This window comes from Microbacterium sp. MPR-TSA4 (assembly GCF_058792815.1).
On record NZ_JBXAFF010000003.1, the window covers coordinates 64,508 to 121,771 of the forward strand.

Below are 57,264 nucleotides of genomic sequence, written 5' to 3' on the forward strand. Positions count from 1 at the left end.
ATCGTCCGGCCAACCCTCCTGAACGACCCCACCGAGTCTGAACTCGCACAGGCCGTTCATTTCGCAGCCGTCGCGGCGTCACTAACCGTGCAACGATCGGGAGCTGATCTGCCGACCTGGACTGAGGTTCACGCTGCGCTTGCCTAGAGCCCAGAAGTGATCGCCGAGGAGGAACTGAAATGAACGAACCCGTCATCTTGCACGCGACCTTCACCGCTCGTACGGGCGAGGAGGATCACGTGGCGCGACTCCTCGCTGAGTACTCCAAGGTCGTTCGCCAGGAACCCGGCAACGTGATATTCGACGCCAGCCGTCTTCGAGGCGCCCCTGACCACTTCTTCGTCTATGAGGAGTACCGCGACGAGGCGGCATTCCAAGCCCACCTCAGCCACCCGGCCGGCCGAGCATTCAACACCGAGCTCACACCGCTGATCGTCGAACCCACCAGTGAACTGACATTCCTGTGTCGTCTGCCTTGACCTGACCCGAAACGGGTGCGCCCCGCGACCCCTCCCCGCGGGTGCTGGTGCGTCCCCGCCGCAGTCAATGGTAACGGTTCGGTAACGGGCTTTGCGTCAACGCGTTTGACGTTCTTACCTTCGCATCAAACGTTTGACGACAGGCGTATCAGCGTCGAGTCAAACGATTGATGGTGAAGGAGCCAGTGTGATCACCCTGAAGGATCTCGCAGCCGCCGTGGGGGTTTCCCCCTCTGCGGTTTCCCTGGTCCTCAATGACCGGCATCAAGGTCGTGTCCACGCGAAGACCGCGGAGCGCATTCGTCACGCGGCCGACGACATGGGGTACATCCCCAATCAGCTCGCGAGGGGACTCAAGACGAAGCGCACTCACACCATCGGGGTGCTCACCGACCGGGTCGCCAGCGTCCCGTTCGCGGGTCGCATGCTCGAGGGCCTGCAGAGTGTGGCGTGGGAGTCCGGCTACCTCGCGATGATCATCGACACCACGAACCGCACGGAGCTTCTGGAGCAGTCCTCTCGGTCCCTCCTGCAACGTGATATCGACGCGCTCATCATCGCAGCGGAGTATCACCGCGCTGTTCAGCTCCCCGTTGTTCCCCCGACCATCCCCGTCCTGGTTCTGGACGGATTCCCCCACGGCGACGCCATCGCGGACGGGGTGGTTCCTGACGAGCAGGGCGGAGCGTACGAAGCGACACGTCACCTCGCACAGGCTGGGCACCGTCGGATCGCGTTCTGCAACATCGGCGGCGATGTGTACGTGGCATCCGCACTGCGCCACTCCGGCTACACGGCCGCGCTCCGCGACCATGGCGTTGAGCCCGACCCTCGGTTGCACATGTTCCTGGACGACACCGCCACCGCTGACGCCTACGGGCCGATGCGCGCTTTGCTGGACACCCCGGACCGGCCCACCGCGGTGTTCTGCTTCTCCGATCAGATCGCGTTCGCCATCTACCAGGCCGCGAGCGACCTCGGGCTGCGCGTCCCCGAAGATCTGTCCGTCGTCGGATTCGATGATCAACGCTTCATCGCAGACGCTCTTCGGCCGGGGCTTACAACGGTGCGTCTGCCGCACCACGACATGGGCGCGTGGGCCGCGAAACGAATCATCGACCGCATCCACGGCGAGGTGACCGGCCCGCCGCAGATACAGAGAACCCGCTGCCCGTTGGTGGTTCGCGCATCGGTCGCGCCACCACCCGGTGGCTGACCCACCACAAGACCACACCTAGCCGTCCGGTCTCACAGCACGAGAGACCGGCACCTGGCGCGCCCCTGCGCCACCTATCCACCGAGGAGAAGAAATGAGAGCGACCAAGCGCAGCCTTATGCGCACGGCCATCGGCACCGCTGCCGTGGCCACCGTAGCGATCTCCCTGGCCGGCTGCGCCGGCTCCGGCGGCGACGCAGAAGGAGACAACACTTTCACGATCCTGCAGTACGAGAACCCCGAAACCGCGCAGGGCCAGGGTTGGCAGCTGGCGCTGGAGATCTTCAAGGAGAAGCACCCGGACGTCGAAGTCGACTTCCAGACGACGAGCTTCGACGCGATGCGACAGAACGCCAAGATCACCCTCACCGGCAACGACGTGCCAGACGTGATCGAGTTCAACAAGGGCAACTCCGACGGCGGTCAGCTCGCCGCGCAGGGCCTGCTCTCCCCGCTCACCGACGCCGTCGACGAGTACGGGTGGGACGAGAAGATCACCGGCGGCATGCAGGCCTTCGCGAAGTACGACGAGCAGGGCCTGGCAGGCTCCGGCGACTGGTACGGCATCCCGAACATCGGCGAGTACGTCATGTTCTACTACAACAAGGAGCTGTTCGCGCAGGCGGGCATCACCGAGGAACCCACCGACCTGGCCGAGTTCGAAGCGGCGATGGACAAGCTCCTCGCCGCCGGTATCACCCCGATCTCCTCATCCGCGGCGACCAGCCAGGGCTTCAACCAGATGTGGGTGTGGTACTCCCTGGTATCCGCCGGCGCCGACCGCGAATCGATCGACGACTTCATGTTCCTGCGCGAGCCGGTGGACTTCTCCGCCAGCCCCTGGGGCGATGGCGCCGAGAGGTTCCAGGAGTGGATCGACAAGGGCTACGTCGGCACCGAGCTGGGCGGCCTGAACTTCGAGCAGGCCACCGTCAACTTCCTCAGCGGCGAAACGGCCATGCTCATCTGGAACCAGGGCGAGTTCGCTCGCATCCGCGAGCAGGCACCCTTCGAATGGGGCTACTTCACCCTGCCCGGCGCCAACATGCAGATGGGCTCCAGCGGCCACCTGTGGGGCGTGCCCGCCAACGCGACCAACAAGGAACTCGCGTACGACTGGATCGACATCACGTTGAGCGAAGAGGTGCAGAACAAGATCGGCCAGCTCGGCGGCCTGCCGCTCGCCGGCGACGCGTCGACCATCGAAGACGATCTCACCCGCGAGTACACCGAACGGTTCAACGAGCTCCTCGAGGCGGACACGCTGAGCTTCTACCCCGACTATCCCGTCCCTGGATTCCTGGACTTCATCCAGTCCGGCATGCAGGCCATGTCCAACGGCAACATGACCGCCGAAGAGTGGACCGCCGACCTTCAAGAGTTCTACGACGAAGGCCGCGAAGTCGCCCTAGCCGGCTGAACCTGTGGGGGCCCTCCGCTCGGCGGGCCCCCACTCCACCGGAGAAAAAACATCATGGCAACTCCCCTGAGAAATCGCCCCCGCAGCCTCGAACGCCGCGACGCCTACTGGCTGTACCTGATCCCCCTCGCCGCAGGATTCGCTGTCGTGGTCGCCGCACCGTTCGCGATGAACGTCTACACCAGCCTGTTCCACTGGAAAGGCGGGCAAGCGCCGATGCGGTGGGCAGGTCTGGAGAACTACACCACCCTGTTCACCGACGAGACCTTCTGGCGGTCCTTCCAGAACAGCATCGCGATGATCGTCGCGATCACCGTCATCCCCACCATCATCGGCATCCTTCTCGCCGCGCTCCTGTTCGACTATCTCGGCCGCCGCTACGGCGACAAAGCGATCGCCACCCTCCGGGCGACGTACTACCTGCCGCAGATCCTGCCGATCGCGGTGGCGGGGTTCATCTGGTCCACCATCCTGAACACCCAGCAGGGCTCGCTCACCCTGATGCTCAAGAGCATCGGGATCCAGTCCCCACCTGACTGGCTGGGTGATCCGAACATCGCCATCTACTCGGTCATGCTCATGCTGGTGTGGCTCCAGATCGGCTACCCGGTCGTGATCTTCATGTCCGCACTGCAAAGGGTCGATCCGGAGCTGTACGAGGCGGCGGAGCTCGATGGCGCGGGATGGTGGCGCCGATTCCAGGCGATCACCATTCCCCAGATCCGACCCGAAATCTTCGTCGTCGTCCTCACCGCAACAATCGCTGCGCTGAAGGTGTTCGCCCCGATCCTGATCCTCACCGGCGGCGGACCCGAGAACTCGACCGTGGTGCCGTCGTACTACGCGTACCGCAACTTCTTCGAGCTGTCCCGAGTCGGTTACGGCTCGACCATCGCGACCGTGATGTCCGTGGTCATCTTCGTCGTCGCCGCCGTGATGCTGTCTTGGCAGCACCGTGAAACCCGTAAGGAGCACCGCTGATGACTGCCACGCTCTCCCACTCCCTGCCCCTCAACAAGACCCGTCGGACACCGCTGAACTGGCTGATGCTCGGGCTGGCCGTTCTCATCGCCGTGGTGATGGCCGCACCGTTCCTGCTTCTCGTGCTCAACGCGTTCAAGACCGGGGCGGACTACTCCACCAACGGGCCCCTCGCCTGGCCGACAACCTTCACACTCGACGCGTTCGTGAGCTACCTCAACCGCGTCGACTTCCCCCGCGCGTTGTGGAACTCCGTCCTCAGCTCCACCATCATCGCGTTCGCCGGGACCGCCCTCGCACTGCTCGCCTCGTACGCCATTGGAATCGGCAGGATCCGGGCCAATACCGCAATCACCGCGCTTCTGCTGATCGCCACCATGGTGCCGCACGAAGCGCTGATCTACCCGCTGTTCTACGGCGCTCAGGCAACCGGACTGCTGAACTCGATCTGGTCCATCATCATCGTCTTCACCATCCTCTGGGCCGCGTACGGCACATACATCCTCTCCAGCGTGATGTCCACCTTCCCGCGAGAAGTGCTGGAAGCCGCCGCGATCGACGGAGCCGGACGGTGGCGGATCCTCTGGCAGGTCGTCTTCCCCATCGTCCGCCCCACCATCTCCGTGCTCGTCGTGTTCATCTTCATCTGGTCATGGAACGAGTTCTACATCCCGCTCATCCTGCTCGGCGACCCCGCCTCCCAGACCGTGCCCATCGCCCTGTCCACACTGCGCGGGCAGCACTCCATCGACATCACCGTCATCAACGCCGGCTCGCTGCTCTCGTTGATCCCGACGCTGGTGTTCTTCCTCATCTTCCAACGCACCATCAGCCGCGGCGTGACCGCCGGCGCCGTCAAGTAGTCCCTCCTGAAGACCGAAAGAAGCGCAATGCCCACTCATTGGAACACCCTCCGCAACACCGGAAACCTGCGCAGCCGCGCCATCAACGCTGAAAACCCCACCGGAGCAGCCGGATCTGCCGGCATCGCCAGCTCACACCTCGGCCCCGGCCGCAAGGGGAGCGCCTGGTACGAACTTCCCGCCGGCGACACCCTCACCCTCGCCGAAATTGACGGGCCCGGTGTCATCCGTCACATCTGGATCACCGTCACCGACAAGACACCCGCCGGCCCCTTCGTTCTCCGCGACCTCGTCCTCCGCGCCTACTGGGACAACTCGCCGCACCCATCCGTCGAAGTCCCTCTTGGCGACTTCTTCTGCAACGGCTTCGGCGAACGCACCCTCGTCACCTCGGAACCGATCGTGGTCGCACCCACCGGCGGCATGAACTCCTACTTTCCCATGCCGTTCCGCACCGGCGCCCGCATCGAACTCACCAGCGAACACGGCGGCGATCTCGGCCACGTCTTCTTCCAGATCGACTACACCACCGGCGACGACTTCGACCAGTGGCCCGGCTACTTCCACGCCCAGTGGCGTCGCAGCAACGGCACCACCGCGCCCGGCGAAGACCACCTCATCCTGGATGGGGTTGAAGGCTCTGGCACATACGTCGGCACCTACGTCGCTCTCGCCTCGCTTCACCGATACTGGTGGGGAGAAGGTGAAGTGAAGTTCTACATCGACGACGACACCGACCTCCCCACCCTGTGCAGCACCGGCCTCGAAGACTACGCCGGCGGTGCGTGGGCCTTCCAGGACGCGCTCCGCGCAGACCCCGAACCTAACATCCTCACCTTCAGCGCCCCCTACTTCGGGTACCCGTTCGCGAGCGCCACCGACACCACCAAGGCATCCGAATTCTCCACCGCCATGATGCCCATGCACGGCCTCTACCGATGGCACCTGCCCGACCCGATCTACTTCCAGGATCGACTGCGCGTGACCGTCCAGCAGATCGGAACCTGGGAGCACGGTCTCTTCGAACGATCCGACGACATCTCCACCACCGCCTACTGGTACCAGACCACGATCAACGCCGCCTTCCCACCCCTCCCGCCGGCACAGCACCGCACGCCCCGATGACGATGGTGGGTCACTGGCTGACGGTGCAGGCGGCCGGTGACCCACACGAGGCCACGAAAGCGCCTTCCTAAGGTCGGCGCCGAACTCTAGAAGCCCACGGGGTCGGTATGTCGCGCGTCAGACTATGTGGCAGGGGTAGTTAGTTGCTGAGGCAGCGCCCCTATTGGAAGGTCTGAGAATTATGAGTCGTCCACCGACGATCCCGGCGGAAAAGAAGATCCGCATCGTGCTGCCCGTGCTGCAGGGCGAGATCTCGATCGCGGAGGCCGCGCGTGTTGAGAGTGGAGCATCGCCTTCACCACCGGCCACATGGTCTTCGGTGTCACGGACATCAGATTAGCGGCGTAGTGGGTGCGGCAGTCCGTCGCAACACCCACGACCAAGAGTCTCTATGTCACCGCGGGGTGGGGTGGCATCGGCGCGTTCGCGGCGTGGCTGCTGCAGCCGCTGCTCGTGCTGATCATCAGTCCCGGGCGCGCGGAACGTGAGTTTCCGGTGTGGGAGACCATCGAGAGCTATCCATACGACGGTCTGTTCGAGGTCGTCGTGTTCGCAGGCATCGGCATCGCGATGCTGTTCCTCTCGTCGGCCGATACAGCAAGATCGACCCCGTGGCCGTGCTCCCCGTCATGGCGCAGCTCATCGACGACCGCCTCATCGAGGCGAACACCCGCGCCTACCCCGGCGCCGTGCGAAGGATGACGAAACTACGCGCCGCGGCCCGCGCCGCCGGACGCCCCGAGATCGCCGACGACTACCTCGCTGACGTACGCCGCCGCAACGCCCGGCGCCCGTCCCTGATCAAGCGAATGGATGCCGCCGGACGCTGACCCATCAGACCCGTCGCGATGGCAACCGCTCGGAGGAGACGGAGGGATTTGCACTCTCCGACTCGCGCTCACGCGGGAGAAACGGCGAGTCGAACGACCGCTCGGCGAGCAGAAAGCTACGCAAGACCGCACATGATCGCCAGAATGCTCAACACCAACCACGACCGGAACGTGGCAGAAATGGCAGATTCTGTGGCAGCACCGGAACGAAACAGCTTCTGATCAGGCATTTTTAGGGCGGAGACGGAGGGATTTGAACCCTCGGTCCCCGTAAGGGGACTCCACCTTAGCAGGGTGGTGCACTAGGCCTGACTATGCGACGTCTCCAGGCGCTGCGCGGCCGGAGCCGCGCGAACGCACCCGGCAATCATAACCGGTCCGAGCCCTCCCGCCGAACCGGAGGCCGCGGCATCCGGCCCGTGCCCGCGCGTCAGCGCTGCGCGACCGTACAGGTGACCTGCGCCGCCGTCTGACCCGTGATGGAGCTCGGCAGCTGCACGGCCTCCTGCGTCGGCGTGGGCGCCGCCGCGGTGGCGCCGGCATCCGCTGTCGCCGTGGGCTCCGGTGTGGCCGGGTCGCTGGGCGTGGGCGTGACCTCGCCGACGACCTCGGTTCCGTAGCCGTCGCTCGTGGAGCCCGTCAGCTGGATCGGCTGGTTGTTGGCGAGGGCATCGAAGAGCACCTTCGCCGCCGACGTCACCGGGTCGACACGAGAGCCGTCCGACGCGTACACCGTCGGATACTGCACGAAGACGATGTCCTGGTAGGGCACGCTGCGCACGGCCATCGCGATCTGCACCATGTTCTGGGGGTTCGCGAGGCTCTTGCTCAGCACGACCTGCGGCGGGTCGGACGTCACCTGCTGCAGCGCCGTGTTGGCGAGGTTGAACAGCGTCGCGGGGTTGCCGAGCACCCCCTCCGACTGCAGCTTACGCACGAGTGAACTCAGGAACTGCTGCTGGTTCGAGATGCGGCCGAGGTCCGATCCGTCGCCGATGCCGTGACGGATGCGCAGGAACTGCAGCGCCTCGGCGCCCTTCAGCGTGTGCTCACCCTTCGTGAGGTTGAGTCCGGTGTGGTTGTCGCTGATGTCGTCCGCAACGCACACGTCGACACCGCCGATGGCGTCCGACATGTTGATCACACCGGTCCACCGCGTCGCGGCCGCGAACCGGATGTCGACGCCGGTCAGCTTTTCGATGGTGGCAACGGTGCAGGACAGACCGCCGTACATGTAGGACGCATTCAGCATCTGACCGCTCATCGCGGAGTACTGCGTGCCGTCTGGGCCCGTGCAGGACGGGATCGGGACGATCATGTCGCGGGGGAAGGAGACGACGGTCACGCGACGGGGCTCGTCGGAAATGTGCACCAGCATGGTGACGTCGTTGCGCTCGCCGTCGGTGTCGCCGTTCTGGCAGGCGCCGGACAGCGCGGCGTTCGGCCCTTCACACGAGTCGGTGCCGACGACGAGCATGTTGACGCCGCCCTCGATCTCACCGAGCGTGGGCGGCAGCTGCTCGTCATCGCCGCCGATGGAGACACCGGCGGCCTCCACGGCGCGGGTGGCGTCCCACACGTAGAACGCCCCGACGGCCGTCGTGCTGATCACGGCGACCGCGACGACGGCGGCGAGGATCGCGAGCACCTGCGAGAGCGGGTGGGGCGACTTCAGGATGCCGTGTCGGGCGACGGGCTGCCGACGAGGGCGCTCGGGGCGTGGGCTCACGGGGGACCTTTCGACAGCGGACACGACCGCTCCTGCGGAGGGTGTGGGATTCGAACCCACGGGACATCTCTGCCCACCGGTTTTCAAGACCGGGTCCATCGGCCGCTCGGACAACCCTCCCTGACGGACGCCGCGGCATCCCCAGACAGGCGTCGAGTCTAGTCGACGGACCGTGCCCATCTTCGCGCCTGCGCCTGGGCAGCCGCTGAAAGCGCGGGTCGTGTCGTCGGCAGCTCAGAGCTGCCGCAGGACGTCCGCGACACCGCCGGCGTGGACGGATGCCGTGATCTCCCCCGCCTCGCGGCGCACCTCTTCGGGCCCCTGCCCCATCGCGATCGCGCGTCCGCCGTGTTCGAGCGCCCACCGGAACATCCCGAGGTCGTTGCGCCCGTCCCCCATGACCAGCACCCGGTCGGGCTCGACGCCCAACCAGGTGCGCACGCGCTCCAGCGCGGTCGACTTGTCGACGCCCTGCGGTGCGATGTCGAGCCAGGCCGACCAGCCCACGGCGTACGACACCTTGCTCAGGCCGATGCGGCCGACGAGCTCGAGGAAGTCCTCGTCGGTCTCGTCGGGCGAGACCACGACGACACGGCACACCGGCTGGGCGACCAGCTCGGCGAAGTCGACGCGGCGCGCGTTCGCCAGGTTCCAGTCGTCGAGGCGTTCCGTGTAGAGCCGCTCGCCGTCGGCCAGCTCGACCATGTACTTCGCGTGCGGCAGGTGCGCGCGCAGCAGCCCGACCACCTCCGACGGATCGAACGTCTCGATGTGGAAGCGCTCGTACCGGCCCTCTTCGGCGAAGTCGCCGCCGACCCTCTTCATGATGACCGCCCCGTTGGAGCAGACCGCGTAGTCGGGAGCGAGCTCGAGCACGTGCTGGATGCCGCGCGTGCCCTCCCAGCTGCGCCCGGTGGCGAGCATCACCTCGTGCCCGGCGCGGTGCGCGTGCGCGATCGCCTCGACGACTCCCGGGCTGAGCGTCTCGTCCTCCAGCAGCACGGTGCCGTCGACGTCGAGGGCGATGAGCAGGCGCTCGGTGACGATCGTCGGATTCTCGGTGTCGTCCGCAATGGTCTCGATGAGGTGAGCCGCGTCTTTCTGCGCGACAACCGACACCGCTCCGGTGTGCGGCAGCTCTTCTCCGGCGCTCGTCACGCGATCGGCTCCGCCACCTCGAGGCCGCCGAGGTAGGGCCGCAGCACCTCGGGGATCACGACGGAGCCGTCGGCTCGCTGATGCGTCTCGAGCAGCGCCACGATCCAGCGGGTGGTGGCGAGGGTGCCGTTGAGGGTCGCGACGGGCGCGGTCTTGCCCGCGCCGCCGCCCTCGACGGCGGGCCGGTGCCGCACGTCGAGCCGGCGCGCCTGGTAGGTCGTGCAGTTGCTCGTCGAGGTGAGCTCGCGGTACGAGCCCTGCGTGGGGACCCACGCCTCGACGTCGTACTTGCGGGCCGCGCTGGAGCCGAGGTCACCCGCGGCGACGTCGATCACGCGGTAGCTCAGGCCGAGGTCCTGCAGCATCTGCTCCTGCAGCGCGACGAGCCGCAGGTGCTCCGCCTCGGCGTCCTCGGGCGTCGTGTAGACGAACATCTCGAGCTTGTTGAACTGGTGCACGCGGATGATGCCCCGGGTGTCCTTGCCGTACGAGCCCGCTTCGCGGCGGTAGCAGGTCGACCAGCCGGCGTAGCGCTTGGGGCCCGCGGTCAGGTCGAGGATCTCCCCCATGTGGTAGCCGGCGAGTGGGACCTCGCTCGTGCCGACGAGGTAGAGATCGTCGGCCTCCAGCTTGTAGACCTCGTCGGCGTGCTGCCCCAGGAATCCGGTGCCGCGCATGACCTCGGGACGCACGAGCGTCGGCGGGATCATGGGGATGAACCCGGCATCCACGGCGCGCTGGAGCGCGAGGGACATGAGCGCGTATTCGAGGCGCGCTCCGATGCCGGTCAGGAAGTAGAAGCGACTGCCCGACACCTTGGTGCCGCGCTCCATGTCGATGGCGCCGAGCTTCTCACCCAGGGCGAGGTGGTCCAGCGGCTCGAAGTCGAAGGATGCCGGCTCGCCGTGCGTCCGCACCGTGACGAAGTTCTCTTCGCCCCCGGCCGGAACGCCGTCGATGACGATGTTCTCGATGCGCGCGAGGGCCGCATCCGCCGCCTCCTCGGCGACCGTGACGGCCTGCTGCGCGGCCTTGACGCGGTCGCTGAGCTCCTTCGCCTGGGCGACGAGCGCGGGCTTGTCCTCCTTGGGCGCGGCGGCGACGGTCTTGCCGTGGGCGTTCTGTGCGGCGCGCAGCTCCTCGAAGGCGGTGATCGCGGCGCGTCGGGCACGGTCGGCCTCGATCGCATCGTCGACCGTGTCGGGCGACTCGCCGCGGGCCTGCTGCGAGCGCTTGACGAGGTCCGGGTTGTCACGGAGGAGAGCGAGATCGATCACCAGACAAGTCTAGTTCGCGGGGTCGCATCCGCTCGGCGTGGCGGGTCGCCCAGCGTCCGGGCGGAGTCCTCGAGTGGACGAGCCCGACGGGCCCGCTCTCCCCGGACGTGCCCGCCCCGCCGCTCATGTTCACCGCCGGGTATGTTTAGCCACATGGCACCTGCTGACGTCACTGCGCCCTCCGGTGACGAGGTGCCGCGCCGTCGCGCGGCGCTCGTCTACAACCCCATCAAGGTCGACGCCGACGCTCTGCGCGCCGCCGTCACGAGCCACTCCTCGGACGCCGGCTGGGGCGAGCCCCTCTTCTTCGAGACGACCGTCGACGAGCTCGGCGACGGGCTGGCCCGCGAAGCGATCGACGCCGGAGCCGCCGCCGTCCTCGTGGCCGGAGGCGACGGCACGGTCCGCGCCGTCAGCGAGGCGATGGCCGGGTCCGAGGTGCCCCTCACGATCGTGCCGAGCGGCACCGGAAACCTGCTCGCCCGAAACCTCCAGCTGCCGCTCACCGATCCCGACGCGATGATCGCGGCGACGTTCGAGGGCGACGTGCAGGAGATCGACGTCGGGTTCGCGGAACTCGTCCGCCCCGACGGCGAGCGCGAAGAGCGTGCGTTCGTCGTGATGGGCGGAATGGGCCTGGATGCCGCCATGATCGCCAACACCAGCGGCGACCTGAAGAAGAAGGTCGGCTGGGTCGCGTACGTCGACGGTGCCGCGCGCTCGCTCGTGAAGGCGAAGCCGTTCTCGATCATGTACCAGGTCGCCGGTCACCGGATGCATCGCGCCCAGGTGCAGAGCGTGCTGTTCGCGAACTGCGGGTCGCTGCCGGCCGGGCTCGAGCTCATCCCCGAGGCGTCGGTGGCCGACGGCCAGCTCGACATCGCGATCTTCCAGCCCAAGACCGCCTTCGGCTGGCTCGCGGTCTGGCGCCGCGTCGCGTGGGACAACAGCGTGCTGCGACGCTTCCGCACGGGTCGGCGGATCCTGCGACTGCGGACCAAGGACAACTCGATCCGGTACGCGCGGGGCACCGGCATCCAGATCGCGGCGGGCGCCGCCACGCCCGTGCAGCTCGACGGCGACGAGTTCGGCGAGGCGACCGCGGTGGACGTCCGCATCCACGCCGCCTCGCTCCGGCTCGCCGTGCCCTCCGGGCACACCTCCCCCGCGCTCTAGCGCGGACGCCGGGCGATGTCGTCGAGATGCGCGACGACCAGGCGGCGCGCCGCCTCCGCGTCATCGTCCCCGCCCCACACCGCGTGCAGGGCGGCGCCGTCCAGCAGGGCGTGCAGCCGCTCGGCCTCCAGACCCGGGTCACGCCCGGCGCCGAGGTCGCCGGCCTCCCGCAGAAGCTCGATGCACGCGCGGCACGCCGCGGCGACCCCGCGGTTGAGGCGCAGGACAGAGTCGTGCAGCCGCGCATCGGTGAGAGCGAGCACCCCGAGCTGGATCTGGGCGAGCAGTTCCACCCTCCGGTCGTGATCGAGGGGCAGCAGCTGCTCCAGGATCTCTTCGGCGAGCCGCCGTCCTGAGAAGTGCCCGCCGAGCCCGGCGATACGCGCGGACACCCGCTGATCGATGAGCAGCAGACAGTGCTCGCGCAGCGCGTGCTGCGTGGGAAAGGTGCGCCGCAGCGACGCGACCGCGATGCCCGCCTCGTCGGCCACGCCACGCACCGACAGTCCCGCGAGGCCGTCGCGCTCGAGCACGCGCAGCGAGGCCGCGGCGATCTCTCGCGTGCGGGCGTCGTGGTCGATGAGCCGGGGCACGAGAGCTAGTGTGCCCCGACGGGCGGCGACGAGGGGGCGCGCCGCGGCCAGATCGTGTAGCTCACGGCCCAGATCACGTCGGCGGCGAGGATGATCCCGAGGATCCGGACGTTGATCAGCAGCTCGTCCGTCCCGTTGCCGTCGCGGGCGAGCGCGATCAGCCCCCACGTGACACCGCCCGCGATCACGACCATGACGATGGTGCGCAGCACGTCCTTCCAGCACGCGATCGTGTACGCGGTACCCGAGAGTTTGACGGGCGGGGGCCCGGAGGCGAAGCGGTGCGCGAAGCGCACGTCGGCCCACGCGATGACCTGATGGCCGAAGGCGACCGAGAAGCCGATGTAGATCGCGGCCAGCCCGTGCTGCCACGAGGCGGTCCCGCCGCGGAGCAGGTCGACGGCCACGAGGGTCAACAGCACCACGTCGATCGCCGGAGCCGCGATCAGCAGCGCCGCCCCCAGCCGCGGCCGCCGCAGCGGGTAGCGCGCGAGGAGGCCGGCGAGCACGGCCACCCAGAACCCGACCTCGCACGCCACGATCAGCGTCACGATCATGCGACCCACCTCTCCCTCTTTGTGAGTACAACTGTACTCACAAAGATTCCCGCCGCGTACCGCCATCCCCACCGCGCACGCAAGGGCTCGCCGCGGCCCGACGCACCCGGCACCATGGAGAGCATGTCGGCATCCCCGAGTCTCGTCTGGTTCCGCGACGATCTCCGCCTCGCGGACAACCCCGCGCTGCGGGCGGCGGTGGACCGCGGCGGACCGGTGGTGGCCGTCTTCGTGCTCGACGAGGAGTCCCCCGGCTTCCGTCCCCTCGGCGGCGCCGCCCGCTGGTGGCTGCACCACTCGCTCGCCGCCCTGGCCGACGGGCTCCGCGAGAAGGGGACCGCGCTCATCCTGCGCCGCGGCGCCGCCGCCGAGGTCATCCCCCGCCTCGCCGCGGAGGTCGGCGCCGGCGCCGTCTTCTGGAACCGGCGCTACAGCGCGCCGGAGCGCGCGGTCGACGCGGGCCTCAAGGAGTCGCTGCGCGCCGACGGCCACGAGGTGAGCTCGTTCGCGGCATCCCTGCTGTTCGAGCCGTGGACCGTCCGCACCGGCGCCGGCACGCCCTACGGCGTCTTCACGCCGTTCTGGCGGGCCTGCCAGCAGCTGCCCGCGCCGCGCGAGCCGCTGTCCGAGCCCCGCGAGATCGCGGGGCCGCCGGCGCCGCCGGCATCCGACGACCTCGACGGCTGGGGACTGCTGCCGACGGCGCCCGACTGGGCGGGCGGCCTCCGCGAGCGCTGGACGCCCGGCGAGCCGGCGGCGCGGCGGCGCCTGCACGCGTTCCTCGCCGAGGACGTCGCCGACTACGACCGGGCCCGCGACGAGCCCGCAGGCGGGGCGACCTCGATGCTGTCGCCCCGGCTGCGGTGGGGCGAGCTGAGCCCCCACCAGGTCTGGCACGCGGCGGTGTCGTCGGGTGCGCGCGTCGGCGGCTTCCTCTCCGAGGTGGGCTGGCGGGAGTTCGCGTGGCACACCCTCTTCCACGCCCCCGACCTGGCGACGAAGAACCTCAAGCCCGCCTACGACGCGTTCCCCTGGCCGCGGCTGAAGCCCTCGATGCTGCGGGCGTGGCAACGGGGCGAGACGGGCGTGCCCCTCGTGGATGCCGGGATGCGGGAGCTCTGGGTCTCGGGCTTCATGCACAACCGGGTGCGGATGGTGACGGCATCCTTCCTCATCAAGAACCTGCTGATCGACTGGCGCCGCGGCGAGGAGTGGTTCTGGGACACGCTCGTGGACGCGGATGCCGCCAGCAACCCGTTCAACTGGCAGTGGGTGGCCGGGTCGGGCGCCGACGCCGCCCCCTACTTCCGCATCTTCAATCCCGAGCTGCAGGCGAAGAAGTTCGACGCCGACGGGCGGTACGTCCGCGAATGGGCGCCGGATGCCGCGGAGCGCGAGCCGATCGTCGATCTCAAGGAGACCCGCGACGCCGCGCTGGCGGCGTACGAGGAGGTCAAGCGCGCCGGCTGAGCGCTCGCGGAATGCGAGGACCGCCCGCGGGGTTGTCTCCGACGATGTCTCCTGCGCTCTCCGTCCTCGATCTCGTCCCCGTCCGCACCGATCAGACCAGCACCCAGGCGGTCGCCTCCTCCCTCGCCCTGGCCCAGCGGGCCGACGAGCTCGGCTACCGCCGCTACTGGTTCGCCGAGCACCACAACATGCCCGCGGTGGCCTCGACGACGCCGCCGGTGCTCATCGCCGCGGCCGCGGCCCGCACGTCGCGCATCCGGGTCGGCTCCGGCGGAGTGATGCTGCCCAACCACGCCCCGCTCGTGGTGGCGGAGCAGTTCGCCGCGCTGGAGGCGATCGCGCCGGGGCGGATCGACCTCGGACTGGGACGCGCGCCCGGAAGCGATCCGGTCATCACCCAGCTGCTGCGGATGAGCGGCACGTCCAGCGACGTCGACCGCTTCCCCGAGCACGTGCGCGACATCTCGGCGCTGATGTCGCCCGACGGCGCCACGGTGCGCCTGACCGGTCGCGGCGACGGGGACGATCGATACGGCATCCACGCGACCCCCGCCGCCACGGGCGCTCCGGAGGTCTGGCTGCTCGGCTCGAGCGACTACTCCGCCCAGCTCGCCGCGGCCTTCGGGCTGCCGTACGTGTTCGCGAACCACTTCTCGGGCGAGGGCTTGGAGCGCGCGCTGGATCTCTACCGCGCGCAGTTCCAGCCGTCGGCCCACCTCGACGTCCCGCGCACCTTCCTCACCGCCAACGCGGTCGTCGCGCCCACCGCGGCGGAGGCCGAGGAGCGGATGCTGCCGCAGGCGCGCATGATGGCGCGGCTGCGCGGCGGCCGCCCGCTGACGGCGCTCGAGACCGTCGAGCAGGCCGCCGCGGCGGAAGCGGAGGACCGGCTCGCGGCCCCGCTCATCGACGCTCTGCGCCGCCGCTGGTTCGTCGGCACGGGCGAAGAGTCCCGCGCGGCCCTGGCCGCGTTCGCCGAGCGCCACGGCGTCGACGAGGTCATGATCTCCCCCGTCTCGGGAGCCTACGACGGTGAGGCGATGGACAGCGCGACCGGCCGCATCCAGACTCTCGAGCTGCTCGCGGCCTGAGTCCGCAGACGCGTCGCGCAGTGCGTTTCGACTCGCTGCGCTCGCTCAACGACCGGCAACAGGCGCACCCCCGGTCGCTGCGCTCGCTCAACGACCGGCAACAGGCGCATCCCGACTCGCTGCGCTCGCTCAACGACCGTCAACAGGCGCACCCCCGGTCTCTGAGCGAGGAGCGCAGCGACGAGTCGAAACGCCCCGCCGCAGGCGTCAGGCCTCGGGGGCTCCGGAGATGAGGCCGCGCAGCCAGTCGCGGGCCTCGACGAACACCTCGTCGGAGTAGCGGTCGGGGTAGTGCACGATGGCGCGGTCCGCGCGCGGGTACGACCCCAGGTAGATGACCTTCGGGCTGAAGCGGCGCAGGCCCAGGAGGGCGTCGGCCATGCGCTCGTCCTGGATGTGGCCGTCGGCGTCGATGACGAAGCGGTAGCGGCCGAGAGCGTCGCCGATGGGCCGCGACGCGAGCAGCGAGAGGTTGATGCCGCGCGTCGCGAACTGCTCCAGCAGTTCGAGCAGCGCTCCCGGATACTCCTCGGGCAGCTCGACGATCAGCGAGGTCTTGTCCGCGCCGGTGGGCGGCGGCGCCGACACCGTGCGGCTCACGAGCACGAAGCGCGTCACGGCGTTGGCGTTGTCGCCGATCTCCTCGGCCAGCAACTCGAGGTCGTGGTGTTCGAGGATGCCGGGAGGTGCGATGGCCGCGTCCGCGTCGCTCACGCCCTCGATCATGTCGACCGCCGAGGCCACATTGCTCGACGCGGGCAGGTGGGCGTGGTCGGGCAGCGTCGCCGACAACCACCGCAGGCACTGGCCGTAGGCGACCGGGTGCGCGGCCACGAGTCGCACGTCCTCGAGGCGCATGCCGGGGCGGCCGACGAGCACGAAGTTGACTCGCACGAGATACTCACCGACGATTCTCAGCCCGGGCATCGTCGCCAACGCGTCCTGCGCCGTGGAGACCCCGCCGTCGACCGAGTTCTCGATCGCGATCATCGCGGCATCCGAGCGGCCGTCGACGACATCGGCGAGCGCTTCCGCGACGTTGCGCACCGGACGCCAGATCTGATCGCGCGCCTCGGGCACCTGCGCGAGGGCCGCCTCCGTGAAGGTTCCGGCCGGACCGAGATAGCTGTAGGTGCGGCGCGAGGGCAGCGGTGCCGCGGGTGCCGCGGTCGACGAAGGCGCGGAAGTCACGGGTGACAGCCTACGCTGAAGGGGTGATCCGCCGATTCTCCTCTCTCGCCGTCGTCACCGCAGCAGCCCTCGCCCTGAGCCTGAGCGCCTGCGCACCGGTCGACGACAAGCCGGCGACCGAGCCCAGCCCCAGCGGCTCCGCGAGCACCACGCCCACACCCACACCGACGCCGACGCCCTCCCCGTCTCCGACCGCGGATCTCGCCTGTCTCGTCGGCGAGTGGCACATGGGCCAGGATCAGGTGACGGCGTTCTACAACGACGTGAACTCGCTGATGGCGAGCTCGGGTGCCACCTTCACGGCGACCGGCACCGCGGATCTCGAGCTGCGCAAGGACGGGTCGTACACGTGGACCCCCGCGGAGCGGGTCGCGGTCGACATCTCCGGGACGGTCACCCTCATCCAGTTCAAGGGCTCCATCACCGGCACCTACACCGTGACCGGCAACGGCATCGGCAGCCAGACGCAGGACACCTCGGGCATGGAGATCGTCGCGACGATCGACGGCAAGGGCACGGATGCCGGTGCCATCAGCCAGCAGATCTCGAACGCCCCGATCACCGACGCGAAGTACGGCTGCAAGCCCGACACGCTGACGCTGATCAACAAGCTGTCCGACAGCACGGCAGCCTCGGTCCTGCATCGGAAGTGACCGCCGGCCCGCCGCAGTGACAGACTGTGGACATGAGCCGCGCAGGACAGCCAGCCGAAGCCTCCGACCTCATCGACATCGATGAGCTCATCGCCGCCTATTACGACCGCAGACCCGATCCGTCCGTTCCCGAACAGCGCGTCGCGTTCGGTACGAGCGGCCACCGCGGGTCGTCGCTGAGCACCAGCTTCAACGAGGACCACATCCTCGCGACCACCCAGGCGATCGTCGACTACCGGGCGGCCCAGGGCATCACCGGCCCCCTGTTCCTCGGTCGCGACACCCACGGGCTGTCGCTGCCGGCCGAGCGCACCGCGGTGGAGGTGCTCGTCGCGAACGGCGTCGACGTGCGCATCGACTCCCGCGACGCGTGGGTGCCGACGCCGGCCCTCAGCCACGCCATCCTCACCTACAACCGCGGCCGCGCCCTGGACGACCCGGGCCGCGCCGACGGCATCGTCGTCACCCCGTCGCACAATCCGCCGCGCGACGGCGGCTTCAAGTACAACCCGCCGCACGGCGGGCCGGCCGACACGGATGCCACCGGGTGGATCGCCGACCGGGCCAACGCCCTGATCGCCGCGGGCCTGGACGGGGTCGCGCGCACCCCGTTCAAGGACATCGATGCGGACACGCTCGGAAGCTACGACTTCCGCGAGGGCTACGTCGCCGACCTCGCGAACATCATCGACGTGGAGGCCATCCGCCGCGCCGGCGTCCGCATCGGCGCCGACCCGCTCGGCGGCGCGTCCGTCGAGTACTGGGCGCTGATCGGCGAGCGCTACGGCCTCGACCTCACGGTCGTCAACCCCGAGGTCGACCCGACGTGGCGCTTCATGACGCTCGACTGGGACGAGAAGATCCGCATGGATCCGTCGTCGCCCTCGGCGATGGCCGCGCTCGTCGCCCGCCGCGACGAGTACGACGTGCTCACCGGCAACGACGCGGATGCCGACAGGCACGGCATCGTGACGCCCGACGCCGGCCTGATGAACCCGAACCACTACCTCGCCGTGGCGATCGACTATCTGTACGCGCACCGTCCGCAGTGGCCGGCCGACGCCGCCGTCGGCAAGACGCTCGTGTCGTCGATGATCATCGACCGGGTCGCCGCGTCGCTCGGCCGGCGCCTGCTCGAGGTGCCCGTGGGCTTCAAGTGGTTCGTTCCGGGCCTGCTGGACGGCTCGGTGGCGTTCGGTGGCGAGGAGTCGGCGGGGGCGTCCTTCCTCCGTGTCGACGGCACCGTCTGGACGACCGACAAGGACGGCATCCTGCTGTGCCTGCTCGCCGCCGAGATCATCGCGGTCACCGGCAAGAGCCCGTCGCAGCGCTACGCGGAGCTGGAGGCTGAGTTCGGCGCGTCCGCCTACCAGCGCGTGGACGCCCCGGCATCCCCCGCACAGAAGGCGGCGCTGTCGAAGCTCGCTCCGGAGGCCGTCACCGCGACGGAGCTCGCCGGCGAGCCGATCACCGCGAAGCTGTCCCACGCGCCGGGAAACGGCGCCGCGATCGGCGGCCTGAAGGTGCAGACCGAGCACGCCTGGTTCGCCGCGCGCCCGTCCGGCACCGAGGACGTCTACAAGCTCTACGCCGAGTCGTTGCGCGGTGAGGAGCATCTGCGCGAGGTGCAGGCCGAGGCCCGCGCCGTCGTCTCCGCGGCCCTGGCCGACTCGTGACGTCGCGCGACGCCTGACGTCGCGTCACACACGGCAGCGGCCCCGTCCCTCCTCTCGGAAGGGCGGGGCCGCTGTCGTGACGCCGCTCAGGCGGTCGTCACGGCGTTCTCAGCCGCGCGCCGGGCTCCGACGCCGCACGAGGGCGGCTCCCGCGATCAGCAGCAGCACCGCGACGGTGAGCGCCAGGGCGAAGGGCGCCGTCGCGCCGGTGGTGGCCAGCGTGGTCGGCGGCGCCGTGACCGTGACGGCGTACCAGCCGATCACGGTGCCCGCGGCATCCGTCACGGCGAGGCGGTGCGCACCGGCGACCGCGTCCAGCGGAACGGTCACGGGGATCGTCCCTGCGGCCGAGACCGTCGCGGCGCCGAGAGCCCGCGGGGTCGAGAACAGCCACGCGGCGACCTGCTGGCCCGCCCGATCGGCGCCGACCTGCACCGAGACGGTGCTGCCGGCGGCGATGGATGCCGGGCCCGAGATGCGCCCCTCGAGCGCGGTCGTGAGGTCGGCCTCGGTCGGCGTGGACGTGCCGGGTGCGCTCGTCGCGGTCGCCGACGGCGACGGGCTCGCGGTGGGCGATCCCGTCGGCTCGGGCGTCGCGGTCGGCGTCGGCGTCGGCGTCGCGGTCGGCGTCGGGGTCGGCGTGGCGGTGCCCGGCTGACCGGTGACCGCGTCCGAGGTCGCCGTACCCGCCGTGAAGCCGGGCGCGGTGGCCGTCGCCACGACGGTCAGCTCGTGTCCGACGTCGTCGGTCGTCACGGTGTACTGCGCGCCGTCCGCCCCGTCGATCGCGACGCCGTCGCGCTGCCAGACGTAGGCGAGGTCGGCGGTGGCGGGGTCGACGGTGCCGGGCACCGCGCTGAGGGCGGCGCCGACCGTCGGCGTGCCGCCGATCGTCACGCCCGAGAGCACGGCCGCACGCGCGACGGTCACGGTGTACGACTTCTGCGCACCGGAGGGCGCGGTCACCGTCACGGTGGCCGTCCCCTGCCCGTCGCCGGGCTGGACGACGCGGACGCTCGCGTCCTGGTCGACCGCGGTCGCGGAGACCACCGGCCAGGCCGAGCCCGCGACGGCGACCTCGTACGCGGTCGTGTCGGCGGAGAAGTCCTTCACCGACGCCGACCCGACGGTCAGTCGCGCGAGGTCGGCGACCTCCGACGGCGAGGCGGCCGGGGCGTAGATCTCCACCTCCGAGACGATGAGGTGCGTGTTCGGATACGCGTTCATCACCACGCGCACCTGTTCGGCCGAGGCCGCATCGACGGGGACGTCGACCTGCGGATCGCCGGTCGCCGGAGTGCCGACCGTGATCGTGTCGCCGATCACCCACTCCCCGGTGCCGAGGCGGTGGTCGATGTGCATCGTCTGAGCCCACGACGTGCCGCCGTCCCGCTTGAAGTAGACCTTCACGTGGGTGACGGGCGTCGGAGCGGACAGGGCGTAGGTGAGGGTGTCGGAGGCGTTGAGCGTGCCGCCGCGCCAGTTCGACCAGCCCTTGTCGGTCGTGACGCCGTTGATCGTGCGCGTGGCCGGGTAGCCGCTCTCCGTGTAGGTGGCGGTGGGCGTGCTCGTCGGGGCGACGTTCTTCTCGGTGGGCGTCGTCACGATGACCGTCAGCACGGCGTCGAGCGTGCCGCCTCCGGGCACGGCCACGGTTCCCGGCACGCGCACGGTACCGGGCGCGGCCAGCTCGGCATCCGTCACGGCATCCCACGACCACGTGACCGGTGCGGCCACCGTTGCGCCGCCCGTGCGCACCTCCAGGGGCACGGTCGGCGGCGCCGCCGCCGACACGGCGTCGAGCGTGGTCCCCGCGTAGGTGGTGAGCGAGACCGGCACGGCCGCGGTGAAGGCGCCGACGTCGACGAGCGCGCGGGCGGTGAACGGTGCGCCGAACAGGTCGGTGCCGCTGCCGGCGACCTCGGTCGTCCCGGCGGACCAGTCGTGTCCGGAGAGGTCCCAGGTCACCGCGGCGGTGCGCGTGAGGCCGCCGAGGTAGCGGACCTGCACCGTGCCCGGGAGGGTCGGAGCCACGCCCGCCTCCGTCGTGACCGTCACGTCCGCGACGGTGTCGATCGCGGTCGGCGCGAGGGTCCACGACTGGTTGGCGCCGTTGTTGGAGGTCCAGAGCCCCACGCTCGTGCCGTCGGAGGTGCCCCCGCCGTTGACGTCGAGCACCCGGGTGCTCGCGACGTTCAGGAAGGAGTAGCTCCGACCGTCGAGGGTGTTCGGCACCCACTGCGCGGCCGGATCGGCCGCCGCCTGCTCGGCGCTCTCGGTCGCGAGGGTCAGGGAGGTGCCCGACGAGGCGAGATAGCGCCCGTCGCCCGAGCGCAGCAGCACCCGCTGGCGATCGGTGCCGGCACCGCTGAGGGAGACCGCCGTCCAGGTCTGCGCCGTCGCGGCATCCGCCGTCGTCGCGGAGCTGCGGATCGTCAGCGCGGCGTTCTGCACCGTGAGCGCCTTGCCGCTCTGGGTCCCCAGCAGCTGGTAGGTCGCGCCGTCCTTCACGGCCGGCGCGGCCGCCGCGACGCCGGAGACGCCCGACACCACGAACGTGGTGACCGACTTGGCCGGCACCGTCAGCGTGGCCGTGCGGGTGAGGGGGTCGATCGCGACGTCGCTTCCGCGCACGAGCGCGTTCTGCTCGACCGCATCCGCCGGCGACTGCGTCGTCACGATCGGGGTGACCTTGGCACCGGGAGCGATCTGGCCGAAGTTCGACAGGTCCAGGCGCACCGTGCGGGCGGATGCCTCGGTGTTCACGTGCACGAGGTTCACACCGTCGCCCGCCGCCGTCACGGCCGCCGTGGTCTGGGTGTCGTTGGTCGGGACGATGTGATCGCCGGGCCGGATGTAGTGCGTGAAGTTGCGGATCGTGTTGTACTTCGCGTTCGTCAGCACCTTGCAGGACGCGTCGGCGTCACCGTCGGCGAGGCGTCGGGCGGACTGGTTCTGCGCGTTGCAGTCGAAGTCGATGAAGACGCTGCCCCAGTTGGTCTTCTCGACCTTCTGCATGTTGTACAGGTCCTCGACGGGCTGCCAGAACACCCAGGCGCGCGGCTCGAGTTCGCGCAGGTCGTCGATCATGTGACCGGCCATGCCCAGGCCGTTGTCGATGTTGGTCTGGTTGAAGCCGGCGTTCGAGCTGTCCCAGTTGCCCTCGACCTCGCTCATCCACAGCGGCTTGTCGGAGGTCTTGGCGATGTCGCGCACCATCGTGCGGTTGGACGTGCCGTAGGTGTGGACGTTGAGCTGGGAGACCTCGTCGCGAGAGGTCTGCGACCAGCCGTTCCAGTTCGTCACGAACGTCGAGGGGTTGGTCTCGTCCATGGCCGAGATCGGGACGTCGGTCGTGGTGCCGGGGGCGGCCAGGCGCGCGGCGAGCGCCTGGATCATCTGGTCCTGTCGCTGCGGACCGATGTGGGCGCCCTCCTGGCGGCTCGCGGAGCTCGGCCACGTCGCACCCTGCGGGATCGTGGTGCCCCAGTAGTTCGTGTTCGGCTCGTTGAAGGGGTCGAGCGAGTCGAACTGGATGCCGTAGGTCTCCTCGAGGTGCTCGACGACCTTGACGAGGTAGCCCGCGAACTTGTCCATGTCGGCGGGGGCGAGCTGCTCGGAGGTGGCGTTGTTGATGCCGCCGGAGACGTAGCCGCTCTGCGTGAGGAAGTACGGGGGCGAGTTGCTGAAGGCCTCCCACTTCGTGATCTTGTCCTTCAGCGCCTCGATCCACCAGCGCTGTGTCGCGTCGGCGTTCCAGTCGAAGGCGTCGGGGTCGTCGGGGTTCCAGGCCGCGGCGTAACGGGCGCGGTCGGCGTAGGTGGAGGTGATGGGCCCGGACGCGTCGCTGGCGTTCAGGTCGGGGTTCCACCATCCGTCCACGGCCCCGCCCGGCCGCAGGTACGACGGCACGTCGGTGGCGTTGCCGCCGCCGATGTTGTAGCGGGCGATGTTGAGGTTGAGGCCGTCTTCGCCGAAGACCTTCTCGAGCAGGTCCTGGCGCACCTGCTCGGGATAGCCGCCGGTCGCGTTGGCGAACCAGACGAGGCTCGTGCCCCACCCTTCGAAGGCCTCGGACGCGTAGGCGGGGTTCGGGGTGATGGTCACGGCGGATGCCGCGACGGCCGGTTCCGGCGCCGCGAGCGGCGCGATGAGACCGGTGACGCCGAGGGCGGTCACGGCGGCGAGGGCGATCAGGCCGGGGGACTTCATCGTGGGGGATTCCTCTCTGTATCGCGTCGTCGCGACCGGGGAGCCAATGCATGTTGACGTTAACATGACTGGGACAAGCCTAGAGGATCGCCGATGTTGACGTCAACATCGATGACGTCCGTGCGTCGTGCCGGCGTCGCGCCGGGTCAGGAGAGGGCGCGGGCCAGCTCCGCGCCGGCCGCGCGCAGCCACAGGACGGGGTCGGCCAGGGCGGCCCCGGCCGGGTCGAGGGCTCCGGCGCGGCGCGCGAGCTCGGTGAGCGAGACGGATGCCGCGAAGGCCGTCGCGTCCGCGTCGGGGTCGATGTGCCCGGCGACGAGCGCCGCCGGCACGCCGAGCGCGGCGGCCACGGCCGACACGTGCGCGGGAGCCTTGCCGGCGGCCGACTGGCCGTCGAAGGACCCCTCGCCCGTGACGACGACGTCGGCGTTCGCGGCGGCGTCCTCGAGCCCGATGAGGCGGGCGACCTCGGCCGCACCCGGCTCCAGGGAGGCTCCCCAGACGAGCAGGGCGAACCCCGTTCCGCCCGCCGCGCCGGCACCGGGCGTCGCGGGATCGACGTCGAACAGCGTGGCGTAGCGGGTGAGGATGGCGTCGAGCTCGGCGAGCCGGTCGGCGGCGACGCCCTTCTGCGGACCGAACACGCGCGCCGCCCCCGTCGGTCCGCACAGGGGCGCCGACACGTCGGTGAGCACCAGGGCGCCGCCGGGCGGGAGGGCACGGAGCCCCGAGAGCTCGACACCCCGCAGCAGCGGCAGGTGCCCGGCGCCGAGCCGGGGGGCCTCGACCACGGACGCGTCCGCCCGGAACCGCGCGCCGAGCGCCCGCAGCAGCCCGGCACCGCCGTCCGTCGACGCGCTGGAGCCGATCGCGAGCACGAGGCGCGAGACCCCGGCATCCAGTGCGGCCGCGATCGCGTCGCCGAAGCCCGCCGTCGAGGCCCGCCACGGATCGCGGCGGTCGCCGAAGAGCTCGATCCCCGCCGTCGAGGCCAGCTCGACCACGCCGGTGCCGGACGGCGCGTCCGGCGTCGCCGGAAGCCGCAGCCAGCTCGCCGCGACCGGTCCGCCCTCCCACGGCGCCGTGACGTCGACCGGCATCCGCCGCGACCCGGGCACCGCGGCGGCGAACGCGTCCAGCGTGCCCTCTCCCCCGTCGGCCATCGGCCGCAGCACGACCTCGTCGGCCGGCCGCACCGACAGCCATCCGTCACGGATCGCGGCCGCCGCCCGCGCCGCGGTGATCGTGCCCTTGAAGCTGTCGGGGGCGACGACGACGCGGGTCATGGGCCGATGCTACGCGGCGGCCGCCCCGGCGGTCATCGGCCGCCTCCGGCATCGGGCAGGATGGAGCCATGACGTGGCTTGTGACCGGCGGAGCGGGATACATCGGTGCGCACGTGGTGCGCGCGCTGCAGGCGGCGGGCATCGCCCCGATCGTCGTGGACGACCTCTCGAGCGGCCACGCGTCGTTCGTGCCGGAGGGCGTGCCGTTCATCGAGGGCACGATCCTGCACCGCGACCTGCTGGTCGACACCATGCGCCAGCACGGCGTCACCGGCGTCATCCACGTCGCCGGGTTCAAGTACGCGGGCGTCTCGGTGCAGCGCCCCCTGCACACCTACGAGCAGAACGTCGAGGGCACGCGGGTGGTCCTGGCGGCCATGGCGGATGCCGGCGTCCACAACATCGTCTTCTCGTCGTCGGCCGCGGTGTACGGCACCCCCGACGTGCCGCTCGTGACCGAGGATCTGCCCAAGCGTCCGGCGTCGCCGTACGGCGAGTCGAAGCTGATCGGCGAGTGGCTGCTGCGCGACCAGGGCGTCGCGACGGCCTCCGACGCGCACCCGCTGCGGCACACCTCGCTGCGCTACTTCAACGTCGTCGGCTCGGCCGACCCGTCGGTGTACGACACGAGCCCGCACAACCTCTTCCCGATCGTGTTCGAGAAGCTGATCGCGGGCGAGACGCCGCAGATCAACGGCGACGACTACGACACCCCCGACGGGACGAACGTGCGCGACTACGTGCACGTCGGCGACATCGCCGCGGCCCACGTCGTGGCGGCGCAGCGCCTCGAGGCGGGCGAACCCATCGAGGCCGCGTACAACCTCGGCTCCCAGAACGGCCTGAGCGTACGCGAGATCATGGATGCCGTGGCACGGGTGACCGGCATCGACTTCACGCCGCGGATCGGCCCGCGCCGCCCCGGCGATCCCGACCGCATCGTCGCGACGGGCGAGCTGGCCGCGCGCGACCTCGACTGGGCGAACCGCTACACCGTCGACGAGATGGTGCGCACCGGCTGGGAAGCCCGCCGCGCCGCGCACTGACAGCGCGTTTCGACTCTGCGTTTCGACTCTGCGTTTCGACTCGCTGCGCTCGCTCAACGACCGGTGAGGTACGCAGCTCCCGGTCGTTGAGCGCAACGCGCAGCGCGGAGTCGAAACGCGGTGTCAGGCCCCGAGGCGGACGACCGCCCACGCCACGGGCGCCAGCGACACGCGCAGCAGGTCGCCCTCGCGGGTGACCTCCAGCGGCCGCGGGGTCACCCGGTCCGGGTCGGCGAGGGTGTTGGAGGCACGGTAGTCGGGGTCGGTGATCGTCCACGACTCGACGAGCGACAGGGATGCCGCGTCCAGCTCCCCCAGGTCGATCTCGATGTCCGCCGCCTCCGCCACCGACCGGTTCACGAGGAACACGCTCGTGCCCTCGGCATCCGTGGTCGCGACGGCGTTCACCGCGGAGACGTCGCCGAAGCGGGTGCTCTGCACGCGCGGCGCCCCCTCGAGCTCGAGCCGGCGCGCCGTGCCGCGACCGAGCCGCGACGTGAGCGAGAACGGGTAGAACGTCGTCTGCCGCCAGGCGGGGCCGCCGGGCTCGGTCATGATCGGCGCGATGACGTTCACGAGCTGGGCGAGCGATGCGGAGCGCACGCGGTCGGCGTGCTGCAGCAGCGTGATGAGCAGGTCGCCCACGACGACGGCATCCATCACGTTGTACTCGTCCTCCAGCAGGCGCGGCGCGACCGGCCAGCCGTCGGGCACGAGGTCGCCCGCCTTGGTGCCGTCGTCGGCGAACTGGTACCAGACGTTCCACTCGTCGAACGAGAGCATGATCCGCTTGTCCGAGCCGCGTTCCGCGGCGACCTCGTCGGCCGCGGCGACGACCTCGCGCACGAACAGGTCGGTGTCCACGGCCGACACCAGGAACTCCTGCGCCTGGCCGTTGCGCTCCTGGTAGTAGGCATGGCACGAGATGAAGTCGACGTCGTCGAACGTGTGGCGCAGCACCTCACGCTCCCACTGCCCGAACGTCGGCATGTCACGCGCCGACGAGCCGCACGCGACGAGCTCGATCGTCGGATCGAGCATCCGCATCGCCTTCGCCGCGCGCGCGGCGAGCTTGCCGTAGTCCTCGGCGTCACGGTGGCCCAGCTGCCAGGGGCCGTCCATCTCGTTGCCCAGGCACCACATGCGCACGTCGAAGGGCGTGTCCCGCCCGTTCGCGGCGCGCTGGCGGGTCCACGCGGTGTCGGCGTCCACGTTGGCGTACTCGAGCAGGTCGAGCGCCTCCGCGACGTCGCGGGTGCCGAGGTTGACCGCCAGCATCAGCTCGCTGCCGACCTTCTCGAGCCACGACGAGAACTCGTGCAGCCCCACCTGGTTCGTCTCGGTCGAGCGCCAGGCCAGGTCCAGCCGTCGGGGCCGATCCGCGCGGGGACCGATGCCGTCCTCCCACCGATAGCCGGAGACGAAGTTGCCGCCGGGATAGCGGATCGTCGTGACGCCGAGCTCCTGCACGAGCGCGATCACGTCGGTGCGGAACCCCTCCTCGTCGGCGGCGGGGTGGCCCGGCTCGTGGATGCCGTCGTAGATGTGCCGGCCGAGGTGCTCGACGAAGCCGCCGTACACCCGCGGGTCGATCTCGCCGACGGGTCCGGACGCGATCACACGTGCGGTCATGGTTTCTCTCCTCACCACTCGACAGGCCTCACCACTCGACAGGCCTCACCACTCGACAGGCCCGAGCAGCAGCCGGTCGCTGAACGCCAGCACGTCGGCCCCGGTCGGTTCCAGATCGAGCACGGTGATCACGTTACGGCCCGCCCGGGTCAGCGGCGCCGGCACGAACAGCGAGTGCTGCGGCCCGGTCTGCCAGAACCGTCCCAGGCAGACGTCGTCGATCCAGACGAGGCCCGTGCCGAGCGCGCGCAGATCGAGCACGAGATCGCGGGCGGCGTCCAGCTCGACGACCGCGCGGAACACCGCGGCTCCGGCGACCGGTGCGCCGTCCGCGGCGGCCGCGTCGCCGGCGCGCGCCGGCAGCTGCTCCCACGGCACCACGACCACGTCCCACGCGGCGGGCGCGGCGCCGCCGACGGTGACGGGTCCGATCAGTCCCTTGTGCTCGCCGATGCGGGGACCGTAGTTCACGCGCCCCTGGTCTTCGACGAGGATGCCGAGCACGCCCGTGCCGCGCGGGAGCACGAGGGTGCGCTCGCGGCGGTCGCGCGAGAGGGTCCCGACCGGGACGCCGTCCAGGCTCACCCACGCGCGATCGCGCACCTCGCCGATCGCGAGGACGACGGGCGCGTCGCCGTGGGCGAGACGCGTCTCGTAGCGCAGGAACCCGCGCGCGATCCCCAGCTCGTCCATCGTGGGGGCGTGGCCCCGTCGCTGCACCTCGACATCGGCCAAGACGTCGTCCAGCGCGCAGACCGTCTCCAGCGGCACCGGCGCGGGCGCCGCGGCGAGGGGCGCCGGCAGATCACCGTCGGCGACGTCGGGCACGGGCGCGTACCGCGCGATCACCTCGCGGAAGGCCCAGAATTTCTCGGTGGGCCGGCCCGCCTCGTCCAGGGGGGCGTCGTAGTCGTAGCTCGTGACGGTCGGCTCGAACACGCCCTTGTCGTTGGCACCGTTGGTCAGACCGAAGTTCGTGCCGCCGTGGAACATGTAGATGTTCACCGAGGCGCCCGCCGCCAGCAGCGCCTCCAGCGAGGCGACGGATGCCGCCGTGGAGGAGGTCCGGTGGAACGATCCCCAGTAGTCGAACCAGCCGCACCAGAACTCGGAGCACATCAGGGGCCCCGTCGGCTGGTGGGTGCGCAGGACCGCGAGACGGTCGGCGACGTTGCCGCCGAACGATCCCGTGCGGTGCAGCTCGGGCAGGCTCCCGCGGGAGAGCATCTCGTCGGTGGGCTGGTCGACGCTGGTCAGCGGCACGCTCACGCCGGCGGCGAGGTAGACGTCGCGCAGGGCCCGCAGGTACTCCTCGCGCTCACCCGCCGTGAACTCGCCGTACGCGCCGTACTCGTTCTCGACCTGCAGGAGGATCACCGGGCCGCCGCGGTCGATCTGGCGGGGCACGACGATCTCGAGCACGCGGTCGAGGAAGCGGGTGACCGGCGCCAAGAATCGCGGGTCGGCAGAGCGCACCCCGATGTCGCCGTCGCGGAAGAGCCACGCGGGAAGTCCCCCGCCGTCCCATTCGGCGCAGATGTAGGGGCCGGGACGCACGATGGCGCGCAGCCCTTCGGCCGCGACGAGGTCGAGGAAGCGCGCGAGGTCGAGCCCGCCGTCGCTGAGGAACACCCCGGGCTCGGGCTCGTGCTCGTTCCACGGCACGTAGGTCTCGATCGTGTTCAGACCCATCAGGCGCGCGGCCCGGATACGGTCGGCCCACTGATCGGGGTGGACGCGGAAGTAGTGGAGGGCGCCGCTGAGCACCCGGAACGGCTCGTCGTCGAGCAGGAAGTCGTTCTCGCCGATGCGGAAGGAGCCGGTAGCCATGCGGGCCTCTCAGAGTCACTGTCGTTCACAGCCGCGGCGGTGGGGTGATCGGGACCACCCCACCGCCGCGGGTCGTGCGATGGGCTTACTTGTTGACGCTGAAGCCCTGGTCGGTGCCGTACGACACGTTCTTGTCCTGCCAGGCCGTCAGACCGTCCGCGATGGACGTCTTGTTCAGGTAGGCCTTGCCGACGGTGTCGGCGTAGATGCTGTTGGCGTACGACTGCCACGGCAGGTACTGCCAGCCGGTGCCGACCGACTTGGCCGCATCCACGAGCACCTCGTTGATCTTCTGACCGCCGAAGTAGTCGGAGGTCGTGTTGAGGAACGCGCTCGACTCGAGGTCGGCCGTCGTGGCGGGGAAGCCGCCCGACTGGAGGAAGACGTCGATCGAGTCCTGCGAGTTGTTGAGCCACTTGAGGAAGCCGGCGGCCAGCGCCTGGTTCTTCGAGCCCTTCATGACGACCTCGGACGAGCCGCCGTTCTCGGCGGTCACCGGGGTGCCGTCGTAGGTCGGCATGGGCGCGACGGCCCACTTGCCCTTGCCACCGGGGACGTTGGCCTCGAGCACACCCGGCATCCAGGCGCCGATCGGCAGCGACGCGATCGTGCCGTCACCGAGAGCCTGGAACCACTCGTCGCTCCAGCCGGGGATGTTGCCGAGCGAGCCGTTCTGCAGCAGCTTGTCCCAGACGGCGGTCCACTTCTTGGCTCCGGCGTCGCCGAGGTCGATCGTGACGTTCTCGCCGTCGGTCTTGAACGGACGCCCGCCCGCCTGCCAGATCATCGAGGTGCCGAAGCCGGCGTCGGTGCCCTGGTCGTTGGTGATGTACTTCGTCGGGTCGGCCGCGTGCAGCTTCTCACCGGCGGCGACGAACTCGTCCCACGTCTTGGGCACGGAGATGCCGAACTGGTCGAACACCTCCTTGTTGTAGAACAGGGCCATGGGGCCCGAGTCCTGCGGCAGGCCCCAGATGCCGCCGTTCTGCGAGACCGCGCCCCACGTCGAGGCGGTGTAGTCCTTCTCCAGGTCGCCGAAGCCGTAGGCCGTGAGGTCCAGCAGCGAACCGGAGAGCTGGAACTGCGGAAGCGACTGGTACTCGATCTGCACGACGTCGGGGATGCCCGAGCCGGCGGAGATCGCGTTCTGCAGCTTCGTGTTGTTGTCGTTGGCGCCGCCCGTGTTGACGAGGTTCACCTTGACGTTCGGGTACGCCTTCTCGAACGCGGCGACCTGGTCCTTGGCGGAGGGGGTCCACGTCCAGTAGGTGAGCTCGCCGCCGGCCTTGAGGGCCTCGTCGATCGACGAGGCGCTGCCGGCGTCGGTGCTGCTCGAGCTGTTGCCGCCGGCGCAGGCCGCGAGGCCGCTGCCGATCAGGAGCGCGGTGGCTCCGATCGCGACCACGCGCGCGATCTTCTTGGTGCTTGTCATGCTGTGTCCTTCCGCTTCTTCGTCGGATATGGGGTGGGGTGGTGTTCGTCTTGCAGCGACACCCCTGTCACTGCTTGACGCTTCCTGCGCTCAGCCCGGACTGCCAGTAGCGCTGGAGCAGGAGGAAGGCGATGACGATCGGGATGATCGTGAGGAGGGACCCGGTGATGACCAGGTTGAAGATCGGCTGCGAGCTGACCCCGACCGCCTGGAGGTTCCACTGCTGCAGACCGATCGTCAGCGGGAACAGGTTGGGGTCGTTGAGCATGATCAACGGGAGGAAGTAGTTGTTCCAGGTCGCGACGATCGCGAACAGCGCGACCGTGACGACGCCCGGTGCGAGCAGCCGCAGCGAGATCGTGAAGAACGTGCGGAACTCGCCCGAGCCGTCCACGCGCGCCGCCTCGAGCAGCTCGGTCGGCACGGAGTCGACCGCGTAGACCCAGATGAGGTACAGGCCGAAGGGCGAGATCAGCGAGGGGATGATGATCGCCCACATGGTGTTCGTCAGGCCCAGCTGGCTGAACATGAGGAACGTCGGCACCGCGAGCGCGGTCCCCGGCACGGCGATGGCGCCGAGGATGACGGCGAACACGGCGCGCTTGCCGGGGAAGTTGTACTTCGCGAGGCCGTAGCCGGCGAGGGTCGCCAGCAGCGTCGCGCCGCCGGCGCCGATCACGACGTAGATCAGGGTGTTGAGGAACCACCGCAGGAAGATGCCGTCGTTGTAGGTGAGCACCTGGCCGATGTTGTCGAACAGGGCGAACGGTCCCGAGAACCAGAGGCCGAACGAGCCGATCAGCGACTGCTGCGTCTTGGTCGAGCTGATCACGAGCCACAGCAGCGGCAGGAAGGAGTAGACCAGGAACAGCGACATGATGATGGTCAGCAGCGGCGACTTGCGCGGGCCGCGCTCACCGACGTCGGAGCGGCGTCGACGGGGCCGACCGGTCAGCGTGCCGGTGTGATCGAGGGGCAGGCCGGCCATCAGCGGTTCTCCTTACGCGTGCCACGCAGCTGGACGACGTAGGCGATGACGGCGGTGATGACACCCATGATGATCGCGATCGTCGCGGCGTAGTTGACCTGCTGGCCGATGAAGCTCAGGTTGTAGGCGTACATGTTCGGGGTGAAGTACGTCGTGAGCAGGTTCGGGACCAGCGTCTTGAGGATGTTGGGCTCGTTGAACAGCTGGAAGCTGCCGATGATCGAGAAGATCGTCGCGATGACGAGCGCACCGCGCAGCGCGGGGAGCTTGATGGCCCGGATGATGCGGAACTGGCCGGCGCCGTCGAGCGCCGCCGCCTCGTAGAGGTCTTCGGGGATCGTCCGCAGCGCGGAGTAGAAGATCAGCATGTTGTAGCCGATGAACTCCCACGTGATGATGTTGCCGATCGCCAGGAGGATCCACTGCTGGGTGAACGGCGTGACCAGTTCGAAGCCGACGAGCTGGTTGATGTTGCCGGCCAGGCCCAGGCGGTCCGAGTACATGAACCCCCACATGAGCACCGCGACGACGCCGGGCACGGCGTACGGGAGGAAGATCCCGATGCGGAACAGGGAGCTGCCGGCGAGGCGGCGCGAATCCAGGGCGAGCGCCGCGACGAGCGCGAGCAGGAGCATGACCGGCACCTGGATGATCAGCACCAGGAACACGTTGCCGAAGCCCGACCAGAACTGCGGGTCGCTGAAGGCCTGCACGTAGTTGTCCACACCGACGAACGACGTGCCGCCGATCAGCTTGGTGCGGAACACGCTGAGGTAGATCGAGTAGGCGAGCGGCGCGAGGAACGTCACGGCGAACACGATGAGGAACGGCAGGACGAACCAGAATCCCGCCCATTGGCGGTCGGACCTGCGCGCCCGGCGTCGAGCCGGGGCGGGAGCGGTGAGTACGGACATCTTCGTCTTGCCTTCTGTCGGACGGTGCCATGTTTACGTCAACATGGCGAGGTCGAGAGTAGCATGTTGACGTCAACATGTGTCAAGACTTCCCGGTCGACGCGCGAGGAGGGACGCCGATGAACAGGTCAGCAGACGGCAGCCGCAGCGTCTCCCTGCACGACGTCGCGAGGCATGCGGGCGTCTCCGGGCAGACCGTCTCGCGGGTCGCCAACAACTCCGAGCGGGTGGCCGAACCGACGCGCCACCGCGTGCTCGCGGCCATGAGCGAACTGGGCTATCGCCCCAACGTCGCGGCCCGGGCGTTGCGCCGCGGGGCCTTCGGGTCGATCGGCGTCGTGGTCTTCAGCCTCGACTCCCTCGGCAACATCGGCACGATCGGCGGCATCCTCTCGGCGGCGGCGGCGCGCGGGTACGCGATCGAGCTCATCCAGGCGCAGCCGGCACTGACGGCCGGCGACGCCGTGGCCTCGGCCGTCTCCCGCCTCGACCAGGACGCCGTCGACGGCATCATCGTCGTCATCGAGTCGCACCTCATGTCGTCGGCGTCGGTCGGCTTCCCGCCGGGGATGCCGAGTGTGCTCATCCAGTCCGGGGCCGCCGACGAGCACCCCTCGGTCACCGCCGACCAGGTGCACGGCAGCCGCCAGGCGGTCTCCCATCTGCTGGAGCTCGGGCACGAGACGGTGTGGCACATCGCGGGCCCGCCCGAGTCGAAGGCCGCCGAGCAGCGGCGGCTCGCCTGGCAGGAGACCCTGACGGCGGCCGGACGCCCCGTGCCCGAGGTGCACGTCGGGGATTGGACCGCCGAGTCGGGCTATCGGATCGGCCGCCTGCTGGCCGCGGTGCCCGAGCTGACCGCCCTGTTCGCCGCGAACGATCAGATGGCCCTCGGCGCGATGCGCGCCTTCCACGAGCGGGGCCGGCCCGTGCCGGCCGAGATCAGCGTCGTCGGCTTCGACGACATGGCCGAGGCGGCGTACTTCTGGCCGCCGCTGACGACCGTCCATCAAGACTTCGGCACCGCCGGCTCCCTGGCCGTGTCGCTCGTGGTCGACCAGATCGAGGGACGCGAGGTGTCCGGCGGCGTCCACCACGTGTCGACCTCCCTCGTCGTCCGCGGCTCCACCGGCCCGCGCGCCGGGCGCCGTCCCGCCACCGACCTGCGATGAAGGAACCGACCCCCGTGACCTCCCTGCCCGCGGCGCTGCCCGCCCACGTCCACCTGCGCGCCGGGGGCACCAGCGTCCTCGTCGACGTGCGCTGTGCCGACCAGCCGACCATCGTGCACTGGGGGCGCGACCTGGGCACCCTCACCGACATCGAGCTCGAGGGCATCGCACGGGCGGCGCGACCGCAGCGCGTGTCGGGCGGGCTGGACGCCACCGGTCGCCTCACGGTGCTGCCGCAGGCCTCCGGCGGGTGGCTGACCACCCCGGGGCTCACGGGCGATCGCGGCGGCACTGACTTCTCGACCCGGCTGGTGACGACCGCCGCGCACGTCACCCCGACGACGGCGACGTTCGTGCTGCGCGACGCGGCGGCCGGCCTGAGGGTCGAGGTGGAACTGTCCCTCGGCGTCAGCGGTCTGCTCCACCAGCGCCTGCGCCTGGTCAACGACGGCGACGCCCCGTACCGCGTCGACGGGCTGAGCGCGGGATTCCCCCTGCCGCCCACGGCGACCGAGCTGCTCACCACGACGGGCCACCACCTGCGCGAGCGCGCGCCCGAACGGCACGCCTTCACGGTCGGCGGGCACCTCCGCGAGAGCCGGCGGGGGCGCCCCGGCGCCGACGCCACGCTGGTCGTGATCGCCGGGACGCCGGGCTTCGGATTCGAGCGCGGGCTGGTGCACGGCGTACACCTGGCCTGGTCGGGCGATCACCGCCTGCTCGCCGAGCGCACCCCCACCGGCGACGCCGTCCTGCGCGCCGGTGAGCTGCTGGAGCCGGGCGAGGTGCTGCTGGCGCCGGGCGAGAGCTACGAGACCCCCGACGCGGTCGGCTCGTGGGGCGAGGGGCTCGACGATTTCGCGGCGCGCTTCCACGACGAGCTGCGGGCACGCCCGATGCACCCGACGCGGCCGCGCCCGGTGACCGTGAACACCTGGGAGGCCGTCTACTTCCGCCACGACCTGGACACCCTCCGCGCTCTCGCCGACCGGGCCGCGCGGATCGGCGCCGAGCGCTTCGTGCTCGACGACGGCTGGTTCCACGGCCGCCGCGACGATACCGCGGGACTCGGCGACTGGTGGGTGGATGCCGAGGTCTGGCCCGACGGCCTCGCGCCGCTGATCGACCACGTGCGCGAGCGCGGGATGGAGTTCGGGCTCTGGGTCGAGCCGGAGATGGTGAACCCCGACAGCGACCTGGCGCGGCGGCATCCGGACTGGCTGCTGCGCGCCCGCGACGAGCTGCCGCCGTCGGGACGGCAGCAGCAGGTGCTCGACCTCGCCCACCCCGAGGCGTACGCCTACATCGCCGAGCGCCTGCACGCGCTGCTCGACGAGTACCCGATCGCCTACCTCAAGTGGGATCACAACCGCGACCTCGCCGAGCCGGGATCGGGACCCCACGGGCGGCCGCGCGTGCGGGCGAACGTCCTGGCCCTCTACCGCCTGCTCGACGAGCTGCGCGAGCGTCATCCCGGCCTGGAGATCGAGTCCTGCGCCTCCGGGGGCGCCCGCGTCGACCTCGGCATCCTCCAGCGCACGCACCGGATCTGGACGAGCGACTGCCTCGACCCGATCGAACGGCTCGACATCCAGCGCTACACCGGACTGGTCGTCCCGCCCGAGCTGATGGGGGCGCACCTGACGAGCCCGATCGTGCATTCGACGGGGCGCACGGTGTCCCTCTCCCTCAGCGCGCTCACGGCTCTCCTCGGCCACTTCGGCGTCGAGTGGGATCTGACGGCGGAGGACGACGCGACGCTGGAGCGGATCGCCGGCTGGGTCGCCCTCTACCGCGAGCACCGCGCGCTCATCGCCACGGGGCGGAGGGTCCACGCCGATCTCGCCGACCCGGCGCTGGACCTGCGCGGCGTCGTGGCGCGCGACGGCGGCGCCGCCCTCTACGTGCACACGCAGGTGCGCACGAGCAGCGCGCACCCGTCCGCCCCCGTCACGCTGCCGGGCCTCGACCCCGACCGGCGCTACCGCATCGCGGTCATGGTCCCGGAAGGCTCGACCGGCTACCTCGGCCAGTCGCCTCTGGCCTGGGAGGAGGAGGCGGTCGTGCTGAGCGGGCGGGCCGCGGCATCCGTGGGACTTCGCCCGCCCGTGCTGCTGCCGCAGGCGGCCGCGCTGATCACCGCCTCCGCGATCGACTGACCGGGCGCGCGGGGCCGACCGGTCAGACCGGGGCGGGCCCCGTGCTGCCGCGCACGATGAGCGAGGCGGGCATGACGGTGCGCTCCGAGACCGTCGGTGCGTCCGTGCCGACCTCGAGACCCTCCTCCACCTCGTCGAGCAGGGCGACGACGGCCTGCGTCCCCAGCCGGTCGAAGTGCTGGCGCACGGTCGTCAGCGGAGGACGGTAGTTCGCCGCGTCGTCGACGTCGTCGAAGCCGACGACGCTCACGTCTTCGGGCACACGCGCACCGTGCTCGGCGAGCGCCCGCAGCGCGCCGAGCGCCATCTGGTCGTTGGCGACGAACAGCGCGGTGCCGAGCGTCCCGGCATCCAGAAGGGTCATGGCCGCGTCGTAGCCGGAGGCCGAGGTCCACGACCCCCGCACGAGGGCGCCGACGGGGCATCCGGCCCGCTCGAGGGTCTCGCGCCAGCCGCGCTCGCGCTCGGCGGCGGCGTACGACGACTCGGGGCCGGCGATGTGGGCGACCGTGCGGTGGCCGTGCGCCAGGAGGTGCGCGGTCGCGGCGGCCGCGCCGCCCGCATGGTCGGTCTCGACGCCGGCGAAGCGGTCGTCGGGCGGGGAGTCGACGACGACGAGGCGGAGGGCGGTGGGCAGGTCGGCGGACCGCACGAGCGCGGACGCCTCGTTGATGACGACGACGCCGTCGACGCCCTGCTCGTTGAGACGCTCCAGCGCCTCGGCGGCGTCGCCCGCGCCGAGCGTCACGACGGCGACGTCGTGGTCGCGTGCGGCGGCGGCGTCGGTGACGGCTTCGAGCATGAGCGAGTTGCCGACGGTGGAGAGCGTCGAGACGACGACGCCGATGGTGCCGGAGCGGCCGGTGCGCAGGGCGCGGGCGGCGCGGTGGATGCGGTAGCCGCTGCGGGCCATCGCCTCCTCGACGCGGGCGCGCGTGGCCGGATCGACGCGGGGGCTCGCATTGACCACCCGCGACACCGTCTGCGCGGACACCCCTGCGATGCGTGCGACATCCGCCATCGATGCGCGCTTGTGTGCCATCCCGACCTCCGTGTTGACGATAGCACGCACCTACCCCTATCGTGTTATCGTGAACATGCCGGAGCTGCCATCCATCACCCCCGAGGGGACCCTCCTCGGCGCGGGTGTCGTGAAGCGACCGACCCGTCTCGCCGACGGGCGCGACCTCATCTACTTCGACGATCCCGGCACCACGCTGGGGCCCGAGCGGGCCGCCGACACGCGCGCTCTCGACCCCCGACCGGCGACGGCGACCATGCGCCAGGACGTGCTGACCGGGGACTGGGTGTCGGTCGCCGCCGCCCGGCAGAACCGCGCCTTCCTGCCTCCCGCCGAGCTCGACCCGCTCGCGCCGCAGACCGCGACCAACCCGTCGGAGATCCCCTCCGTCTACGACGTCGCGGTCTTCGAGAACCGCTCGCCGTCCTTCGGCCCGGCCCTCGCCGAGGCGTTCGGCGACGCGCCCGCCGCCGCCGATCCGCCCCGCGGGCTCGACGACCTCGAGCACCTCGGCCTCGGCCGCACGCGCACGAGCGTCGGCCGCTGCGAGGTGGTGTGCTTCTCCCCCGAGCGCACCGGCTCGTTCGGCACGCAGAGCCCGACCCGGGCGCGCACCGTGATCGAGGCGTGGGCCGATCGCACGGCCGCACTGTCGGCGCTGCCCGGAGTGCAGCAGGTGTTCCCGTTCGAGAACCGCGGCGAGGCCATCGGGGTCACGCTGCAGCACCCGCACGGACAGATCTACTCGTACCCGTACATCACACCGCGCACCAGTCGGCTGCTCGACGCGATCGACCGCACGGCGCCCGACCTGTTCGCGCGCATCCTCGCCTTCGAGCAGGCGGGTCCGCGCGTCCTGCTGCGCGGCGAGCACTGGACGGCGTTCGTGCCCTTCGCCGCACGCTGGCCCCTCGAGATCCACCTGCTGCCGCACCGTCACGTCCCCGACTTCGCGGCGCTCAGCGACGACGAGCGCGATGAGCTCGCGCCCGTCTATCTGCGGCTGCTGCGCGGCGTCGACGCGCTCTACGGCGATCCGACGCCCTACATCGCCGCCTGGCACCAGGCGCCGGTGCACGTCGGTCGCGACACCGTGCGTCTGAACCTGCAGATCACGAGCCCGCGCCGTGCCGCCGACAAGCTCAAGTTCCTCGCCGGATCGGAGGCCGCCATGGGCGCCTGGATCGGCGACGTCCCGCCCGAGACCGCAGCCGACCGGCTGCGCTCCGCCATCGAAGGAGTCCAGCTGTGACCGCCACGGCATCCCCCCAGACCGACGCGCGCGATCTGTTCACCGAGCTGACCGGGTCGGCGCCCGCGGGCTTCTGGTCGGCACCGGGGCGGGTGAACCTCATCGGCGAGCACACCGACTACAACGACGGCTTCGTCTTCCCGTTCGCCATCGACGGACGCACCGTCGCCGCGGTCGGCGTCCGCGACGACGCCCGCATCCGCGTCGTGTCGACCTTCGACCCCGTGCCCGTCGAGGTCCCCGTCGCCGACCTCGACGCGCTCTTCCCCGACCGCCGCGACGAGATCGTGGAATGGGCGCGCTACCCGCTCGGCGTCGCCTGGGCGCTGCAGGATGCCGCGCGCGCTGCGGGCCGCGCCGACGCGCTGCCGGGCGTGGACATCGCGCTCGCCTCGGACGTGCCCGTCGGCGCCGGCCTGTCGTCGTCCGCCGCGATCGAGGGGGCGACGGCGACTGCGCTGAACGAGATCTGGGGCCTGGGGCTGTCGCCCGTCGCGCTCGCGCAGGCCGGCCGGCGCGCCGAGAACGACGCCGTCGGCGCACCGACGGGGATCATGGACCAGATGGCCTCGATGCTCGGGCGCGCCGACGCCGGCATCTTCCTCGACTGCCGGTCGCTGGATGCCGCGGTCGTCGCTCTCGGCTTCGCCGACGCGGGCCTCGAGGTGCTCGTCGTCGACACCCGCGTGAGCCACGCCCACTCGACGGGCGGCTACGGCGAGCGCCGCGCGGCGTGCGAGCGGGGCGCGCGGATCATGGGCGTCCCGGCCCTTCGCGATCTCACCCCCGCCGACCTCGACCGCGCCCGGGAGCTGATGGACGACGTCACGTTCCGCCGCGTGCGCCACGTGGTCACGGAGGACCAGCGCGTGCTCGACGCCGTCCGACTGCTGCGCGCCGAGGGCCCGCGCTCGATCGGCGGCCTGCTCGACGCGTCGCACGCCTCGATGCGCGACGACTTCGAGATCTCCACCCCCGAGCTCGACCTGGCCGTCGACACGGCGCGCGCGGCCGGCGCCGTCGGCGCCCGCATGACCGGCGGCGGCTTCGGCGGCTCGGCGATCGCGCTCGTCGACCACGCCCGCGTGGCGGAGGTCGCCGCCGCGGTCGAGGCGGCCTTCGCCGCGGCCGGCTTCGGCGCACCGCACGTGTTCACCGTGCACCCGTCGGACGGCGCCCACCGCGACCAGTGAATCAATCACCAAAATCACAAAATAGGCCTCTATATTGCGATTTTGGTGTTTACGCGAGAGCATGAGCTCATGCGCAAAGAGTTCGATGCACTGCTGACCGCGCCCGATGAGACCACGCTTCTGACGACCGGGGAAGCTGCCCGACTCCTCGGCGTCTCGCGCCAACATGTCGTCGATCTCATCGACCGCGGGGAACTGCCGGCGATCCGAGTGGGGAGCCATCGACGCGTCCAGCATGGAGACGTTCTCGCAGTTCGGCGAGGCTCCTCGCGCGCGACGAGAGACCAGGAACGCTCGCTGTGGCTCGGTGTTGCTGTCGCAGGTGTATTCGTCCAAGACCCGCGACGCGTGCGCGAGGCCGGGCTCGCGGCTGTCACATCGCCCTCCATCAGAAGCAATCGCTGGACGGCGGAATGGGCGAAGCTCCTTCGTGGACCCGCGGGCCCGATCATCCGGGCATTGACGGCTGACACTGTTCACGCCCGGGAACTGCGCCAGAACTCCCCCTTCGCCGGCGTCCTGGACGAGGAGCAACGGACCGCCGTCCTCGAGGCGTTTCGAGCGGATCGGCACTTTCGTGCGCAAGCGTGACCTGGAGCACATCCTGCGGGCGGCATCGCGAATTGTCGGCGCGGACATGCTCGTCATCGGCAGTCAGGCCATTCACGGAGCTTTTGCGGACGAGGAGCTACCCGAGCTGACCATGCTCTCGCGGGAGGCGGATGTCGCGTTCTGGGACGACCCAGAGGAGATCCTCGCCGACCGACTCGATGGAGCAATCGGAGAACTGTCTCCGTTCGACGAGACCCACGGTTACTACGCTCAGGGCGTCAGTACATCGACGGCCATACTTCCCTCAGGTTGGGAAGCTCGCACCATCGCGTGGACCTCGGATGATTGGGGCCCGATCACCGTACGACTGCTCGATCCCACCGATCTCGTGCTTTCCAAACTGGCGGCATTTCGGCCCAAGGACAGGGACTTTGCGGAAGCACTGATAGCCGCGAGCCTCCTCAGCGTCGAGTCATTGCGTGAGCGGCTGCCCTCCCTGCCCGTTGCACCGCTTCACCGTCGGAACATCGACGACTGGCTCCGACGTCTAGACCCGTCGGACGGCGCCCACCGCGACCGGTGAACGGCTAGCGTCGTGAGCGGGGTGCCGACCGGCGGCGTCCCGGAAGGAGCGACCGTGGCCTACATCACCGTCGGGACCGAGAACTCGGCCGACATCGAGATCTTCTACACCGACCAGGGACCCTCCGACGCCCAGCCGGTCGTGCTGATCCACGGCTTCCCGCTGAACGGCGAGTCGTGGGACCTGCAGCAGCGGGCGCTCCTCGGGGCCGGCTACCGCGTGGTCGCCTACGACCGCCGCGGCTTCGGGGCCTCGACCAAGACCGCGTCGGGCTCCGACTACGACACGTTCGCCGCCGACCTGCACGCCCTCATCGAAGACCTCGAGCTCGACGACGCGATCCTGGTGGGCTTCTCGATGGGCACCGGCGAGATCGCCCGCTACCTCTCCCGCTACGGCGCGGGGCGCATCGCGAAGGCCGCCTTCCTCGGCTCCCTCGAGCCGTTCCTGCTCATCACCGACGACAACCCCGACGGCGCGGGCGACCAGGCGTTCTTCGACGGCACCGCGGCCGCCGTCGCCGAGGACCGGCACGCGTTCCTGACGGGGTTCTTCCGCGACTTCTACAACCTCGACGACCTCCTGGGCACGCGCATCTCGCCGGAGGCCGTCGCCGCCTCGGTGCAGGTCGCCACCCAGGCCGGCAACGCGGCCCTCGCCGCCGCGCCGCTGACCTGGCCCACCGACTTCCGCGGCGACCTGCCCGCCCTCACGGTGCCGACCCTGATCCTCCACGGCACGGCCGACAACATCCTCCCGATCGACAAGACGGCCCGCCGGTTCCGGGACCTCGTCCCGGAGGGCACGCCCCTCACCTACGTCGAGATCGAGGGCGCCCCGCACGGCCTGCTGCGCACGCACGGCGCCGAGGTGAACGCGGCGCTGCTCGACTTCCTGGCGGAGTGAGACCGACCACGGTGAGACGGATCGGGCGGATGCCGCGACGCGCGCTGGTCGCGGCATCCGCCGTCGCCGTCGCGGGCGCCGGCCTGCTCGCGTTCGGGGAGGTCCAGGCGTGGCGCACGTCGCGGGCCGACTATCCCACCCGCCCGGCGACGGGCCCCGCGGGCGGGCGCGACGTCGTGCTCGTGCTCGGGTTCCGCTCCCGCGCGGACGGCGCGCTCAACGCGCTCCAGGCGTGGCGCACCCGCATCGCGGTGCGGTCGGCCCCGCCCGGCGCCCTCTTCGTGTTCTCCGGAGGCGCGGTACGCGGCGTCGAGCCCGAGGCGGTCATGATGGCGCGCTACGCGACCGCGCACCTCGGCGTCGACCCGGATGCCGTGGCCATCGAGCCGGCGGCCGAGAGCACGCGCGAGAACCTCTCGCGGAGTCTGCCGTGGCTGCGGGACGCGCGCAGCATCCGCATCGCGTCGAACACGGCGCACGCCCGCCGTGCCCGCGGCTACCTGCGCGAGCTCGATCCCGGACTGTGGGAGCGGCTCCGTCCGACGCGCGACTTCCGCGTCCTCGAGCTCGGGGTGCTCCGGCTCGCCCTCACGTTCTACGACGCCGTCGCGGGACGCGCGGCGAACAGCTCCGGATCGGGCGCGCCGCCGGCGTTGGCCGTCCGGATGAGCTCCTCGATCTGGTCGTAGCCGAGCGGCATCCCCGGGAACCCCGCGAGGCGCCCGATCGGGAACGACGCCATCATCTTCTGCAGCGCGTCGTCGTCGGGCAGCATCGACGCCGCCGAGCTGTCGGCACCGCCCAGCCCGGCGAGCGCGCCGGCCATGAGCTGCTGCACGACCGGCCCCGTGACGGGATGGGCGAACACGTCGGCGACCGACGAGTTCATCGTGAGCGGGAGCACGAGCTCGTCGCCGGCGATCTCCACGACGGTCTCGGCGCGCACGTCGCGGCTCGACGCGGCGACCTCGACGCGGTAGGCGCCGCCCTCGACGACGAAGCGGTCGACGCGCACGTCCCAGTAGGCCAGGTCGTCGCGGCGCACCGTGACCACGGCATCCCGCGTCTGCCCGGGGGCGACCTCGACGGCCGCGAAGCCGCGCAGCTCGCGCGGCGCGCGCTGCACGACGGACCGGAGCGGACCGGCGTACACCTGCACGACCTCGCGGCCGGCGACCGTTCCGGTGTTGGTGACGGGCACCCTCACCTCGACATCGCCCGCGTCCGTGACGGCGGCCACTGCGTCGCCGTAGGCGAAGGTCGTGTAGGACAGGCCGTGCCCGAACGGATAGGCGACCTCGAGCGCCCGCGCGTCGTACCAGCGGTAGCCGACGAGGATCCCCTCGCCGTAGCGGACGTGGCCGAACTCGCCGGGGAAGTTGCCGAAGGCGGGGGTGTCCTCGATGCGCAGCGGGATGGTCTCGGTGAGCTTGGCCGACGGGTTCACGACGCCGAACAGGACGTCGGCGGTGCCGCCGCCGCCCGCCTGGCCGAGCAGCCAGGCCTCGACGATCGCGGGCACCTCGTCGCGGAAGGGGAGCGCGACCACGCCGCCGTTGGAGAGGACGACGACCACGTTCGGGTTCGCCTCCCGCACGGCGGCCAGCAGCGCGAGCTGCGCCTCCGGCAGGTCCAGGCTCTCGCGGTCGAAGCCCTCCGACTCCTGGGCCGCCGGAAGCCCCAGGAACACCACGGCGACCTCGGCCGCCGCGGCGGCGGCCACGGCCTCGGCGCGCAGCGCCTCGACGTCCCCCGTGCCGTCCAGGGTGAAGCCGGGGGCGAAGGCGACGTCGCCGTCGGCGAGCAGCCGCATCTCCTCGAGCGCCGTGTCCAGGCGGGTGGGGTTGATCAGCGACGACCCGGCGCCCTGATAGCGCGGCGTGCGCGCGAACTCGCCGATGACCGCGATCGCTGCGCCGCGGTCGAGGGGCAGCAGCGCGCCCGCCCCGCCGCGATCGTCGTTGCGCAGCAGCACGATGGAGCGGGCGGCGGCCTCGCGGGCCAGCGCGTGGTGCGCGTCGACGTCGAGCGGTCCCGCCGCGGCCGGACGCCGCCGGGCCCGCCGGACGAGCTCGAGCACGCGATCGGCGGCGAGGTCGAGCTTCTCCTCGGGGAGCGTGCCACCGCGCACCGCCGCGACGAGCTGGGCGTCGGTGCGGCCGCCGCTGGAGGGCATCTCCAGGTCGAGGCCCGCGGGAAGGCCGACGACGCGGTCGTTCACGGCGCCCCAGTCGCTGACGACGAGGCCCGCGAAGCCCCACTCGTCGCGGAGCACCTGCGTGAGCAGCCACGGGTCCTCCGAGGCGTACACGCCGTTGATGCGGTTGTAGGAGCACATCACGGTCCACGGCTGCTCGTCGGTGACGATCCGCTGGAACGCGCGCAGGTAGATCTCGCGCAGCGGCCGCGGGTCGATGTCGGAGCTCGCGCGCATGCGGTCGAACTCCTGGTTGTTGGCGGCGAAGTGCTTGAGCGACGAGCCGACGCCCTGCGACTGGATGCCGCGCACCAGCGCCGCACCGATCACACCGGACACCAGCGGGTCTTCCGAGACGTACTCGAAGTTGCGCCCGCACAGCGGCGAGCGCTTGATGTTGACTCCCGGTCCGAGGATGACCGCGACGTCCTCGATCGCGGACTCCACGCCGAGGGCGACGCCGATGCGCTCGGCGAGCGCGGCATCCCAGGACGACCCGAGGCCCACGGCCGGCGGGAAGCACGTCGCCGGCACGCTCTGCGCCAGACCCAGGTGGTCGGTCGCCCCCTGCTGCTTGCGCAGTCCGTGCGGCCCGTCGGTCATCATGACCGACGGCAGTCCGACGCGGTCGATCGCTCTCGTGGTCCAGAAGTCGGCTCCGCTGGTCAGCGACGCCTTCTCCTCGAGCGTGAGGTCGGATGCGGTGATGTCGGTCATGGGGGCCTCCACGAAAACCATATGTCACTCGGTTTTGGCGGTCAAGGTGGTGTTTACTGGACGCCATGTCGCCGCAGCGCCCCGAACGACGGGGCTCCTACGCCAAGGGCCTCGCCAAGCGCGAGGAGATCCTCAGCAGTGCCCTGGAGGTCATCGCGCGGGAGGGCTACGGTGGCGCGTCGGTGAAGGCGATCGCCGACGCCGTGGGACTGAGCCAGGCGGGGCTGCTGCACTACTTCGACTCGAAGGAGGAGCTCTTCACCGAGATCCTCCGCAAGCGCGACGAGGCCGACGCCCTCTCCTGGCGCCCCGCGTCCGGTCCCGCCCCGCTGGACGAGATGCGCGACGAGTTCCTCGCGCTCGTGCGCCACAACAGGGACGTGCCGGGTCTCGTGCAGCTGTTCTCGCGCCTCGCCGTCGACGCCACCGACGCCGGGCATCCCGCCCACGGGTTCTTCCTCCAGCGCAGCGCCGCGCTGCGCGAGGTCCTCGGCGACGCCGTGCGGGCCGGTCAGGCCGACGGCCGCGTCAGCGACCGCGTCGACGCCGAGACGCTGGCCCGCATGGTGCAGGCGCTGGCCGACGGCATGCAGCTGCAGTGGCTCGTCGATCGGAAGGTCGACATGAGCGTTCCCATCGAGGCCCTGTTCACGCTGCTGTCACCGCCGGACGGCATCGACGGCGACATCGACGACGGCGGGCGCGGTCAGCGCAGCGGCGCGAGCGACGCGTAGGCGCCGGCGCGGTCGGCGACCGGCACGTCGTACACGCGGGCGGTGCCGTCGCTCCCCCAGCGCGCCCACGCCGGCTCGCCGCCCGCCACGAACCCCACGGCATCGGCGTGCACGGCATCCGCGAGCCCCTGCGGCGGGTGGGGGCCGGCCAGGGGCTCGACCTGCTCGGCGTCGAGGCAGTCGAAGAAGAACGGCACGTCGAGGCAGTGCTCGGCGTAGCCGAAGGCGCCCGAGGGCCACGAGAACCGGTACATCCACGTCGGCGCCGCGCCCCGCCGGTCGGCGAGTTCGACGTTGCGCAGCCGGAACATCCGGTCGGTCACGTAGCGGCCCGCGATCCGCGCAGTGCCGCGGGCGGCCACGTCGGCGTTGGCCGCCAGGTACGCGCGCCGCCGCTCACGACCGAGGCCCAGCCGGCCGAGCACGATGGCCCGCGGCACCCAGCGGAGCGTGCGCGCGGCACCCGCCAGCGCCATCGTGAACTCGTCGTCGGTCGTGCCGAGCACGAGCGGCTTGTCGGCGCCGACCCCCGCGGCCAGCGCCTCGCCGGTGGGCCGGGCCAGCAGGTCGCCGTCGATCTCGGGACCGAGCGAGAGCCCCTCGCTCAGCAGCGCACCGACGGCCCGGGGATCGATCGCCGTCGCCTGCTTCTGCAGGGCCAGGAGGCGCTCCTCGTCGATCGACGCGAGACCGTCGCGATCGGCCGTCACGCCCGCGGCGCGCGCGATCCCGGCGGTCAACGCCCGCGCACGCTCCGGGGCGACGTCGCCGAGCGCCGCCGACATCGACCACGCCCGATGGAACAGGTGCTGCGCCGCCGGCATCCCGAGAAGGGTCAGCACCGCACCGCCGCCGGCCGACTGCCCCGCGATCGTGACGCGTGCGGGATCTCCCCCGAACGCGGCGACGTTCTCCTGGACCCACTCAAGAGCGGCCAGCCAGTCGCGCACGCCGCGGTTGGAGGGGGCACCCGCGATCGCACCGAAGCCGTCGACCCCGAGGCGGTACGAGATCGTGACCGTGACGACGCCGTCGCGCGTGAAGCGGCGTCCGTCGTACCAGGGGCTGGCCGGCGATCCGGAGAAGAACCCGCCGCCGTGGATCCACACCAGCACGGGGAGCCCGGCCGCGCCGGGATCGGGGGTGAAGACGTTGACGTTCAGCGTCGACGATCCGGGGATGCTCGGCTCGGGGATCAGCGTGATGCCCGGGTCGCCGCGCTGCGCGGTCGCGCCGAAGGCGCCCGCGTCGCGCACCCCGTCCCACGCCGTGGCGCGCACCGGCGCCGCGAAGCGCAGGTCGCCGACGGGCGGCTCGGCGAAGGGGATGCCGAGGAAGGCGGCCGAGCGCGTCCCGTCGGCGTCGACCCGCCAGCGTCCGCGAACGCGTCCGGCGGACAGGGTGGTCTCGGGATCGTCGTGCACGCCACCGATCATGGCACGCCCGCCCTCAGTCGTCGCCGATCACGGACGCCCCGGGGATGCGGCGGCGCATGACGGCGATCGCCTCCGGATTGTCGTCGACGAGCACGGCGTGGCGTCCGAGCGCGGCGCACACCGCGCCGGTCGTGCCGCTGCCGGCGAACAGGTCGAGGACGCGGTCGCCGGGACGGCTGGACGCCTGCACGATGCGCCGCAGGATGCCCTCCGGCTTCTGCGTCGGGTAGCCGGTCTTCTCGCGCCCGCTCGTCGGGACGATCGTGTGCCACCACACGTCGGTCGGCAGCTTGCCGCGCGCGGCCTTCTCGGGGGTGACCAGTCCGGGGGCCATGTAGGGCTCGCGGTCGACCGCCTCCGCGTCGAAGACGTAGGACTTCGGGTCCTTGACGTAGACGAGGATCGTGTCGTGCTTCGTCGGCCAGCGCCGCCGGCTCTTGGCCCCGTAGTCGTACGCCCAGATCAGCTCGTTGAGGAAGCACTCCCGCCCGAAGAGGGCGTCCAGCAGCACCTTCGCGTAGTGGGCCTCGCGGTAGTCGAGGTGCAGGTACAGGGTGCCGTCGTCGGCCAGCAGCCGCCAGGCTTCCCGCAGGCGCGGCTCGAGGAAGTCCCAGTAGTCGTCGAAGCGGTCGTCGTAGCGGCGCAGGTCGCCGCGCAGGCGCGCGTAGCTGGTGCCGCGGAAGCCCGCCTTGACCTCCCCGCGCACGCCGTCGCGGTCGGCGGATTCGATGGCCTTGCCCTGGCGCCGCCCGGTGTTGAACGGCGGATCGAGGTAGATCAGGGTGAAGGCGGCATCCGGCAGCGCCCGCGCGAGCGCCAGGTTGTCGCCCCGATGGATCTCGACCGTGCCCGGCTGGATCTCGACCGTGCCCGGCTCGGCGGCCGTCACGGCACCCGCTGCAGCCACGCGTCGGTCGAGAACTTCTCGGCGACCAGCGCCTCCGCCTCGGCGTATTCCTCTTCGGTGATACGTCCGGGCTCGGCTCCGTAGAGCGTGGAGAAGGTCTGCACGAACCGTTCGATGATCGCCTCGCGCGGAAGGCCGGTCTGGCTGCGGAGGGGATCGACGCGCTTCGCCGCCGACACCGTGCCCTTGTCGCTCAGCTTCTCGCGGCCGATGCGCAGCACCTCGGTCATGACCTGACCGTCCATGTCGTACGACAGCGTCGCATGGTGCAGCACCCCGCCGTTGGCGAGCCGCTTCTGCGCGGCGCCGCCGATCTTGCCCGAGGGCGAGGCGATGTCGTTGAGCGGCTGGTAGGTCGCGTCGATGCCGAGCGAGCGCAGCGCCTGCAGCACCCAGTCGTCGAGGAAGGCGTACGAGTCGGCGAAAGTCAGACCCGCGACCAGGGATGCCGGGACGTAGAGCGAGTAGGTCACGATCGCGCCCGCCGCCATGAGCATCGCGCCGCCGCCCGAGATGCGCCGGACGACGTCGAAGCCGTGGCGGGCGGCGCCCTCCGGGTCGACCTCGTTGCGGTACGACTGGAACGACCCGATGACGACCGCGGACTGGTCCCACTCCCAGATGCGCAGCGTCGGGGTGCGGCGGCCGTCGCCGACCCGGGTGGTGAGCACCTCGTCGAGGGCGAGGTTCATCGCCGGCGAGACGGCCTTCTCGTGCACGACCTCCCACCGGAAGTCGCGCCAGCCGGGCGCCGTCACGAGCGCGCGCCGCACGGCGGTGCCGACCGCCTCCGGGGTGAACCCCAGCAGCTGCGCCCCCTCGGGCAGGGCCCCGCGGACGGCGGCGGCGATGCCCGCGGCATCCGTCTCGACGGGAAGGCCCGTGACGGCCGCATCGATGTCGGCGAGGGCGTCGTCGGGCTCGAGGAAGAAGTCTCCGGCGAGATGGAAGTCGGCGATGCGCCCGTTGTCGACCTCGAGATCGACGACGACGAGCTTGCCGCCCGGAACCTTGTATTCCCCGTGCATGTCTCCAGCGTACGAGGTCCGCGCCCGACGGTGTCCTCAGCCGCGCGCGGGGAAGCGCCGGTCGAGCCACGCCCGCAGATCGGCGATGACGTCCTCACGGGTGACGTCGTTGAAGATCTCGTGCCGCACATCGGGGTAGATCAACGTCGTGACGTCGGTGAGCCCCGAGCGGGTGCGGTAGGCGTCGGCGAGGCGGTGGATGCTGCGGGGTCCGCCGACCGTGTCGTCGCGGCCGACCATGAGCAGCACGGGGACGTCGCGCGGGAGGTTCTTCGCCGGCTTGCCGATGAGCCGCAGGGTGTCGATCGGGCCGAAGAGCCTGGCCAGCGGCTCCGACGTGGTCAGCGGGTCGTCCAGGAAGGCACGGCCGACGGCCAGGTCGGAGGAGAGCCACTCGGAGCCCAGGGCATCCGGAGCCTTCCACGGCGCGTTGAGGTCACCCGAGTTGAGCGATCCCGGCCAGCGCAGCGCCGAGCCGGTGAGCACGACGGCGTCGTAGGCCTCGGGGTGGTGGTTCAGCAGCATCTGGGCGAGGAAGGAGCCCCAGGAATGGCCGATCAAGATGAGCGGCAGGTCGGGGTTCTCGTCGCGGATGATGCCGGTGAGCTGAGCGCACGCGGCCTCGGCGGCGCGCAGGCCGCCGGGTCCGAGTCGGCCGAGCCGGCGGGCGTCGCCGTCGTGCTGCGCCATGCCGGTGCGGCCGTGTCCGCGGTGGTCGTCGGCGTAGACGATGTAGCCCGCCGCGGTCAGGGCCGCCGCGACGTGCGCGTAGCGTCCGGCGTGCTCCCCGACGCCGTGCAGCAGTTGCACCACGCCGCGGGCGACGGGATCGTCGGGCCCCGGCACGTAGACATCGAAGACGATGCGGATGCCGTGGGAATCGGTGAACGAGCGTTCTTCGCGCCGCGCCGCTGCCATGGTGCGAGTCTAGGGGTTGGGATTCGCCAAATAGCTAGATAAGCTAGCCATTCATGAAGGACGTCACGTCTCGTCGGTGGTTCGGTCTGGTCTTCATCAGCCTCGCCGTCGCGCTCATCATCGTGGATTCGACGATCGTCAACGTCGCGATCCCCGCCATCGTCACCGATCTGGACATCTCGTCGACACAGGTGCAGTGGGTGCAGGAGGCCTACACCCTCGTCTTCGCCTCACTGCTGCTGCTGTTCGGGTCGCTGGCCGACCGCATCGGCCGGCGCCGGCTGCTGCTGATCGGCGTCGTGCTGTTCGCGGGCTCGTCGGTCGCGGCGGCGCTCGCCCCGACGGGCGACCTGCTCATCCTCTCCCGGCTCGTGCAGGGCGTGGGCGGGGCGATGATGCTGCCGAGCACCCTGTCGCTGCTGAACGCGACCTTCCACGGCCGCGAGCGCGGCATCGCGTTCGCGGTGTGGGGGTCGACGATCGGCGGGATGGCGGCGGTGGGCCCGCTGCTCGGCGGCTGGCTCACCACCTCGTTCTCGTGGCGATGGGCCTTCGGCATCAACATCCCGCTCGGGATCATCATCGCGATCGGCGTCCTGTGGGCGGTCGCGGAGTCGCGCGCCGCGAACGCGCCGTCCCTCGACGCCGTCGGCGCCGTGCTGTCCGTCGTCCTGTTCGGCGCCCTGGTCTTCGGGCTCATCGAGGGGCGCACCCTCGGCTGGTGGGAGGTGAACGACGCCTTCACGGTCGGCGGCTGGAGCTGGCCCCTCCCCCTGTCGCCCGTGCCCCTCGCCTTCCTCCTGGCCGCGCTCGCCGCCGTCGCGTTCGTGACGTGGTCGCGACGTCAGGCGCGACGCGGCCGGCCGACGCTGCTCGATCCGCGCCTGTTCTCGATCGCGACGTTCCGCAGCGGCAACATCGCGGCGCTGGTCGTCGCCCTCGGCGAGTTCGGCATCATCCTGTCGCTGCCGCTCTGGCTGCAGTTCGTCCTGGGCTTCGACGCCCTCCAGACCGGACTGATCCTCATCGCCCTGGCGGCCGGCTCGTTCGTCGCGAGCGGGTTCGCCGGGGCGTCCAGCGGCCGCATCAGCCCGGTGCTGATCGTGCGTGCGGGCCTCGTCGCCGAGATCGTGGGCGTCGCCGCGGCCGGGCTCGTCGTGGGCTGGGATGCCGGGACGCAGGCGGCGTGGCTCTGGCTGCTGCCGGCCCTGTTCGTCTACGGCTTCGGCGTCGGCCTGGCGACCGCGCAGCTCACGGGCGTCATCCTCCAGGACGTGCCCGTGGAGCTGTCGGGCCAGGGATCGGGCACACAGTCCACGGCCCGGCAGGTCGGGTCGGCGCTCGGCATCGCGATCCTGGGCACCGTGCTGTTCTCCGGCACCGCCGGCATCCTCTCCTCCGCGCTCGACGCGCGCGGGCTGCCCGCGCAGGAGCGGGATCAGATCGTGTCGGCCGTCGTCGACAGCTCCGGCGGGGCGATCGCGGGCCTCGCCGCGAACCCCGAGACGGCTCCGATCGCGCAGGACGCGAAGGCGGCGTTCTCCGATGCCACGCGCTTGTCGGCCTTCACCGCCGCCGGCTTCCTCGTGATCGGGCTGCTCGCGACGATCCCCCTCGGACGCGAGGGGCGGCGGGACGAGGAGATGGAGGAGATGGAGGATGCGGATATTTAGCATGACTAATGAGCTATGCTAAATATCGGAATGAGCACCGACACCACCCCCGCCGCACCCGAACTGTCCACCGCCGCCTCCGATCTGCGGATGGCGACCTTCCGCCTCGCGCGACGTCTGCGCTCGCAGCGCGCGGTCGACACGATGAGCGACGGCCAGTTCGCCGTGCTCGCGGCCCTGTCGGTGCACGGCCAGCACACCCTCGGCGAGCTCGCCGACCGTGAACGGGTCTCGGCGCCGTCGATGAACCGCACCGTGAACGGGCTGGAGGAGTCGGGCTACCTCACCCGCACCGCCGACGCGGACGATCGCCGCAAGGTGAACATCGCGCTCACCGACGCCGGCCGCGCGGTCGTGGACGAGACGGTGCGCCGCCGCGACTCGTGGCTCGAGCAGGCCCTGTCCGAGCTCACCGACGAGCAGCGCGACCTCCTGAGCGCCGCGGCCGAGCTGATGCGCGAGATGGCCGCGCGATGAGCTCCTCCGCGATGTTCCGCTCCTTCTCCGTCTTCAACTACCGCGTCTGGTTCATCGGCGCCCTCGTCTCCAACATCGGCGCATGGATGCAGGCCACGGCGCTCAGCTGGGTCGTTCTCACCCAGCTGACGCACAACGACGCGGGCGCCATGGGCGTCACGATGGCGTTGCAGTTCGCCCCGCCGCTGCTGCTCGTGAGCATCACCGGCTGGGTCGCGGACCGCTTCGAGCGGCGCCGCCTGCTGATGGTGACGCAGGGATCGCTCCTGGTGCTGGGCGCGACCATCGGCATCCTGATCCTCAGCGGCGTCATGACGCTCCCGCTCATGTACGTGTTCGCCTTCGCGCTCGGACTGGTCGCCGCGTTCGACAACCCGGCGCGGCAGGCGTTCGTCTCCGATCTGGTCGACCGCGAGAACGCCTCGAACGCGGTCGCGCTGAATGCGGCATCCTTCAACGGCGCCCGCATGATCGGGCCGGCCGTCGCCGGCATCGTGATCGTCGCGGTCGGCACCGGCTGGGTGTTCCTCGTGAACGCCGTCACCTTCCTCGCGATGATCGTGGCCCTGCGCCTCATCCGCTCCGAGGAGCTGGTGCCGCGGATCACGGCGCCGGGGGCGTCGCGCCTGGCCGACGGGTTCCGCTACGTCGGCGGGCGCCCCGACCTGGTCGTCACGTTCATCATGGTGTTCCTGCTCGGCGCCTTCGGCATGAACTTCCCGATCTTCGCCTCGACGATGGCGCTCGAGTTCGGTCGTGACGCCGACGGCTACGGCCTGCTCAGCTCGATCCTCGCCATCGGCTCGCTCGCGGGGGCCCTGCTGGCCGCGCGCCGCGATCGCGCGCGCATGCGCCTCGTGATCGTCGGCACGGGGATGTTCGCGGTCGCGGGCACCGTGTCGGCCTTCATGCCCGACTACTGGCTGTACGCCCTCACGCTGATGTTCACCGGGTTCGCCGTCGTCACGACGCTCACCACCGCCAACGGCTACGTCCAGACGACGACCGATCCGGCCCTGCGCGGCCGCGTGCTGGCGCTCTACATGGCGATCCTCATGGGCGGGACACCCATCGGCGCCCCGATCGTCGGCTGGGTCGCCGCGGAGTACGGCGCCCGCGCCGCCATCCTCCTCGGCGCCGCGGCGGCACTGGTCGCCTTCGCGATCGGGTTCGGCTGGCTCCTCTGGTCGGGCCGGCTGCACCGCCACGAGTCGCGCCGTTTCGCCCTCTCCCTCGACGAGACGCGACCGCTGACCGTCGTGGCGCCCGAGGAGTTCAGCGACGAGGTCGCCGGGACCACGCCGATCTCACTGCCCGACCCGACGCGGCGGTAAGCGGCGGATGCCGCGAGCCCACGGGGTCCGGCATCGATGTCGCTCTTGCGTGTTTCGAATGTTTGTTCTATAGTGGGGTGAAGAAACCCCGTGCGTGCCCACCTTCTGTTGCGGGTCCTGTCCTCCGGTTGATGCCGGGTCAGGGGTGATGATGCACGCGCTGATCGATCCGCCGTCTTCGGTGTCGTCCCCGGCTGAGCCTGGATGGCCCGGGTTGGATGCCGTGGTGGCCGGTGTCGTGGATGCGCGTCGTCGGGCGGCTCAGGCGCAAGCTGCCGAGGCGAGGTTCCTGGCCGATGCGGTGGGACTGGTCGCGGAGCGGACGGCGTTGCTCAGGCAGGAGGCGCAGCAGCGGGGTGGGTCGGTGCGGGTGTCGGATGCGGATCTACCGTTGCGGGAAGTCGCGTTGGAGCTCGCGATGGCGTTGCGGGTGTCGGATCGGGGTGTGCAACGCCGGATGTCGGAGGCGTACCTGTTGACGACTCTGTTCCCGCGGACGTTTGAGGTGTGGGCGGGCGGGGAGATCGATGCCGCTCATGCGTGGGCGATCAGCCGCACCGGCACGCTGTTGACGACCGAGGAAGACCGGGGACGGTACGAGACCCTCGCTCTGGAGGCGGCCCGGTCGGAGTCGCCTGCGCGGATGACTGCGGCGGCGAAGGCGATCGCCGCGACCATCGACCCGACTGCGTTCACCGAGGCCGCGCAGCGCGCGTATGAGGAACGCTCGGTGCGGTTGTTCCCGTTGGAGGATGGGATGGCCAGACTCATCGCGGACCTTCCCGCACCCCTCGCCCATGCCATCCACGACACCCTGACCGCGCGGGGTCGGGCGATCCTCGATCAGACCGACGAGGACAGCGACGGTGAGGCGGATGTCACCTCCCGCCCGCGAACGGTGATCGACGACGCCGGTGTGCGCACGACTGCTGCCGGGGGCGCAAGCGACACCCGCCGTGGCGAGACGCTCATCACCAGTCGCGCGCCCGCCACGGGCCCCGCCCGCCCCACCGACGTGACCTGCACGACCACGACCACGGCAACCGCCGTGAAGGACTCTCGTACGCTCGCGCAGGTGCGTGCGGACATCCTCACCGACCTGCTCCTGACCGCTACTCCCTCCACCCGAGCCACCGGGGCCGGTATCGAGACGGTGACGACGCAGATCCAGGTGACGGTCCCCGCCCTCACCCTCGCCGGTGACCCCGACGGAGGCCCGGCCCTGCTCGCCGGGTACGGGCCCATCGACCCGGGGCTTGCCCGACGCCTGGCCGCCCTGGCCCCCGGGTGGGATCGGGTGTTCACCGACCCGACCACCGGCATCCCCGTCGCCGTCGACCGGTACCGGCCGTCCGCCGAGATCCGCCGTTACCTCGCTGCACGGGATGAACGCTGCCGCACCCCCGGCTGCACCCGCCCCGCCCACCGGTGCGACCGCGACCACACCACCGCAGCCGCAGACGGCGGCCCCACCGCCCCCGACAACCTCGCCCACCTGTGCCGCCGCCACCACACCGTCAAGCACCACACCGCCTGGCGGGTCCGACACCTCGGCCACGGAACCCTCCAATGGACTTCACCCACCGGACGACACTACGAAGACCACCCACCCAGCCTCGTCAGATTCGTCCCCGAACCCACGCCGGCCGAGCCACCACCCTTCTGACGCCGAGCGGGGTCCGGCCGTGTGCGTCAGTCCAGGCTCGCCATGACGTGCTTGATGCGGGTGTAGTCCTCGAAGCCGTAGACGGAGAGGTCCTTGCCGTACCCGGAGTGCTTGAAGCCGCCGTGCGGCATGTCGGAGACGAAGGGGATGTGCGCGTTGATCCACACGCAGCCGAAGTCGAGGTCGCGCGAGAACCGCAGCGCTCGGGCGTGCTCGCGGGTCCAGACCGACGCCGCGAGGGCGTACGGCACCCCGTTCGCCAGCGCGAGCGCGTCCTCCTCCGACGTGAACGGCTGCACCGTGAGCACCGGGCCGAAGATCTCCTGCTGCACCACCTCGTCGTCCTGGCGCACACCCGTGACGATCGTCGCCTCGAAGAAGCAGCCCGTCTCGCCCTGTCGGCGTCCGCCGATCGCGATCGACGCGTGCGACGGCAGCCGGTCGACGAACCCCTGCACGCGCGCGAGCTGGTCGGGGTTGTTCACCGGGCCGAAGAACGCGTCGGGGTCGTCCGGCGCGCCGGCTCTCGCGTGGTCGCGCGTGTGGGCCACGAGTCTCTCGACCAGGTCGTCGTGCACCGCGGCATCCACGAGCACGCGGGTCGCGGCGGTGCAGTCCTGTCCCGCATTGAAGAACGCGGCCTCCACGATGCCGGGCGCCGCGCGATCCAGGTCGGCGTCGGCGAACACCAGCGCCGGCGCCTTGCCGCCGAGCTCGAGGTGCACGCGCTTGAGGTCCTGCGCGGCCGACGCGGCCACCTGCATCCCGGCGCGCACCGAGCCGGTGATCGCGACGAGCTGCGGCGTCGGATGCTCGACCAGCATCCGGCCGGTCTCCCGGTCGCCGAGCACGACGTTGAAGACACCCGCGGGAAGGATCCCGGCGGCGAGCTCCGCGAGGCGCACCGTCGTCTGCGGCGTCGTCTCGCTCGGCTTCAGCACGACGGTGTTGCCCGCCGCGAGGGCCGGACCGATCTTCCACACCGCCATGTTCAGGGGGTAGTTCCACGGCGTCACCTGCGCGACCACACCGATCGGCTCGCGGCGCACGTAGGAGGTGAACCCCTCCGCGTACTCGGCCGCCGCCCGCCCGTCGAGGTCGCGGGCGGCGCCCGCGAAGAAGCGCAGCTGGTCGATCGACTGGACGATCTCGTCGGCCACGAGGCTCGCCCGGGGCTTGCCGGTGTCCTGCGACTCCAGATCGGCGAACTCCTCCGCGTGCGCCTCGAGCGCATCCGCGAGGCGGAACAGCAGCAGCTGGCGCTGGGCGGGCGTCGTCCGCTTCCACGTCTCGAAGGCGCGGGTTGCCGCCGCGAACGCGGCATCCACCTCGTCCGCCGTCGAGATCGGCGCGTGCGCGTACACCTCGCCGGTCACCGGGCTCACGAGCGGCAGGGCCGCGCCGGCCGAGGCGACCGGCACGCCGTCGACGACGTTGCGGAGCACGGTCGTCGACGGCGTCACGATGCCACCTCGGCATCGGTGACCTCGAGCGCGCGGTCGATGATGTCGAGGCCCCGCACGAGGTCGTCCTCCGACACGATCAAGGGCGGCGCCACGTGCACGCGGTTGAAGTGCGTGAACGGCCAGAGCCCCGCCTTCTTGCACGCCGCGGCGAACGCGGCCATCGGGGCGGCATCCGCCCCCGCCGCGTTGAACGGAACCAGCGGCGTGCGCGTCTGCCGGTCGCGCACCAGCTCGATCGCCCAGAACAGGCCGAGTCCGCGCACCTCGCCGACCGACGGATGCCGCTCTGTCATCTGCTCCAGTCGCGGACGCACGACACGCTCGCCGAGGTCGCGGACGCGCTCCAGGATGCCGTCGCGACGGAACACCTCGAAGGTCGCGATCCCCGGGGCGCACGCCAGCGGGTGGCCCGAGTAGGTGAGCCCGCCGGGGAACGACACGGTGTCGAAGTGCGCCGCGATGCGGTCGGAGACGACGACGCCGCCCAGCGGCACGTAGCCCGAGTTGACGCCCTTCGCGAAGGTGATGAGGTCGGGCACGACGTCGAAGTTCTCGAAGCCCCACCAGGTGCCCAGCCGTCCGAAGCCGACCATGACCTCGTCGGCGATGTACACGATGCCGTAGCGGTCGCACAGCTCGCGGACGCCCGGCAGATACCCGGGCGGCGGGATGAGCACGCCGTTGGTGCCGACGACGGACTCGATGATGATCGCGCCGATCGTCGAGGCGCCCTCCAGGATGATCGTCTGTTCGAGATGCGCGAGCGCCCGCTCGGCCTCCTGCTCCGGGGAGTCCGCGTGGAACGGCGACCGGTAGGCGTACGGACCGAAGAAGTGCACGACGGACGCGTCGGCCGGCTCGTTCGCCCACCGGCGCGGGTCGCCCGTCAGCGTGATGGCCGTCGACGTGTTGCCGTGGTAGCTGCGGTACATCGCGAGCACCTTGCGCTTGCCGGTGACCAGGCGCGCCATCCGGACCGCGTTCTCATTGGCATCCGCCCCGCCGTTGGTGAAGAACACCTTCGAGAAGCCGTCGGGGGAGATCTCGC

At 70.8% G+C, this 57,264-nt stretch carries 48 protein-coding genes and 2 tRNA genes (2 of these 50 only partly in view); 27 read left to right on the forward strand and 23 right to left on the reverse strand.

All coding sequences use genetic code 11. The features are described from left to right. From AC1Q49_RS02855 to AC1Q49_RS02890, 8 genes are all read left to right on the forward strand, one after another. On the forward strand, nt 1–147 hold the 3' portion of the coding sequence (locus tag AC1Q49_RS02855) for a carbohydrate kinase family protein (RefSeq protein WP_492490878.1). 783 nt of this gene lie to the left of the window's left edge; 147 of the gene's 930 nt are visible here — the last part of the coding sequence; its start codon lies beyond the left edge, outside the window; the stop codon is at nt 145–147. A gap of 32 nt (nt 148–179) precedes the next feature. Next, nucleotides 180–479, forward strand: a complete 300-nt coding sequence (locus tag AC1Q49_RS02860) for a putative quinol monooxygenase (RefSeq protein ID WP_492490879.1) — start codon at nt 180–182, stop codon at nt 477–479. A 187-nt stretch (nt 480–666) separates the two neighbouring features. Next, on the forward strand, nt 667–1,695 hold the full coding sequence (locus tag AC1Q49_RS02865) for a LacI family DNA-binding transcriptional regulator (protein ID WP_492490880.1): 1,029 nt from the start codon (nt 667–669) through the stop codon (nt 1,693–1,695). 94 nt (nt 1,696–1,789) lie between these two features. After that, nucleotides 1,790–3,115 carry an ABC transporter substrate-binding protein gene (locus AC1Q49_RS02870; RefSeq protein WP_492490881.1) on the forward strand — a complete coding sequence of 442 codons (1,326 nt, stop codon included), beginning with the start codon at nt 1,790–1,792 and terminating at the stop codon, nt 3,113–3,115. A 54-nt stretch (nt 3,116–3,169) separates the two neighbouring features. Further along, complete coding sequence (locus AC1Q49_RS02875; protein ID WP_492490882.1) at nt 3,170–4,096, forward strand: carbohydrate ABC transporter permease; 927 nt, start codon at nt 3,170–3,172, stop codon at nt 4,094–4,096. Next, a complete protein-coding gene (locus AC1Q49_RS02880; RefSeq protein ID WP_492490883.1) occupies nt 4,096–4,959 on the forward strand; it encodes a carbohydrate ABC transporter permease in 864 nt (287 codons plus the stop codon). The genes AC1Q49_RS02875 and AC1Q49_RS02880 overlap by 1 nt, the downstream gene beginning before the upstream one ends. A 27-nt stretch (nt 4,960–4,986) precedes the next feature. Continuing rightward, nucleotides 4,987–6,084 (forward strand): glycoside hydrolase family 172 protein, encoded by a 1,098-nt coding sequence (locus AC1Q49_RS02885; RefSeq protein WP_492490884.1) that lies wholly within the window; start codon nt 4,987–4,989, stop codon nt 6,082–6,084. Between the two features lie 611 nt (nt 6,085–6,695). Continuing rightward, entirely contained in the window at nt 6,696–6,914 is a 219-nt protein-coding gene (locus AC1Q49_RS02890; protein ID WP_492490885.1) for a hypothetical protein, read from the forward strand. Nucleotides 6,915–7,152: 238 nt separating this feature from the next. On the opposite strand, the gene AC1Q49_RS02895 is transcribed toward AC1Q49_RS02890, so the two are convergent. The 5 genes from AC1Q49_RS02895 to serS form a co-directional block, all read right to left on the reverse strand. Then, nucleotides 7,153–7,241 (reverse strand) — tRNA-Ser (locus tag AC1Q49_RS02895). Nucleotides 7,242–7,344: 103 nt separating this feature from the next. After that, complete coding sequence (locus tag AC1Q49_RS02900) at nt 7,345–8,643, reverse strand: LCP family protein (protein WP_492490886.1); 1,299 nt, start codon at nt 8,641–8,643, stop codon at nt 7,345–7,347. Nucleotides 8,644–8,678: 35 nt separating this feature from the next. Beyond that, a tRNA-Ser gene (locus AC1Q49_RS02905) sits at nt 8,679–8,763 on the reverse strand. A gap of 114 nt (nt 8,764–8,877) precedes the next feature. Further along, a complete protein-coding gene (locus tag AC1Q49_RS02910) occupies nt 8,878–9,801 on the reverse strand; it encodes an HAD family hydrolase (RefSeq protein WP_492490887.1) in 924 nt (307 codons plus the stop codon). After that, nucleotides 9,798–11,078: a serine--tRNA ligase gene (gene serS, locus AC1Q49_RS02915; protein WP_061782011.1), complete on the reverse strand. Its 1,281-nt coding sequence runs from the start codon at nt 11,076–11,078 to the stop codon at nt 9,798–9,800. The genes AC1Q49_RS02910 and serS overlap by 4 nt, the downstream gene beginning before the upstream one ends. A 153-nt stretch (nt 11,079–11,231) precedes the next feature. Between serS and AC1Q49_RS02920 the strand changes: the two genes are divergently transcribed. Continuing rightward, complete coding sequence (locus AC1Q49_RS02920; protein ID WP_492490888.1) at nt 11,232–12,254, forward strand: diacylglycerol/lipid kinase family protein; 1,023 nt, start codon at nt 11,232–11,234, stop codon at nt 12,252–12,254. Here AC1Q49_RS02920 and AC1Q49_RS02925 read toward each other — a convergent pair. Together AC1Q49_RS02925 and AC1Q49_RS02930 are read right to left on the reverse strand one after the other, a co-directional pair. Continuing rightward, a complete protein-coding gene (locus AC1Q49_RS02925) occupies nt 12,251–12,847 on the reverse strand; it encodes a TetR/AcrR family transcriptional regulator (RefSeq protein ID WP_492490889.1) in 597 nt (198 codons plus the stop codon). The genes AC1Q49_RS02920 and AC1Q49_RS02925 overlap by 4 nt on opposite strands. Nucleotides 12,848–12,852: 5 nt before the next feature. Beyond that, nucleotides 12,853–13,404, reverse strand: coding sequence for a hypothetical protein (locus AC1Q49_RS02930; RefSeq protein WP_060958988.1), 552 nt, complete (start codon nt 13,402–13,404; stop codon nt 12,853–12,855). A gap of 123 nt (nt 13,405–13,527) precedes the next feature. Between AC1Q49_RS02930 and AC1Q49_RS02935 the strand changes: the two genes are divergently transcribed. Next, nucleotides 13,528–14,874, forward strand: coding sequence for a cryptochrome/photolyase family protein (locus AC1Q49_RS02935; protein WP_492490890.1), 1,347 nt, complete (start codon nt 13,528–13,530; stop codon nt 14,872–14,874). A gap of 11 nt (nt 14,875–14,885) precedes the next feature. Next, nucleotides 14,886–15,965 (forward strand): LLM class flavin-dependent oxidoreductase, encoded by a 1,080-nt coding sequence (locus tag AC1Q49_RS02940; protein WP_191009550.1) that lies wholly within the window; start codon nt 14,886–14,888, stop codon nt 15,963–15,965. Between the two features lie 207 nt (nt 15,966–16,172). On the opposite strand, the gene pheA is transcribed toward AC1Q49_RS02940, so the two are convergent. After that, nucleotides 16,173–17,156 (reverse strand): prephenate dehydratase, encoded by a 984-nt coding sequence (gene pheA, locus AC1Q49_RS02945; protein ID WP_060958986.1) that lies wholly within the window; start codon nt 17,154–17,156, stop codon nt 16,173–16,175. 23 nt (nt 17,157–17,179) lie between these two features. Here pheA and AC1Q49_RS02950 point away from each other — a divergent pair, with 23 nt between their 5' ends. Next, nucleotides 17,180–17,809, forward strand: coding sequence for a hypothetical protein (locus tag AC1Q49_RS02950; protein ID WP_223849034.1), 630 nt, complete (start codon nt 17,180–17,182; stop codon nt 17,807–17,809). 32 nt (nt 17,810–17,841) lie between these two features. Beyond that, nucleotides 17,842–19,485 (forward strand): phosphoglucomutase (alpha-D-glucose-1,6-bisphosphate-dependent), encoded by a 1,644-nt coding sequence (pgm, locus tag AC1Q49_RS02955; protein WP_060959078.1) that lies wholly within the window; start codon nt 17,842–17,844, stop codon nt 19,483–19,485. Between the two features lie 108 nt (nt 19,486–19,593). Here pgm and AC1Q49_RS02960 read toward each other — a convergent pair whose 3' ends face one another. After that, complete coding sequence (locus AC1Q49_RS02960) at nt 19,594–23,697, reverse strand: RICIN domain-containing protein (protein ID WP_492490891.1); 4,104 nt, start codon at nt 23,695–23,697, stop codon at nt 19,594–19,596. A gap of 146 nt (nt 23,698–23,843) precedes the next feature. Further along, nucleotides 23,844–24,983 (reverse strand): glycerate kinase, encoded by a 1,140-nt coding sequence (locus AC1Q49_RS02965; protein ID WP_492490892.1) that lies wholly within the window; start codon nt 24,981–24,983, stop codon nt 23,844–23,846. Nucleotides 24,984–25,051: 68 nt separating this feature from the next. On the opposite strand from AC1Q49_RS02965, the gene galE reads away from it, so the two are divergent. Then, nucleotides 25,052–26,029, forward strand: a complete 978-nt coding sequence (gene galE / locus AC1Q49_RS02970; RefSeq protein ID WP_492490893.1) for a UDP-glucose 4-epimerase GalE — start codon at nt 25,052–25,054, stop codon at nt 26,027–26,029. A gap of 123 nt (nt 26,030–26,152) precedes the next feature. Here galE and arfA read toward each other — a convergent pair whose 3' ends face one another. The 5 genes from arfA to AC1Q49_RS02995 all read right to left on the reverse strand — a co-directional run bounded on the left by arfA (nt 26,153) and on the right by AC1Q49_RS02995 (nt 32,825). Next, nucleotides 26,153–27,661, reverse strand: a complete 1,509-nt coding sequence (gene arfA / locus AC1Q49_RS02975; RefSeq protein ID WP_492490894.1) for an arabinosylfuranosidase ArfA — start codon at nt 27,659–27,661, stop codon at nt 26,153–26,155. 45 nt (nt 27,662–27,706) lie between these two features. Next, nucleotides 27,707–29,491: a glycoside hydrolase family 35 protein gene (locus AC1Q49_RS02980; RefSeq protein WP_191009545.1), complete on the reverse strand. Its 1,785-nt coding sequence runs from the start codon at nt 29,489–29,491 to the stop codon at nt 27,707–27,709. 85 nt (nt 29,492–29,576) lie between these two features. After that, nucleotides 29,577–30,923 (reverse strand): ABC transporter substrate-binding protein, encoded by a 1,347-nt coding sequence (locus AC1Q49_RS02985; protein ID WP_060958981.1) that lies wholly within the window; start codon nt 30,921–30,923, stop codon nt 29,577–29,579. Between the two features lie 67 nt (nt 30,924–30,990). After that, the gene (locus AC1Q49_RS02990; RefSeq protein ID WP_060958980.1) at nt 30,991–31,911 is read right to left on the reverse strand and encodes a carbohydrate ABC transporter permease; all 921 of its coding nucleotides are present in this window, start codon (nt 31,909–31,911) and stop codon (nt 30,991–30,993) included. Beyond that, nucleotides 31,911–32,825, reverse strand: a complete 915-nt coding sequence (locus tag AC1Q49_RS02995) for a carbohydrate ABC transporter permease (RefSeq protein ID WP_492490895.1) — start codon at nt 32,823–32,825, stop codon at nt 31,911–31,913. The genes AC1Q49_RS02990 and AC1Q49_RS02995 overlap by 1 nt, the downstream gene beginning before the upstream one ends. Nucleotides 32,826–32,944: 119 nt before the next feature. Here AC1Q49_RS02995 and AC1Q49_RS03000 point away from each other — a divergent pair, with 119 nt between their 5' ends. Further along, the gene (locus AC1Q49_RS03000) at nt 32,945–33,997 is read left to right on the forward strand and encodes a LacI family DNA-binding transcriptional regulator (protein ID WP_492490896.1); all 1,053 of its coding nucleotides are present in this window, start codon (nt 32,945–32,947) and stop codon (nt 33,995–33,997) included. A gap of 14 nt (nt 33,998–34,011) precedes the next feature. Further along, nucleotides 34,012–36,156 carry an alpha-galactosidase gene (locus tag AC1Q49_RS03005; RefSeq protein WP_492490897.1) on the forward strand — a complete coding sequence of 715 codons (2,145 nt, stop codon included), beginning with the start codon at nt 34,012–34,014 and terminating at the stop codon, nt 36,154–36,156. A gap of 22 nt (nt 36,157–36,178) precedes the next feature. Here the strand turns inward: AC1Q49_RS03005 and AC1Q49_RS03010 are convergent, their stop codons facing one another. Next, nucleotides 36,179–37,198 carry a LacI family DNA-binding transcriptional regulator gene (locus tag AC1Q49_RS03010; RefSeq protein ID WP_492490898.1) on the reverse strand — a complete coding sequence of 340 codons (1,020 nt, stop codon included), beginning with the start codon at nt 37,196–37,198 and terminating at the stop codon, nt 36,179–36,181. A 55-nt stretch (nt 37,199–37,253) separates the two neighbouring features. On the opposite strand from AC1Q49_RS03010, the gene galT reads away from it, so the two are divergent. The 6 genes from galT (at nt 37,254) to AC1Q49_RS03040 (ending at nt 42,352) form a co-directional block, all read left to right on the forward strand. Beyond that, on the forward strand, nt 37,254–38,429 hold the full coding sequence (gene galT / locus AC1Q49_RS03015; protein WP_061782018.1) for a galactose-1-phosphate uridylyltransferase: 1,176 nt from the start codon (nt 37,254–37,256) through the stop codon (nt 38,427–38,429). Further along, nucleotides 38,426–39,622 carry a galactokinase gene (gene galK, locus AC1Q49_RS03020; RefSeq protein WP_492490899.1) on the forward strand — a complete coding sequence of 399 codons (1,197 nt, stop codon included), beginning with the start codon at nt 38,426–38,428 and terminating at the stop codon, nt 39,620–39,622. The genes galT and galK overlap by 4 nt, the downstream gene beginning before the upstream one ends. Nucleotides 39,623–39,691: 69 nt before the next feature. Next, nucleotides 39,692–40,213 (forward strand): helix-turn-helix domain-containing protein, encoded by a 522-nt coding sequence (locus AC1Q49_RS03025; RefSeq protein ID WP_492490900.1) that lies wholly within the window; start codon nt 39,692–39,694, stop codon nt 40,211–40,213. Then, entirely contained in the window at nt 40,200–40,757 is a 558-nt protein-coding gene (locus AC1Q49_RS03030) for a DUF6036 family nucleotidyltransferase (protein WP_492490901.1), read from the forward strand. Before AC1Q49_RS03025 ends, AC1Q49_RS03030 begins: the two co-directional genes overlap by 14 nt. A 54-nt stretch (nt 40,758–40,811) precedes the next feature. Further along, nucleotides 40,812–41,663, forward strand: coding sequence for an alpha/beta fold hydrolase (locus tag AC1Q49_RS03035; protein WP_060959076.1), 852 nt, complete (start codon nt 40,812–40,814; stop codon nt 41,661–41,663). Between the two features lie 29 nt (nt 41,664–41,692). Further along, the gene (locus tag AC1Q49_RS03040; RefSeq protein WP_492490902.1) at nt 41,693–42,352 is read left to right on the forward strand and encodes a YdcF family protein; all 660 of its coding nucleotides are present in this window, start codon (nt 41,693–41,695) and stop codon (nt 42,350–42,352) included. Here AC1Q49_RS03040 and AC1Q49_RS03045 read toward each other — a convergent pair. Then, nucleotides 42,259–44,577 carry a glycoside hydrolase family 3 C-terminal domain-containing protein gene (locus tag AC1Q49_RS03045; RefSeq protein WP_492490903.1) on the reverse strand — a complete coding sequence of 773 codons (2,319 nt, stop codon included), beginning with the start codon at nt 44,575–44,577 and terminating at the stop codon, nt 42,259–42,261. The genes AC1Q49_RS03040 and AC1Q49_RS03045 overlap by 94 nt on opposite strands. Before the next feature lie 65 nt (nt 44,578–44,642). Here AC1Q49_RS03045 and AC1Q49_RS03050 point away from each other — a divergent pair, with 65 nt between their 5' ends. Beyond that, the gene (locus AC1Q49_RS03050) at nt 44,643–45,311 is read left to right on the forward strand and encodes a TetR/AcrR family transcriptional regulator (protein WP_492490904.1); all 669 of its coding nucleotides are present in this window, start codon (nt 44,643–44,645) and stop codon (nt 45,309–45,311) included. Here AC1Q49_RS03050 and AC1Q49_RS03055 read toward each other — a convergent pair. Genes AC1Q49_RS03055 through AC1Q49_RS03070 form a run of 4 tightly spaced genes read right to left on the reverse strand, consistent with a single transcriptional unit; the run spans nt 45,284 to nt 49,600 of the window. Next, nucleotides 45,284–46,747, reverse strand: a complete 1,464-nt coding sequence (locus AC1Q49_RS03055) for a carboxylesterase/lipase family protein (RefSeq protein ID WP_492490905.1) — start codon at nt 46,745–46,747, stop codon at nt 45,284–45,286. The genes AC1Q49_RS03050 and AC1Q49_RS03055 overlap by 28 nt on opposite strands. A 13-nt stretch (nt 46,748–46,760) precedes the next feature. Beyond that, complete coding sequence (locus AC1Q49_RS03060; protein WP_374198325.1) at nt 46,761–47,654, reverse strand: DNA-methyltransferase; 894 nt, start codon at nt 47,652–47,654, stop codon at nt 46,761–46,763. Then, the gene (gene lplAB / locus AC1Q49_RS03065; protein ID WP_492490906.1) at nt 47,633–48,682 is read right to left on the reverse strand and encodes a lipoate-protein ligase LplAB; all 1,050 of its coding nucleotides are present in this window, start codon (nt 48,680–48,682) and stop codon (nt 47,633–47,635) included. Before lplAB ends, AC1Q49_RS03060 begins: the two co-directional genes overlap by 22 nt. Before the next feature lie 36 nt (nt 48,683–48,718). Continuing rightward, entirely contained in the window at nt 48,719–49,600 is an 882-nt protein-coding gene (locus tag AC1Q49_RS03070; protein ID WP_061782023.1) for an alpha/beta hydrolase, read from the reverse strand. A 53-nt stretch (nt 49,601–49,653) separates the two neighbouring features. Between AC1Q49_RS03070 and AC1Q49_RS03075 the strand changes: the two genes are divergently transcribed. The 4 genes from AC1Q49_RS03075 (at nt 49,654) to AC1Q49_RS03090 (ending at nt 54,750) form a co-directional block, all read left to right on the forward strand. Then, on the forward strand, nt 49,654–51,273 hold the full coding sequence (locus tag AC1Q49_RS03075) for a DHA2 family efflux MFS transporter permease subunit (protein WP_492490907.1): 1,620 nt from the start codon (nt 49,654–49,656) through the stop codon (nt 51,271–51,273). A 30-nt stretch (nt 51,274–51,303) separates the two neighbouring features. Further along, nucleotides 51,304–51,750, forward strand: coding sequence for a MarR family winged helix-turn-helix transcriptional regulator (locus tag AC1Q49_RS03080; protein ID WP_492490908.1), 447 nt, complete (start codon nt 51,304–51,306; stop codon nt 51,748–51,750). 11 nt (nt 51,751–51,761) lie between these two features. After that, nucleotides 51,762–53,084 (forward strand): MFS transporter, encoded by a 1,323-nt coding sequence (locus tag AC1Q49_RS03085; protein WP_174524665.1) that lies wholly within the window; start codon nt 51,762–51,764, stop codon nt 53,082–53,084. Between the two features lie 223 nt (nt 53,085–53,307). Continuing rightward, nucleotides 53,308–54,750 carry an HNH endonuclease signature motif containing protein gene (locus tag AC1Q49_RS03090; protein WP_492490957.1) on the forward strand — a complete coding sequence of 481 codons (1,443 nt, stop codon included), beginning with the start codon at nt 53,308–53,310 and terminating at the stop codon, nt 54,748–54,750. A 26-nt stretch (nt 54,751–54,776) separates the two neighbouring features. Here the strand turns inward: AC1Q49_RS03090 and AC1Q49_RS03095 are convergent, their stop codons facing one another. Together AC1Q49_RS03095 and AC1Q49_RS03100 are read right to left on the reverse strand one after the other, a co-directional pair. Further along, nucleotides 54,777–56,213, reverse strand: coding sequence for an aminobutyraldehyde dehydrogenase (locus AC1Q49_RS03095; RefSeq protein ID WP_492490909.1), 1,437 nt, complete (start codon nt 56,211–56,213; stop codon nt 54,777–54,779). Then, nucleotides 56,210–57,264, reverse strand: partial view of an aspartate aminotransferase family protein gene (locus tag AC1Q49_RS03100; protein ID WP_492490910.1) — the 3' portion only. Its footprint extends 313 nt past the window's final position; 1,055 of the gene's 1,368 nt are visible here — the last part of the coding sequence; the start codon falls outside the window, past its right edge; the stop codon is at nt 56,210–56,212. Before AC1Q49_RS03100 ends, AC1Q49_RS03095 begins: the two co-directional genes overlap by 4 nt.

Excerpts from the sequence above, each read along its gene's own strand:
- AC1Q49_RS02995 (WP_492490895.1), bottom strand. The coding sequence starts at position 32,825 with ATGTCCGTACTCACCGCTCCCGCCCCGGCTCGACGCCGGGCGCGCAGG.
- lplAB (WP_492490906.1), bottom strand. The coding sequence starts at position 48,682 with ATGCACGGGGAATACAAGGTTCCGGGCGGCAAGCTCGTCGTCGTCGAT.
- galE (WP_492490893.1), top strand. The coding sequence starts at position 25,052 with ATGACGTGGCTTGTGACCGGCGGAGCGGGATACATCGGTGCGCACGTG.
- AC1Q49_RS03010 (WP_492490898.1), bottom strand. The coding sequence starts at position 37,198 with ATGGCACACAAGCGCGCATCGATGGCGGATGTCGCACGCATCGCAGGG.
- AC1Q49_RS02870 (WP_492490881.1), top strand. The coding sequence starts at position 1,790 with ATGAGAGCGACCAAGCGCAGCCTTATGCGCACGGCCATCGGCACCGCT.
- AC1Q49_RS02860 (WP_492490879.1), top strand. The coding sequence starts at position 180 with ATGAACGAACCCGTCATCTTGCACGCGACCTTCACCGCTCGTACGGGC.
- arfA (WP_492490894.1), bottom strand. The coding sequence starts at position 27,661 with ATGACCGCACGTGTGATCGCGTCCGGACCCGTCGGCGAGATCGACCCG.
- AC1Q49_RS02880 (WP_492490883.1), top strand. The coding sequence starts at position 4,096 with ATGACTGCCACGCTCTCCCACTCCCTGCCCCTCAACAAGACCCGTCGG.
- AC1Q49_RS02920 (WP_492490888.1), top strand. The coding sequence starts at position 11,232 with ATGGCACCTGCTGACGTCACTGCGCCCTCCGGTGACGAGGTGCCGCGC.
- AC1Q49_RS03045 (WP_492490903.1), bottom strand. The coding sequence starts at position 44,577 with ATGACCGACATCACCGCATCCGACCTCACGCTCGAGGAGAAGGCGTCG.
- AC1Q49_RS03000 (WP_492490896.1), top strand. The coding sequence starts at position 32,945 with ATGAACAGGTCAGCAGACGGCAGCCGCAGCGTCTCCCTGCACGACGTC.
- AC1Q49_RS03070 (WP_061782023.1), bottom strand. The coding sequence starts at position 49,600 with ATGGCAGCGGCGCGGCGCGAAGAACGCTCGTTCACCGATTCCCACGGC.
- AC1Q49_RS02990 (WP_060958980.1), bottom strand. The coding sequence starts at position 31,911 with ATGGCCGGCCTGCCCCTCGATCACACCGGCACGCTGACCGGTCGGCCC.
- AC1Q49_RS02960 (WP_492490891.1), bottom strand. The coding sequence starts at position 23,697 with ATGAAGTCCCCCGGCCTGATCGCCCTCGCCGCCGTGACCGCCCTCGGC.
- AC1Q49_RS02930 (WP_060958988.1), bottom strand. The coding sequence starts at position 13,404 with ATGATCGTGACGCTGATCGTGGCGTGCGAGGTCGGGTTCTGGGTGGCC.
- AC1Q49_RS03025 (WP_492490900.1), top strand. The coding sequence starts at position 39,692 with ATGCGCAAAGAGTTCGATGCACTGCTGACCGCGCCCGATGAGACCACG.
- AC1Q49_RS02940 (WP_191009550.1), top strand. The coding sequence starts at position 14,886 with ATGCGAGGACCGCCCGCGGGGTTGTCTCCGACGATGTCTCCTGCGCTC.
- pgm (WP_060959078.1), top strand. The coding sequence starts at position 17,842 with ATGAGCCGCGCAGGACAGCCAGCCGAAGCCTCCGACCTCATCGACATC.
- AC1Q49_RS03050 (WP_492490904.1), top strand. The coding sequence starts at position 44,643 with ATGTCGCCGCAGCGCCCCGAACGACGGGGCTCCTACGCCAAGGGCCTC.
- AC1Q49_RS03040 (WP_492490902.1), top strand. The coding sequence starts at position 41,693 with ATGCCGCGACGCGCGCTGGTCGCGGCATCCGCCGTCGCCGTCGCGGGC.
- galT (WP_061782018.1), top strand. The coding sequence starts at position 37,254 with ATGCCGGAGCTGCCATCCATCACCCCCGAGGGGACCCTCCTCGGCGCG.
- AC1Q49_RS03080 (WP_492490908.1), top strand. The coding sequence starts at position 51,304 with ATGAGCACCGACACCACCCCCGCCGCACCCGAACTGTCCACCGCCGCC.
- AC1Q49_RS02885 (WP_492490884.1), top strand. The coding sequence starts at position 4,987 with ATGCCCACTCATTGGAACACCCTCCGCAACACCGGAAACCTGCGCAGC.
- AC1Q49_RS02875 (WP_492490882.1), top strand. The coding sequence starts at position 3,170 with ATGGCAACTCCCCTGAGAAATCGCCCCCGCAGCCTCGAACGCCGCGAC.
- AC1Q49_RS03075 (WP_492490907.1), top strand. The coding sequence starts at position 49,654 with ATGAAGGACGTCACGTCTCGTCGGTGGTTCGGTCTGGTCTTCATCAGC.
- AC1Q49_RS02985 (WP_060958981.1), bottom strand. The coding sequence starts at position 30,923 with ATGACAAGCACCAAGAAGATCGCGCGCGTGGTCGCGATCGGAGCCACC.
- AC1Q49_RS02980 (WP_191009545.1), bottom strand. The coding sequence starts at position 29,491 with ATGGCTACCGGCTCCTTCCGCATCGGCGAGAACGACTTCCTGCTCGAC.
- AC1Q49_RS02935 (WP_492490890.1), top strand. The coding sequence starts at position 13,528 with ATGTCGGCATCCCCGAGTCTCGTCTGGTTCCGCGACGATCTCCGCCTC.
- AC1Q49_RS03085 (WP_174524665.1), top strand. The coding sequence starts at position 51,762 with ATGTTCCGCTCCTTCTCCGTCTTCAACTACCGCGTCTGGTTCATCGGC.
- AC1Q49_RS03055 (WP_492490905.1), bottom strand. The coding sequence starts at position 46,747 with ATGATCGGTGGCGTGCACGACGATCCCGAGACCACCCTGTCCGCCGGA.
- AC1Q49_RS02965 (WP_492490892.1), bottom strand. The coding sequence starts at position 24,983 with ATGACCCGCGTCGTCGTCGCCCCCGACAGCTTCAAGGGCACGATCACC.